Genomic DNA, 56,025 nt, shown 5'->3' with positions numbered 1-56,025 from the left:
TATACGTGCTGTCGCGCACGTACCTGAGCACCACCATGTCCTGATCAGGCGCCACCATGATGACCCTGGGCACGCCAAAGTAATCGATCAGCTCGCCGACCGGGCGGCCTTTCCACGCACTGGTTGCCTCCAGCGACGAGCATCCGCCAAGCAGTACAGCGCCCAGGCATAACACAAGCAGACGGATCATGGCTTCTCTCCTTGGTGGACAGTTACTTGGCAGGCATCTGTGTGAAGGCGTCATCGATCTGCCTGATGATCTCGGCCCTGAGCGCCTCGCGTGTCAGTATCTCGAATAGCTTCGGGCCAGAGCGGCTCAACTCCGAAGCTGACATTACGCCCAAGTGCTCCATCTTGAGGGCTTGGCGCTCAGCTGGCTTACAGATGAAATCACGGCTTTGCGCCAACCACGGTTGTTGATCGCCCTGCCATTGGTTGGAGAACTTGGCCTTGCGCAAGGTATTGGCCACGCTGCTGAAGTCGAGCGCTCCTGTGACACGAGCCCGCTTGTTCTTGCAGTCGACTTCGACGTCGTAGACCGTGAAATCGGGCTTGCCGGGCTGCTGGTCAAACAGATAGACGCCGACGGATTTGACGCCGCCGGGGCGCTCGTAGATGTTTCCGGGGTCGCCGTCTACAAGGTATGCCTTGCTCTTGCCCAGGCTGGCTTGATGATGAACGACCCAGTAGTCGCCCTTCGGGGCATTGTCCGCGTGGACGGGTAAGGCGCCTAACAGGAGTGCAAGCGACAGCAGATGTTTCACTGGGGAGCGCATGACTGGCCATCTCTCTGCCATTACTTAGACAGAGAATTTTCCCATCCGCAGTATTGGGCAAAGGGCTATCTAGTACACCTGCACTAGGGAGTCGCCCGTTGAGACTTCATCAGAGGGCACTTGCATGTAGAACACTGCCTGTGAAAAAGGCAGAGTCTCTGCCAGACAGGCCATAGGCCAAGCGCTTTGACCAGAAACGAAAAAGCCCGCCGATAGGGGCGGGCTTTTCGTACAGATTTCACACAGAAGGGAGCTGACTGCTCGATTCATACGGTTGCTAGACTTGGCGCTGACCCTGTGGTCTAGCTGAAGTATTCGCAACCGCTGCGAAGATGGTGGGTCGTGTAGGATTCGAACCTACGACCAATTGGTTAAAAGCCAACTGCTCTACCAACTGAGCTAACGACCCGTTGGATGGCGCGTATAATACTGATTTCTATAGAGAAATCAACACCCCTCGGTAAACTTTCTTAAAAATAGCGCGTCGGGTCCGCCACGGCGGCTGCCTTGAAGCCCTCAGCCCGCAGGCGGCAGCTGTCGCACTTGCCACAAGCACGCCCGTCGTCATCAGCCTGGTAGCACGATACGGTCAGGCTATAGTCGACCCCGTGCGCCACGCCGGCCTGGACGATCTGGGCTTTGCTCATGTTCTGCAAGGGTGCCTGAATGCGGAAACCCTGCCCTTCGACGCCTGCCTTGGTGGCCAGGTTGGCCATGCGTTCGAAGGCTTCGACGAACTCGGGGCGGCAGTCCGGGTAGCCGGAATAATCCACGGCGTTGACCCCGATGAAAATGTCACGGGCTTGCAGTACTTCAGCCCAGCCCAGCGCCAGCGACAGAAACACCGTGTTGCGCGCTGGCACGTAGGTCACCGGGATACCCTCGCCCGGCGTTTCCGGCACATCGATGCTGCTGTCAGTCAGGGCCGAGCCACCGATGCCATCCAGGTTCAGCCCAATCACCTTGTGCTCTACCACGCCCAGGTCCTGGGCGACCCGTGCAGCGGCGTTAAGCTCGGCGCGGTGACGCTGGCCGTAATCGAAGCTCATGGTATAGCAGGCATAGCCCTGGGCCTTGGCCATGGCCACTACCGTGGCCGAGTCCAGGCCACCGGACAGAAGAATTACTGCGCGTTTATCAGTCATGTCTCACTCTCTTGCTCAGCGCCCAGGTTCGTCGTTCCACAACAGCTTGTGCAGCTGAAGTTGGAAACGGACAGGCAAGTTGTCGGCAACGATCCAGTCAGCCAGGTCAGTGGCGCTCACCTGGTGGTGGCTCGGCGAGAACAATACTTCGCCGGCGCGCTCGGCCAGGTTGTACTGGATCAGCTTGGACACCGCCCAGTTGTAATCTTCGCGAGAGCAGATGACGAACTTGACCTGGTCGTTGGGCGTCAGGTGCTCAATGTTCTCATAGCGGTTGCGGTGCGATTCTTCCGAACCCGGGGTTTTCAGGTCGACGACGCGGCTGACACGGGTGTCGGTGCCGGCGATATCGAGCGCGCCGCTGGTTTCCAGCGAAACCTCGTAACCGGCATCGCACAGGCGCTGCAACAGGGGCAAGGCGTTAGGCTGGGCAAGGGGCTCACCGCCCGTCACGCAGACATAGCGCGGCTTGAAGCCAGCCACCTGTTCAAGGATCGAATCGAGGCTGCGCAGTGTGCCGCCACTGAAGGCATAGGCGCTGTCGCAGTATTGGCAGCGCAGGGGGCAACCGGTGAGCCGCACGAATACCGTGGGCAGCCCAGCCGTTCGTGTTTCACCCTGCAATGAGTAAAAGACTTCGGTGATGCGTAATGTATCTTGCATGATCGCCACGGGCGTGACAGCAAAACAGGCTGCCCGCCTCCGTCAGGCACTGGCACGGACTCGACATAGCGTTATCCGTGACAGCGTGTTTACGAAAAAAGGGCGGTGATTCTAACGAAAAAACCCGCGCCAGGCGCGGGTTTCTTTCGAACGGCAGGCAAGCGCCGCATCACTTCACAGCTTTTGCAGGTCTCGTTGCGCCAATTGCGCAGCCGATGTGCCCGGATATTGGGTCACCACCTGCTGGAGAATACCCTTCACCTTGTCCGTGTGACCGAGACGACGCTCGACATCGGCCAGCTTGTACAAGGAGTCTGGCACCTTGCTGTGCTTGGGGTACTTCTGGCTTACCTGGGCGAATGCCTGGCTTGCACCCTGCAGGTCACCCTTGGCCAGGTTCACTTCGCCCAGCCAATACTGTGCATTACCGGCATATTGGCTGTTGGGGTACTTGCGCAGGAAGGCGTTGAACGCCTGGCTGGCCTTGTCGAAGTCTTTTTGCTTGATCAGGTCGAAGGCAGCATCGTAGTAGAGCTTTTCCTTGGCCGGATCACCGGGCTCGCTACTGGCGGCCGGTTGTTGGGCAGCAGCACCGGCTGCAGCCCCCGCGGCGGCGCCAGAGGCACCACCGGCGGAAGAATTGTCAGAGGTCGCGGCAGGCGCGGCGCCACTGTTGATGCGACGGTCCAGGTCCTGGTATCGCTCCAGGTTTTCCTGCTTCATGCGAGACACATCGTTTTGCAACTCTTCGATGATGCCTTGCTGGCGGGAAAGCTGATCCTGCATCTGTTGCAGCTGCATGAACAGCTGGCCCTGTGCAGAGGCAGGGGCCGAAGCCCCTGACCCGGCATAGGCGCCGCTCGTGCCATAACCCGCAGGCGGATAGCTGCCTGTGTTGTCATCTACTACAGGGACTGCAGCCCACGCCGAAAGGGGCAGGCTGAGTGCGAGGACGGTTACTGCACGGCGGCACTTACGCATAGGAACTTACTTACGCAGTTCTACGCGACGGTTTTGAGCCCAGGACTGCTCGTCGTTGCCGGTAGCAACTGGACGCTCTTCGCCGTAGGAAACCACTTCCAGCTGAGCAGGGGAAACGCCCTGCAAAACCAGGTAGCGCTGAACGGCCTTGGCACGACGCTCACCCAGAGCCATGTTGTACTCGCGGGTGCCGCGCTCGTCGGTGTTGCCTTCCAGGACAACGCGGTTGCCGTTGGCTTTCAGGTCCTTGGCGTGAACGTCCAGAGCGCGCATGGCTTCTGGCTTCAGGTCCGAGCTGTCGTATTCGAAGTAGAAGGTGGTGATTGCGCGCAGAGCGGCTTCTTCGCTCAGGGAACCGTCGACTGCGCCGGTGTTGGCACCGTAGCCAGCGTTCGGGTCAACGGCGCCAGCGCCTTCACCTGCGTTGTCACCGCCCTTGGAGGAGCAACCTACAGCCACAGCCATGGCCAGAGCCAGCGCAGCGAATTTACCAAACTTCAGCATTTCCATCGTGAAACTCCTAATGAAACCCCAGTGTGTTAAGCAAAACGTATTACGCCGCAATCAGTTCAGGTAAGGGGACCAGGACGGTTCTCTGACTTCGCCTTGAGCGGTAGGAAGTGGGAGCCTCACGCGGCCATTAAGCGACACGAGCATCAAGACTCCCCGGCCCTGCTGGCGGGTGGCGTAGATTAGCATGGTGCCGTTGGGCGCAACAGTGGGAGACTCATCAAGACTTGTTTCCGAGAGAATCTTTACACTTCCACGTTGCAAGTCCTGAGCGGCAACTTTGAAGTTGGTGAAACCCTGTTGGCGGTGAATCATCACCAGGGTCTTTTCGTCTGCCGAGAGTTTCGGGTTGGCGTTGTAGTTACCCACGAACGTTACGCGCTCGGCGCTGCCGCCACTGACCGACTGTTTGTAGATCTGCGGCTTGCCGCCACGGTCGGACGTGAAGTACAGGGTGTTGCCGTCCTTACCCCAGAATGGCTCGGTATTGATGCCAGGGCCGGCAGTCACGCGGCTGATCTGACGCGAGGCCACGTTCATCACATAGATGTCCGGGTTCCCATCCTTGGACAGCACGAAGGCCAGGCGCGAACCATCGGGCGACCAGGCAGGTGCGCCATTGAGGCCCTCGAAGTTGGTGACCTGTTCACGGCGACCGGTGTCGATGTGCTGAACGAAGATACGCGGGCGCTTCTGCTCGAACGATACATAGGCGATGCGTTTGCCATCGGGCGCGAAGCGCGGCGACAGGATCGGCTCGCGGGACTGCAGCAGGGTCACGGCGCGGGCACCGTCATAGTCCGAACGCTGCAGGGTGTAGCGCGTGTTGTTCGTAGAGAAGCGCTCGGCCGTCACGTACAGCATGCGCGTGGAGAAGGCACCCTTGATACCGGTGAGCTTCTCGAACGACTGGTCGGCGATGTAGTGCGACATGTCGCGCAGCTGTTCGGTGGTGCCGGCAACGCTGCCGGTCAGGACCTGCTGCTCGGTGGCGACGTTGAACAGGGCGTATTGCACCTGCAGGCGACCACCGGAGGGCACGATGCTGCCCACCATCACGTACTGGGCACCCAGCGCCTTCCAGTCGCGGAAGATGACTTCGCTGGCCTGGGAGGGCTGGCTGATCATGTTCTGGCGCGGGATGGGCGAGTAGTAGCCGGAGTTGCGCAGGTCGTTGCCGATGATGTCGGCCATGTCTTCAGGCAGCACACTGCCACCCTGAACAGCGAACGGCACCACTGCAATTGGCGTTGCCCGGTCACTGCCACTGGTGACCAGGATGTTCTTTTCCTCTGCTACGGCCATGCCTGCCACGCAGCACAGCATGACCAGCAGTCCTCTCAGACGTTTAATCACAACGCTAGATCCTCAGGTGTAAATGTCATCTTGAACGAGCGATATTGGTTGAAATCGCTCGGCTTCATGCCCTGCATTTCAGTCAGGCGACCGATGTTCTTCACCGCTGCCACCGCCGAGCTGTCATAGGGGCCGTCACCGCTTGACCGGGCCACGCTGACGCTGGTGATGGTGCCATCGGGCAACATGTTGATCTGCAGTACCACCGTCATGCCTTTACGCGCCGATGGCGGGCGAGCCCAGCCTTCTGCCGCGCGCATACGGATCAGGTCGTCGAAGTCGCCGGCCACCTGGTCACCCTGCTCGTCGGCCAGCGCCTGCTGCCGCTCGGTGGTGTCGGACAAGAGCTCGGCCAGGGCCTGTGCCTTCTTGTCTTCAGCCGCCTTGCGAGCTGCTTCCTGTGCCTTTTTCTTCTGGGCATCCGCTGCGGCCTTTTTCTTGGCGTCCTCGGCTGCCTTCTTCTTCGCTTCTTCGGCCGCTGCCGCCTTTTTCTTGGCGTCCTCAGCCGCTTTTTTCTTCGCGTCCTCGGCTGCCTTTTTCTTGGCCTCCTCGGCAGCTTGCTTCTTCGCCTCTTCAGCGGCCTGCTTCTTGGCCTCTTCTTCGGCTTTTTTCTTCGCTTCTTCTTCAGCCTTTTTCTTGGCGATGTCAGCTTGCTGTTTCTCGGCAGCCTTCTTCGCCTCATCGGCCTTCTTGGCTTCGGCCGCTTTCTTGGCTTCAGCAGCTTTGGCCGTTTCGGCAGCCTTGGCCGCGTCCTCGGCCTTTTTGGCCTCGGCAGCCTCGCGTGCCTCCTGGGCCTTTTGAGCAGCGTCGGCTTTCTTTTGTTCCGCGGCTTTCACCGCTTCCTGCTCGACCTTCTTCTGCTCAAGCTGCTCGACCTCGGTCTGACGCGAAGCGGTTTTCTTCGCTTCCCCGGCAATCTTCTGGTTGGTCTGGGTAGTCGCCTGGCTCTTGGACTTGAGCTGATAGAGCGTAGCCTGAACGATCGGCTTGGACGGTGGCAGTTCAGGCGTCATGGCAAAGCTTGCGAACAGCATGCCAAACACCAGCACATGCAGGCCGATGGCCCAGACACTGGGCCAGAAGTAGCTTTCCGAGGCAGAGGGCTCTCGCTGTTGCATCAGGGTGCCTCGGTAATCAGGCCGACGTTACCGACACCGGCTTTCTGCAGCCCGCCCATGGCACCCATGACCGCGCCGTAGTCCACCGCCTTGTCGCCACGGATGAATACCTGGGTCTGTTTGCCCTGGTCGCGACCGGCCGCGATGATCTTGGTAACGGCGTCGGTCATGGCCGGCAAGGTCATAGCCTTGTCCATTTGCTTGTCGGTATCGACTTCGCTGCCAAGGTTCCAGTAGTAGGTCTTGTCGGCCTTGATGGAAATGGTGAGGATCTGGACGTTGTTGTCCTGCGGCAAGGCTTCGCTGGAAACCTTGGGCAGATCGACCTTCACGCCCTGATTGAGCATGGGCGCCGTCACCATGAAGATGACCAGCAGCACCAGCATCACGTCGATGTAGGGCACCACGTTCATCTCGGCGACGGGCTTGCGTTTGTGGCGAACTCGGGCCATGGGCTTGTACCTGATTACTCTTCGCTGGTGTGCACTTTGCGGTGCAGGATCGCCTGGAACTCGTCGGCGAAGGTGTAGTAACGGCTGATCAGCGTTTCACTGCGGGCCGCAAAGCGGTTGTATGCGATGACCGCCGGAATGGCTGCGAACAGGCCGATGGCCGTGGCGATCAGCGCTTCGGCGATGCCGGGGGCAACGGTAGCCAGCGTGGCTTGTTGCGCACTTGCCAGGCCGCGGAAGGAGTTCATGATGCCCCACACGGTACCGAACAGGCCGATATAGGGGCTGGTCGAACCCACGGTCGCCAGGAACGGCAAACTCTGCTCGAGCTTTTCTTCTTCGCGGGAGATGGCGACGCGCATGGCACGGCCAACCCCTTCCATCACGGCGTCCGGATCAACGCCAGGTTGCTGGCGCAGACGGGAAAACTCCTTGAAGCCTGCACGGAAGACCTGCTCCACACCCGAGTCCGGGTCCGGGTTGCTGCCTGCCTGACGGTACAGCTTGGACAGGTCGATACCCGACCAGAAGCGCTCCTCGAAAGCATCGAGCGCACGACGACCGGCGCGCAGCATGGTGCTGCGCTGGAAAATCATGATCCACGAGGTGACCGAGGCGGCCACCAGGGTCAGCATCACCAGCTGCACCACAACGCTGGCGTTACTGACCAGACTCCACATGGAGGTATGGTCGACGACGTTAGCTTCCACGCTTATTCTCCTGCATTCGATTGATTACCCGAGCCGTCTGCCGCAAAGGCGTCGCGCAGCTGGGGAGGTATGGCTCGGGGTTTGAAAGTGTCGGCGCGCACGGCGGCGATCAGAAACCGCCCTTCACAAAGCAGTGCGTCGTCCTTTTCCCGCCACACTTGCTGCACGAAGCGCAAGCTGGCGCGATTGAGTTCAAGTACTTGCGCGGTCACCCGCAATTCATCGTCCAGCCGCGCCGGCACGTGGTAACGCGCTTCGCTGGAATGGACCACGAACAGCAGGTTGTCTTCAGCCAGTTGCGACTGGGAAAAGCCCAGGTGCCGCAAGCGTTCGGTGCGCGCGCGCTCCATGAATTTCAGGTAATTGACGTAATACACCACACCACCGGCATCGGTATCTTCGTAATAGACGCGACAACGGTGTGCGAACGGTTCCAGGCCTTTTTGCGCGCGCATACTCTAGTGCTTACTCCTTGGCTTGCCAATCCGCTGTGACAACTGTTTTTTCACTATCGATATCCGGGTGCCATGGCCCCCTGGGCATGCCAGCGGTAGGACCACGAAAAGCGTGTTTCGATCTGTCATTCATCACCCGGCTCGGAAAAATCCGCGCCCTCCCCCAATCGCCCGGGAACATTCAGCCCGAAGTGCAGGTAGGCGTGTCGGGTCACCACACGGCCACGGGGCGTACGCATGATGTAGCCCTGCTGGATGAGGTAAGGCTCAAGCACGTCCTCGATGGTGTGACGCTCTTCGCTGATGGCGGCGGCAAGGTTGTCGACGCCGACCGGGCCACCGTCGAACTTCTCGATCATGGTCAGCAGCAGGCGCCTGTCGGAATGGTCGAAGCCGCGCTCATCGACGTCCAGCAGGTTGAGCGCCATGTCGGCCACGGCCTTGGTGATCTGGCCCTTGCCGCGTACCTCGGCGTAGTCGCGCACCCGCCGCAGCAAGCGGTTGGCAATGCGCGGTGTGCCGCGGGCACGGCGCGCGATCTCATAGGCACCGAGGTCCTCGATGACCAGGCCCAGGATGTTGGCCGAACGGCTGACGATGGTCGCCAGGTCCTTGTCGCTGTAGAACTCCAGCCGCTGCACGATGCCGAAACGGTCGCGCAGCGGGTTGGTGAGCATGCCGGCGCGCGTCGTGGCACCGACCAGCGTGAAAGGTGGCAGGTCGAGCTTGATCGAGCGGGCCGCCGGGCCTTCGCCGATCATGATGTCGAGCTGAAAGTCTTCCATGGCTGGATAGAGCACTTCTTCGACGACCGGCGACAGCCGGTGGATCTCGTCGATGAAGAGCACGTCATGAGGCTCAAGGTTGGTCAGCATGGCGGCCAGGTCGCCAGGGCGCTCGAGGATCGGCCCCGAGGTGCTTTTGACCGACACCCCCATTTCGTGGGCGATGATGTTGGCCAGGGTGGTCTTGCCCAGGCCTGGCGGGCCGAAGATCAGCGTGTGGTCGAGCGACTCGCTGCGCCCGCGCGCCGCCTGGATGAACAGTGCCATCTGCTCGCGCACCACAGGCTGGCCAATGTACTCCTCCAGCCGCAAGGGCCGGATGGCGCGATCCTGGACTTCTTCGCGGTCGCGGCCACTGGCAGCGATCAGGCGGTCGGCTTCGATCACTTGGTAATCATCCCCTTGAGGCTGCGGCGAATCAGCTCTTCACTGGAAAGCCCCGACTTGTCCTTGATCGCGCCGATGGCCTTGCTCGCTTCCTGGGGCTTGTAGCCCAGGGACACCAGGGCGCTGACCGCATCCGCCTCGGCGCTGGACTCGCTGGCGGCCGGCAATGGCCCATCGGACACCAGCGCGAACATGGCCGGGGACGTTTCCCAAGCCTTGAAGCGGTCCTTGAGCTCGACCAGCAGGCGCTCTGCCGTTTTTTTGCCTACACCGGGTACGCGTACCAATACCGAGGCGTCCTGGGCCTGCACGCAGCGCACCAGCTCATCGATCTCAAGCCCGGACATCAGTGCCAGGGCCAGCTTGGGGCCCACACCGTTGAGCCGAATGAGCTCGCGGAACAATTCGCGCTCGCGCTTTTCGGCAAAGCCATAGAGCAGGTGGGCGTCTTCACGCACCACAAGGTGCGTGTGCACCGTTACCGGCTCGCCGACCTTGGGCAGGCGATAGAGCGTCGTCATGGGGACTTCCAGTTCGTAGCCCACGCCATTGACGTCGATGATGAGGTGCGGCGGCTGCTTTTCCGCCAGGGTGCCGCGCAAACGTCCGATCACGTTTCGATCCTTTTCACGGGGAGCTGCCCGATGGCCGCTCAACCCTATCAGCAAATACGGCAGGCGGACGCTCCGCCTGCACAAAATGTGTATCAGCGCATGAAGCGCTTACAGACGCAAGCGCCCACCGCGCCGACGCGCCGTAGACAGCCCATGGGGCACCAGACTCGAACGGGTGTGGGCATGGCACAAGGCAATGGCCAGCGCGTCGGAAGCATCGATCTGGGGCTTTTGGGTCAGCTTGAGCAGGTGCATGACCATCATCATCACCTGGTCCTTGTTCGCCCCGCCCGTACCAGCCACCGCCTGCTTGACCTGGGTGGCGCTGTACTCGGCGATTTCCAGCCCTGCTTCAGCCGCTGCGACGATGGCCGCGCCTCGGGCCTGCCCCAGCTTGAGGGCCGAATCGGCGTTGCGGGCCATGAAAACTCGCTCGATGCCCATGGTCACCGGGCCATGCTGGCCGATGACTTCGCTGACCCCACGAAACACGATCTGCAAACGCTCGTGCAGTTCACCACTGCCTGTGCGGATGCAGCCTGAGGCCACGTACTCGCAACCACGTGCGGTCTGGCGAACAACGCCATAACCTGTGATGCGCGAGCCGGGGTCGATACCTAGAATCAGAGTCATAGCGCCTGTCGTTGAAGTGAAGCGGTGTGCAAACAGTACAGGCCCTTTCGCAGGTCAACCCCCTGGCCAGGTCGCCATTGCTGCCACCTGTGCCACGGGCGCCCTGCGAAAGGGCCTGTACAAACGCCCGAAGGCGTCAGTATGGTGCGCCAGAAAGCCCTCAGCCGAGGTTTTCCATGATCTCGTCGGAAATCTGCGCATTGGAGTAGACGTTCTGTACGTCGTCCAGGTCTTCGAGCATGTCGATCAGCTTGAGTACCTTCTCGGCGCCCTCCTGATCGAGTTCGGCGCTGGTGGTCGGCTGCATCACGATTTCGGCGTCGGCCGCCTTGAAGCCGGCCTCTTCCAAGGCATTGCGCACGGCGTAGAAGCTGTTGAACGAGGTGAACACGTCAAACGAGCCATCCTCGTGGGCCACCACGTCGTCGGCGTCGGCCTCCATCGCCGCCTCCATCAAGGCATCCTCCTCCACGCCCGGAGCAAAACTGATCTGCCCCTTGCGCTCGAACAGGTAGGCGACCGAACCGTCGGTGCCCAGGTTGCCCCCGCACTTGGTGAAGGCATGGCGCACTGCCGCAGCGGTGCGGTTGCGGTTATCGGTCATGGCCTCGACCATGATCGCCACACCGCCCGGCCCGTAACCTTCATAGCTGAGCTCTTCGACGTTGTCGCTTTCGTTCGTGCCGGCGCCACGGGCCACCGCGCGATCGATGATATCGCGGCTCATGTTGGCACCCAGTGCCTTGTCCAGCGCCAGGCGCAGGCGCGGGTTGGAGGCAGGGTCCGGGCCGCCTTGCTTGGCGGCGACCGTCAGCTCGCGGATCCACTTGGTGAATACCTTGCCCCTCTTGGCATCCTGGCGCTCTTTGCGGTGCTTGATGTTCGCCCACTTGGAATGACCCGCCATAACGACTCCCGATCCTTGTAACAGAAACAGGTTCCGCCCCGAAGGGCGGAACGTGGAAAGACTGCGCCGAAGCGCGTGGGCGCAACCGCCGGCTGCGCCCGGGCCGATTACTCGACCTTGGTCTGCTCGCGCAGACGGATGTGCAGCTCGCGCAATGCCTTGGCGTCGACCATGCCCGGTGCCTGGGTCATGACACACGCAGCGCTTTGGGTTTTCGGGAAGGCAATCACTTCACGAATCGACTGGGCGCCGGTCATCAGCATGACCAGGCGATCCAGGCCGAAGGCCAGGCCACCGTGAGGCGGTGCACCGAACTTCAGGGCATCGAGCAGGAAGCCGAACTTCTCTTCCTGTTCTGCCGCTTCGATACCCAGCAGGCGGAACACGGCCTGCTGCATTTCCTTGCGGTGGATACGGATCGAACCGCCACCGAGTTCGGTGCCATTGAGCACCATGTCATAGGCACGGGACAGGGCCGTGGCCGGGTTGGCCTCCAGTTCCTCGGGCGTGCACTTGGGCGCGGTGAACGGGTGGTGCAGCGCGGTGAAGCTGCCGTCTTCGTTTTCTTCGAACATGGGGAAGTCAACGACCCACATCGGTGCCCACTCGCAGGTGAACAGTTCGAAGTCGTGACCCAGGCGAATACGCAGGGCGCCCAGCGCTTCGCTGACCACCTTGAACTTGTCGGCACCGAAGAACACGATGTCGCCGTCAACGGCGCCCACGCGGTCGAGGATGGTGTTGAGGTTGGCCTCGGGGATGTTCTTGACGATCGGCGACTGCAGGCCTTCAACGCCCTTGGCACGCTCGTTGACCTTGATGTAGGCAAGGCCGCGGGCACCGTAGATGCCAACGAACTTGGTGTACTCGTCGATCTTGCTGCGCGGCATGCTGGCGCCGCCTGGCAGTCGCAGCGCGGTGACGCGGCATTTAGGATCGTTGGCAGGGCCGGCGAACACCTTGAAGTCCACGTCCTTGAGCTGGTCGGCGACGTCGACCAGTTCCAGCGGGATGCGCAGGTCTGGCTTGTCGGAGCCATAGCGACGCATGGCTTCCTCGAAGGTCATATGCGGGAATTCGCCGAACTCCAGGTCCAGCACTTCCTTGAACAGCTTGCGGATCATGCTCTCGGTCAGGCCCATGATCTCGGACTCGTCCAGGAAGCTGGTCTCGATGTCGATCTGGGTGAATTCTGGCTGGCGATCGGCACGCAGGTCTTCGTCACGGAAGCACTTGGCAATCTGGTAGTAGCGGTCGAAACCGGCGACCATCAGCAACTGCTTGAACAGCTGTGGCGACTGCGGCAGGGCGAAGAAGCTGCCGGCGTGGGTGCGGCTTGGCACCAGGTAATCGCGCGCGCCTTCAGGCGTGGCGCGGGTCAGAATCGGCGTTTCCACATCGAGGAAGCCGTTTTCGTCGAGAAAGCGTCGAATGCTGCTGGTGATGCGCGAGCGCAGGCGCAGCTTGTCGGCCATCTCAGGACGACGCAGGTCGATGAAACGGTAGCGCAGACGCGTTTCCTCACCAACGTCGGAGTATTCGTTGAGCGGGAACGGCGGGGTTTCGGCTTCGTTCAGCACGTTGAGCTGATAGCCGAGGATTTCGATGGCACCGGAGGCCATGTTGCTGTTCACAGCACCTTCCGGGCGACGGCGGACCTTGCCGGTGATCTGCACGACGTACTCGCTGCGCACACGGTCGGCTGCGGCGAAGGTGTCGGCGCGATCCGGATCGAAAACGACCTGGGCCATGCCCTCGCGGTCACGGATGTCGAGGAAGATCACCCCGCCGTGGTCCCGGCGACGATGGACCCAGCCGCAAAGGGTGACTTCCTGGCCGTCCAGGCTCTCGTTCAGTTGGCCGCAATAATGGCTGCGCATCATGATGGTGGTTTCGCTTCTCGTGATTCGTGTATTCGATGGAGGCCTTGGCCGCCCGGAGGGCTAATACTGCAAGACCCGGTCATAGCATTCAACTCAGTCGGCCTTGTCGCCGCCTGCCAGATTCTTTTTCGCACCGGTCTTGAAGTCGGTTTCGTACCAGCCGTTGCCGCTCAGGCGAAAGCCGGGCACCGACAGCAGTTTCTTCATCGCCGGCGCCTGGCAGGCCGGGCAGTCGGTGAGCGGCGCGGCGCTGATTTTCTGCAGCACTTCCATGCGATGCTCGCAGGATGCACATTGATAGTCGTAAAGGGGCATGGATGTCTCTCGTCAACCATAACGCTGGCTGCCTGGGCAGCAAAAGGCGGGATTATATATGGTTAACCAGCGCTGCGCAGCCCGCCGGGCGATCAGTGCGACGTCGGCGGCTGCTGCAACCAGGCCACGCAGATCACCCGTATGAGGCCGCTGAAGTTGCGCACGCCCCCTTGGCGCAGGTGCACCTCACGGTCTACATAGGACAACACCGCACTGACCGAGCATTGGTTGGCAGCGGCAATGCGCTCGAGGATACCCCAATACACGGCCTCGAGGCGCAGGCAGGTTGAAAAACCGTTGAGCCGCACCGAGCGAGACACAGGCTGGGTCTGCAGCATGTCGAAATCTGCCGTGAATGGGTCGACGCATTGCTTGCCGGGCCAGCGCCCCTGACCTGCCGTCCGTTTCCCAGACTGAGCCATCTGCACACCTCCTGATGATTGAACCAAGGGGTGTATCAAGCGCCGAACGGGCCATTGCAGAGCAGCGGCAAACCCTTCCCGCACAGAAAGCGGCAGGCCCGCCCAGTCACCCTGGAAAGGCCTGCCGGCACGGCCCGGTTATTTCTCGTCGAGCAGTACGCGCAGCATCCATGCGGTCTTTTCGTGCACTTGCATGCGCTGGGTGAGCAGGTCGGCGGTTGGCTCATCGCTGACCTTGTCCACTGCCGGGAAGATACTGCGGGCGGTGCGCACCACCGCTTCCTGCCCTTGCACCAGTTGCCGGATCATCTCGTCGGCTGGGGGGACGCCCTCCTCTTCCTTGATGGAAGAGTGCTTGGCGTAGAACGCGTAGGACCCAGGCGCCGGGAAACCCAGGGCGCGGATGCGCTCGGCAATGGCGTCCACCGCCAGCGCCAGCTCGTTGTACTGCTCCTCGAACATCAGGTGCAGGGTACGGAACGAGGGCCCGGTGACGTTCCAATGGAAATTGTGGGTTTTCAGATACAGCACGTAGGTATCTGAAAGCAGGCGGGAAAGCCCATCGACGATGGACTTGCGATCTTCTTCACTGATGCCGATATCGATTGCCATGATGCTCCCCTTCGGAAAACGTGAAACCCAAGCGGGTGCCGACCACTTTAGCAACACTCTGAGCGCCGTGCCTCTGCCAGGTGGCCGCAGGCAGGGCGCCGGGTGGCAGTTTGAGTACCCTGCAGGTTTACGGTTAAATAGGCAGCGTGCCATTCGTGCGGACTGTAATTGCCGAATGCATAGGCAGAAGGCCACGTGTTCGCGCCAACACTTCATGCGCACCGGGCCGTCAGCTCTTCCCGTGATCAGCTTCAATCAATGTGAGCCAATCCCATGTTCAAGATCGTCCACCTGGTGACAGGCGCGGCAGCCTTGCTGCTAGCGTTCATTCCCAGTCTTAAAACCGAGGCAACGCCTTTCCTGCAACAACCCGACGCGGTCTATCTGGCCCTGTTCGGCTTGCTCAACCTGATCCTGGCCCCTGTCGTACCGCTGTACTACCGAGGTGCCAGGCAGCAACTGCAATATCTCGCCTGTGCCCTGCTGGTGGTGGCTGTGGTACTTCAAACCCTTACCGTGCTCGCTCGACCAGAGCTTGGCAACCTGGCGGCGCTGGTGTGCGCCGCACTGGCTGTGGCCCTGCACCTGGGCGCAGGCTTTGCCCAGGGCGCGCGCAAGGTACGCAGCAGCCAACAGCCACTGACCGAGGCCGGCAACCGAGATACGGGCACGGTCAAGTGGTTCAACACGTCCAAGGGGTTCGGGTTCATTTCCCGGGACTCAGGCGATGACATCTTCGTGCACTTTCGCGCCATCCGCGGCGAAGGCCATCGCATCCTGGTAGAAGGTCAACGCGTCGAGTTCTCGGTGATGCACCGCGACAAGGGCCTGCAGGCCGAGGACGTGGTCGCCGTCACGCGCCGCTGACAGGCGAGCAGGCTTAAACACGTTCAAACCAGGCCTGTCGCTCAGCCCAAGGCTGCGACAGGCCTGACGACCCGATGATCAATAGTGAGGCGGCGGCGCCTCTTCACCCTCGCTGCCATACTGACCCGCCATCTCCTCGTAACGCTTGATCAGCTCGGCCATCTGCAACTGCAGCCGCTCGATCACGCGCCCTTGCTCGACCACCACATCGTTGAGCGCCTGCAGGGTGTCGTCCTGGAATGCCTGGCGCGTTTCCAGCTCGACCATTCTTGGCTCAAGCGACATGGGCGGCCTCCTGGAAACCTTCAAGGTGCAGATTTCGCACGCGGGCGCGTACCACCTGTACTTGTGCGTCGGTATAGGCCACGGCCGGGCATTTGCCCCAGACCGGTGCAGGCCAGGCCACATCATCGTGCTGGCGAACGATCACATGCATGTGCATCTGGCTGACCACATTGCCCAGCGTCGCCACGTTCATCTTGTCGGCCCCGTAGCTGCGCTTGAGTGCCTCGGCAAGCTGTGTGGTTTCCTGCCAGAGCAGGTGCTGGTCAGCCAGGCTGAGGTCAAACAATTCGCTGACCTCGGCACGCCTGGGCACCAGGATGAACCAGGGGTAGTTGGCATCTCGGCTCAGCAGCAACTGGCACAGGGCGAAATCGCCCAGCACCCAAGTGTCCTGCTGCAAGCGTGGATCAAGAACGAACACGGCGTACCTCCTTCAGGCAAAGCGACCCGCACGGTGGCGGTAGAGACGGCGGCAAGGATACCTTGCGCGATTGCGGTAACACAGCGCTACTTTTCGCACCAATAAGGTGCTTCGCCACGCTGACTGGCGCCTTGGCCCACCACAATTGACACCGCCTTAACATGTTGCGGTAACACATTGACTTTGATAGCAAGCTAGCCAACTGAATGGACGCGATGAGCGGGCTGGACGCCCAGTCCGACCAACCCCCGTATTTACGGCGGTTAAAACGGTTTCCTGAAAATTTCGTGAAAAATTCATCAATGCAAGCCCAGGTTGAGCACGCTTGTTGCATTGCCTTCACGCCAAGTCGGCATGCTCTCTGCAACACATGCACACCGGGCGTTACCACCCTCGGATGCGACGCTGAAGTGCCCGACAGCGACACGGCCAAAAAGTTCCATTTAGAGTGCTTTGCGCCATATCGCCAACGACCTTCAGCGTGCTATACATTTTCGCCGACATAACAAGAAAGAGCTGCACCCTATAACTAGAACACCTGGATGCAGCGGTACTCTTCCTAAAAAAACCAAAGGAGCAAGTCACGATGCGCGTGATGAAGTGGAGCATGATCGCCCTGGCCGTTTCGGCGGGGTCCTCGCAGATGGCACTGGCCTCTTCGCAGGATGAGTCCAAAGGTTTCATTGAAGACAGCAAGCTGAGCGTCAAAACTCGCATGCTGTATTTCAGCCGTGATTTCCGCAACAACGAAGGCGGCCAGAGCCGCCGTGAAGAAACCGGCCTCGGCTTCGTGGGCACTTACGAGTCGGGCTACACCCAGGGCACCGTCGGCGTGGGTATCGACGCCATCGGCATGCTCGGGCTGAAACTGGACAGCGGCAAGGGCCGTGCTGGCACCGGCCTGTTCCCGAACGGCTCGGACGGCCGTGCGCAGGATGACTACTCCAAGGGTGGCGGCGCGGTCAAATTCCGTATCTCCGACACCGTGCTGAAAGTCGGCGACCAGTTCACCGCCCTGCCGGTATTCGCCACCGACGATAGCCGCCTGCTGCCGGAAATCGCCCAGGGCGCATTGCTGACCAGCAACGACATCAAGGGCCTGACCCTGCACGCCGGTCGCTTCACCAGCCTGACCGGTCAGGAGCAGACCAACCGCGACAGCCTGCGCCTGAAGGAAGCCGACGTATTCGGCGGCACCTATGCCTTCACCGACAGCCTGTCCACCAGCCTGTACTACTCCAAGGTCGAAGACTACTGGCGCAAATACTACGCCAACGTCAACTGGGCGCTGCCGCTGTCGGACAAGCAAGGCCTGGTGTTCGACTTCAACTTCTATGACACCAAGAGCGACGGCCAAGGCCTGCAGCGCGCCGAAAAAGACGGCGTGACCAAGCTCGACAACCGTGCGTTCAGCCTGTCCGGTGCGTACAACATCGGCGCTCACACCTTCACCCTGGCCTACCAGAAAGTCACCGGCGACGGCGACTATGGCTACGGCGTCGACGGTGGCGGTACCGTGTTCCTGGCCAACTCCGTGGCCCGTTCCGACTTCAACGCCGAGGGCGAGAAGTCCTGGCAGGCTCGCTACGACCTGAACTTCGCCGAGTATGGCATTCCAGGCCTGAGCTTCATGACCCGCTACGTGCGTGGCAGCGGCGCCGACACCGGCACCACCAGCAACGGCAAGGAATGGGAACGCGACATCGACATCAAGTACGTGATGCAAGAAGGCCCGGCCAAGGACCTGAGCTTCCGCGTTCGTCAAGCCACCTACCGTTCCTCCGATGGCGTCTACTACGGCTCCCCATCCCTGGACGAGCTGCGCCTGATCGTGGAGTACCCGCTGAGCATCCTGTAAGCCTGGCTTGCAACGCTTCGCACCTGAAAAGCCCGGCGACCGCGCCGGGCTTTTTCTTGGCTGACAAGCAGGACGCCCTGGGGCATCCTGTACGCCTTGGCTTCACCCCCGTACAATGCGGGGCTATTTCAACGTCTTAGGCAATCGACACGGCTAACCATGCGCACCAGTCAATATTTGCTCGCCACCCAAAAAGAAACCCCTGCCGACGCAGTGGTCATCAGCCATCAGCTCATGCTGCGTGCCGGCATGATCCGCAAACTGGCTTCCGGCCTGTACACCTGGCTGCCAATGGGCCTGCGGGTAATGCGCAAGGTCGAGAACGTGGTGCGCGAGGAAATGAACGCCGCCGGCGCTCTTGAAGTGCTCATGCCCAGCATCCAGCCTGCCGAACTGTGGCAGGAGTCCGGCCGCTGGGAGCAGTACGGCCCCGAGCTGCTGCGGGTCAAGGACCGGCATCAGCGCGATTTCTGCGTGGGTCCGACCCACGAAGAGGTCATCACCGACCTGGCACGCAACGAGCTGTCGAGCTACAAGCAGCTGCCTTTGAACATGTACCAGATCCAGACCAAATTCCGCGATGAAATCCGTCCGCGCTTCGGCCTGATGCGTGGCCGCGAGTTCATCATGAAGGACGCCTACTCCTTCCATGCCGACCAGGCTTCCCTCCAGGAAACCTACGACCGCATGCACCAGGCGTACACCAATGTGTTCACCCGTCTGGGGCTGGATTTCCGCCCAGTGCAGGCCGACACCGGTTCCATTGGTGGTAGCTATTCCCATGAATTCCACGTCCTTGCCCAGTCCGGTGAAGACGATGTGATCTTCAGCGACAGCTCCGACTACGCCGCCAACATCGAAAAGGCCGAGGCCGTGCCGCGCGAAACCGTGCGCCCTGCCCCTACCGAAGAACTGCGCCTGGTCGACACGCCCGATGCCAAGACCATCGCCCAACTGGTCGAAAACTTCGGTCTGCCAATCGAAAAGACCGTCAAGACCCTGATCGTACGCGGCGCCGAGGAAGGCAAGCTGGTCGCCCTGATCGTGCGCGGCGATCACGAGCTCAACGAAATCAAGGCCGCGAAGCTGGAACAAGTGGCCGACCCCCTGGTCATGGCCACCGATGCCGAACTGCGCGAGGCCATTGGTGCTGGCGCAGGCTCGCTGGGCCCGCTGAACCTGCCGCTCGAATGCGTGATCGATCGTTCGGTCGCCTTGATGAGCGACTTCGGTATCGGTGCCAACATCGACGACAAGCACTATTTCGGCGTGAACTGGGAGCGTGACTTGCCAGTGCCACAGGTGGCCGACCTGCGCAATGTGGTCGAGGGCGACCCAAGCCCGGATGGCCAGGGCACCCTGGTGATCAAGCGTGGCATCGAAGTGGGTCACATCTTCCAGCTGGGTACCAAGTACAGCGAGGCACTCAAGTGCCAGGTCCTGGGCGAAAATGGCAAGCCGGTCATGCTGTCCATGGGCTGCTATGGCATCGGCGTGTCCCGCGTGGTGGCCGCTGCCATCGAGCAGAACCACGATGAGAAAGGCATTATCTGGAACGACGCCCTGGCGCCCTTCCAGATTGCCCTGGTACCCCTGCGCTATGAAACCGAAGTGGTTCGCGAAGCCACCGACAAGCTGTATGCCGAGCTGACTGCGGCAGGTTACGAAGTGCTGCTCGACGACCGCGACAAGAAGACCAGCCCCGGCATCAAATTTGCCGACATGGAGCTGATCGGCATTCCGCACCGTATCGTCGTCAGCGATCGCAGCCTGGCCGATGGCAACCTGGAATACAAACACCGTACCGAGCAGGATGCCCAGGTGTTGCCACTCGAAGAAGTGCTGACCTTCCTGCAGGCCCGCGTTCGCCGCTGATAATCAATGCACGAGTGATCATGTCCAAGCGAAGTACCTATAAGCTCAAGGGCGCCGCACTGTGCGGCGTCCTGCTCGTCAGCGGCTGCGCCAACCAGATGCCCCAGCGCAGCGACCACGAGGAGCGCGTCGAGCGCAAACTGCTCGAACACACCCTGCAGATCGACGTTGGCGAGCCGAAGGTGATGGAGCTGCCGCAACGACGTGTACGCGTGCATGAGCAGAAGCGTTTCGAGGTCACCGAGTTCGAGGTGACGCGCCATTACGACCGCTACACCCCTTACCAACCCTGGCGGGAAATCTACGAGATTCCGCTGGGCGCCGTGGCGGTGGTGGCGGGCGTGGGTGCCAACGTGGTCAACGTCTTCGCCCTGGGCAACCTGCCCCAGAGCATTACCCACGATTGGCTCAGTTATGGCGTGGACGGCCTTAATCCGTTCATGAACGTGCCCTCCAATGGCCGCGCCCAGCAGAACCTCGCAGGCATCAGCGAAGTGCAGAAAGCCAAGCGCGAAGAGGCCACGAGCATGCCGTGGAGCGAGCGCCTGGTGGAGGTCAAGGCCGGCAAGAACACCTATGAGCTGACCACTGACCGCGCGGGCATTCTGCGCCTGAACCTGCTCGACAGCCCCTTCTCGGAGCAGAACCTCAACCACGTCGGCACCTTGCACCTGCAAGTGGTCGATGAGGACAATGCCGTGCGCGGTGATGCCAGTTTGTTGATCAGCGCCACGCTGCGCAACAAGCTGCGTGAAGCTCACGAGCTGATTTTCGACGACCTCGAAGATGATGAGGTGAGCCAGTGGGTGCACCGGGTCAAGCGGCTGTCCGAGCTGGGCCTTGAAGAGGAAGCCAGTGAGTTGGAGCAGAGCCTGATCGAGCTGACGCGCAACGATCCTGAGTTGCAACAGGAGTTCTTGCAGTCCTTGACCAAAGCCACTGGCCGACTGGTTGCCGACCCCGGGCATTGATGGCCGCCTGTGGTTGACCTGCGTTGAACCCGTGGTGGGGTCAACGCCGGCAACTGCTTTTAAAAGGCCTTACGCGCTGCCTGGCCCCATAATGGAAGCCTACATGTCGGCGATAAACCTGAAGTACGCCATGACAGCGGCACTTTCGCGTCTCTCAACACCTTCCTTCAACTGCACGCTATGCCGGCGGGAAAAGCTCCAGCTGTTCATGCGCGCTGCGCAAGTCCCGTAATCTCACCCCTACACCGAGCAATCGCACAGGTTTACCACCGCGCGCGAACGCCTGCGTCACCAGCTGCCGGTAACTGTCCAAGTCCCTGCCGGCGCCTGCCTGCTCAAGGGTGGTCTGGGTGAAGTCATGGAACTTGACCTTGACGAAAGGCTTTTCCGGCCGGTAGGTGCTGTCCATTCGCTCAATGCGCTCGTTCAGGCTCTGCAGCAACTCCGGCAACCGTGCCAGGCAACTGGGCAGGTCCGGCAGGTCGGTGTCGTAGGTATTCTCCACGCTGACCGACTGCCGTCGACTGTCGTTTTGAACCACGCGATCATCGATGCCACGCGCCAGCCCCCACAACCGCTCGCCAAAGGTGCCGAACTCACGCACCAGCGCCAGGCGAGACCAGTCGCGCAACTGCGAGCAGGTCTCGATCCCCAGGCGGGTCAGCTTGTCTGCAGTGACCTTGCCCACACCGTGCAGACGGGTGACCGGCAGCGCCGCCACGAACGCTTCTATTTCATCAGGCTTGATCACGAACAGGCCATTGGGCTTGCGCCAGTCGCTGGCGATCTTGGCCAGAAACTTGTTGGGCGCCACCCCGGCCGAGACGGTGATGTGCAGGGTACGGGCCACGCGCCGACGGATGTCTTCGGCGATGCGTGTAGCGCTGCCGGCATACCATTGGCTTTCGCTGACATCCAGGTAGGCCTCGTCCAACGACAGCGGCTCGATCAGGTCGGTGTAGTCACGAAAGATGGCATGTATCTCTCGAGAAGCCTCACGGTAAGCCTCGAAGCGAGGTTTGACGATCAGCAGGTCCGGGCACAACTTGAGGGCGTGACGGGACGACATTGCAGAACGCACCCCGTAGGCACGCGCTTCATAGTTGCACGTGGCGATGACCCCACGCCTTTCGGCCGACCCGCCCACTGCCATGGGACGACCTGCAAGACGAGGGTCGTCGCGCATTTCGATGGCGGCATAAAAGCAGTCGCAGTCGACGTGGATGATCTTGCGCAGGGACATGTATGACCATAAGCACTGTAAATTCATACAGATAATAGCGCATGGTTTCAGGTTCAAACAGCATGGGCATGGTTGGGCAGCGCCGGCATTCACTGCATGAGCGCTACCCAAGCCCGCGCTTTACACACCTAAAGGATTGAACAAAAAGGGCTTTTCACACTATTTGCTTGACACTGCATGATAAATCCGTAGAATTCGATTTCACAGGCGCGGGATGGAGCAGCCTGGTAGCTCGTCGGGCTCATAACCCGAAGGTCGTCGGTTCAAATCCGGCTCCCGCAACCAGATTCGAGAAAAGGCCACTGTTCACGCAGTGGCCTTTTTCTTTGCGCGCGCGAAAAGCAATTCGTAAAAAACCTCGCTAAATCAATGAGTAGCACTTGACACCACCGGCTGAAGCTGTAGAATCCGCCCCACAGACGCGGGATGGAGCAGTCTGGTAGCTCGTCGGGCTCATAACCCGAAGGTCGTCGGTTCAAATCCGGCTCCCGCAACCAAGTTCAAGAAAAGGCCACTGTTAACGCAGTGGCCTTTTTCTTTGCCTGTCAAACGGCAACAGGGTAAGCATGGATGCGCCCTGCTCTGTTCAAGCGTTGGCCTCGCGCTTCATTAAACGCTTGACACCAATGCGCTTCGCTGTAGAATGCGCACCTCTGACGCGGGATGGAGCAGTCTGGTAGCTCGTCGGGCTCATAACCCGAAGGTCGTCGGTTCAAATCCGGCTCCCGCAACCATATTCGTCAGAACAAACCCCGTGCGTAGCGATACGCGCGGGGTTTTTCGTTTCTACCCCCTTACTTGCAAGCGACGCTTGCATGCCTTGGCGCATACCCGATTAGCGGCGGGCGCTACCCTTGCGTGGATGAACTATCTTTAACCCCTGCCGGGCTGTTAAGCGCCCATGGCCGGAGTAATATTGGATACGTTTTCCAAAGGGACTTTCACTTGGCCGCGCCTCTTCTTCACCTCGTGCCTGACGCCCGAGGTAATCCATGACCGCTCAGAACCCTGAACCTTCGGTGCCGCTGGCCACAGCGCTGCCCGGAGCCGTGCAGCGCCTGCCTTTGCTTGAACGGATAAGCCGCTATCGTCAGCCGATTGGGCTGGCGGTGACGCTGGTGCTGTTCACCATGGCCTTGATCGCCTGCCGCCACCTGCTGAGCGAGCTGGACATCTATGCCTTGCACGATGCCATGCTCGAAGTGCCAGTGCAGTCACTGCTTGGCGCGCTGCTGGCGACCGTGATCGGTTTCGTGATCCTGCTGGGCTACGAGTGGTCGGCCAGCCGCTACGCTGGGGTCAAGCTGCCTGCGCGAACGTTGGTACTGGGTGGTTTCAGCGCCTTTGCCATCGGCAATGCCATCGGCCTGTCCATGCTATCCGGCGGTTCGGTGCGCTACCGGCTGTATGCACGCCAAGGCGTGGGCGCGGGCGAAGTCGCACGCATGACGGTCTTCGCCAGCCTTTCACTCGGTTGTGCTTTGCCACCGCTTGCGGCATTGGCCACCCTGAGCAATCTGCCTGCCGCCTCGACTGCCCTGCGGTTGCCGCAGGGCTTGCTGGCTGGCGTTGCGGTTGCCGTCCTGGCCGCCTGCGCCTTATTGGCAGTTGGCCTGTATCGCAAGCGGTTGGCCGAGCAGCCAGTGCCTGACAACCTGTTGGTGCAACTGGGCCGGCGCACGCTGCGACTGCCCGGCGCACGGCTGACTGGCCTGCAACTGCTGATCACGGCCCTGGACGTGGCCGCCGCGGCCACCGTGCTCTACCTGCTGCTGCCCGAAGCGCCCCCCTTCGGCGCCTTCGTACTGGTCTACCTACTGGCGCTGGCCGCGGGTGTGCTCAGCCATGTGCCCGGTGGTGTTGGGGTGTTCGAGGCCATCCTGCTGGCCGCGTTCGCCAACCAATTGGGCGCTGCGCCGCTGGCAGCCGCATTGCTGTTGTACCGCATCATCTATGTGGTGCTGCCCCTTCTGCTGGCCTGCGTCCTGCTATTGGCCAACGAAGCCCGGCGTCTGCTGTTCGCGCGGCAGGCCATGAAGGCTGCCTCTGGGCTGGCAGCGCCTATCCTGGCCATCATGGTCTTCCTCTCGGGGGTGGTATTGCTGTTTTCCGGCGCCACGCCCGAGATCGATACCCGCCTTGAGCACATGGGCTTTCTGATCCCCCATCGGCTGATCGATGCCTCCCACTTCGGCGCCAGCCTGATCGGCGTGCTGTGCCTGTTGCTGGCCCAAGGCCTGCGCCGGCGCCTGTCGGCCGCGTGGCTGCTGACCACGGTGCTGCTGCTGGTGGGGGCATTGCTTTCGCTGCTCAAGGGCTTCGACTGGGAAGAGGCCTGCCTGCTGACGTTCACGGCCGCGCTCCTGGCTTTGTTCCGCCGCTCGTTCTATCGGCCCAGCCGCTTGATGGAACTGCCGTTCTCGCCGGTGTATCTGGTGGCCAGTGCCTGCGCGGTGGGCGCCTCGGTGTGGCTGCTGTTGTTCGCCTACCAGGATGTGCCCTACAGCCATCAACTGTGGTGGCAGTTCACCCTGGACGCCGATGCCCCCCGTGGCCTGCGTGCGGCGATGGGCAGTGCCTTGCTGCTGGCAGCGCTGGCGCTAACCTGGTTGCTGCGCACCGCACCGCCGGTGATCCACCTGCCCGATGAAGCCGAACTGCAACGGGCTCACCGTATTCTGCAGGCCTCCGACCAGCCTGATGGCGGCCTGGCCCTGACCGGCGACAAGGCGCTGCTGTTCCATCCCCGGGACAACGCGTTTCTGATGTATGCCCGCCGTGGTCGTAGTCTGGTTGCGCTGTACGATCCGATCGGGCCGGCCCAGGAGCGTGCCGAGATGATCTGGCAGTTCCGCGACCTGTGCGACCTGCACCATGCTCGACCAGTGTTTTACCAGGTGCGCGCGGAGAACCTGCCGTTCTACATGGACATCGGCCTGACTGCCCTGAAGCTGGGCGAGGAAGCCCGTGTCGACCTGCGCCGCTTCGACCTCGATGCCAAAGGCAAGGAAATGAAGGACCTGCGCTACACGTGGAACCGAGGCGGCCGTGACGGGCTGAGCCTGGAAATCCATGAGCCAGGCCATGCGCCGCTGGCTGAGCTCAAGGAAATTTCCGATGCATGGCTCAGTGGCAAGAACGTTCGCGAAAAGGGCTTTTCGCTGGGCCGTTTCAGCCCGGATTACCTGCAGCACTTCCGTATCGCCCTGATTCGCTTCCAAGGCCGCCCCGTGGCCTTTGCCAACCTGCTCGAGACCCACAGCAACGAGCTGGCTAGCCTCGACCTGATGCGTGCACACCCGGAGGCCCCCAAGCTGACCATGGAGTTCATGATGATTGGCTTGATCCTGCATTACAAAAGCCATGACTACGGCCGGTTCAGCCTGGGCATGGTGCCGCTGTCGGGGCTGCAACCACGGCGCGGTGCGCCCTTGACCCAGCGTCTGGGCTCGATGGTGTTCCGCCGTGGCGAGCAACTCTACAACTTCCAGGGGCTGCGCCGGTTCAAGGACAAGTTCCAGCCTGACTGGGAACCTCGCTACATGGCCGTGCCTGCCGGGCTCGACCCGCTGGTGGCACTGGCCGACACTGCCGCCCTGATTGCCGGCGGCTTGACTGGATTGGTGAAACGCTGATGACCCGACGCTTTTGGCTTTACCCGTTGATCACCCTGCTGCTGGCCGCCCTGGCCGGCGCCACGGCGTTCTGGTTCTGGACGCGGCCGGCGCCTGAGGCACAGCTTGAGCAACTTCAAATCAACGATGCCAGCATCACCCGCGTTACCCCAGGCGTGCACCCCACCGCCTGGGTGGCGATCGGCGTGCCACAGGACCAGGCCCTGACCCACAAGCAGTTGCTGGACCTTGGCCAGGCGGCCGAAGCGCAATTGGTGCAAGTGGTGCTGCCTGCCGGTGATTGCGCCAAGCAGCAGCAAGCCATGGACACGGCCTTGGCGCAGTTGCCGAGCAAACCCACCCTGGTCGCCGGCATTGGCCCGGGTGCCACCCAAGCCTGGCGCTGGCTGGCCAGCCAGAACGACGACAAGGCCCGGGCAATTTCCGTGGGCTTTACGGTCGAGCAGCCAGGGTGTCAGGTACCGCTGCCAAAGACCGCGCCCCACGGCCACTGGAGCGTGGCGTGGAACGATAATCCGGACGATGCCAGTGCGGCCTTCGTGCGTGACCAGAACAATGCCGAAACCAGCATCAGCGACTATGACATCCACCTGCCGCAAGTGCTCAAGGCACAGCTGACCCAGGCCTTGGTGGGCCAGGATGGCAACGCACTGGCGATTCCCGTGGTCGAGGTCCCTGCCGGTCAAACCACCGATACCGTCACGCTGTTCTTGTCCGGCGACGGCGGCTGGCGCGACCTGGACCGCGATGTGGCCGGGGAGATGGCCAAGCTGGGCTATCCGGTGGTGGGCATCGATACCCTGCGCTACTACTGGCAACACAAGACACCGGAGCAAAGTGCTGCCGACCTGTCCGAACTGATGCACCACTATCGGCAGAAGTGGGGGACCAAGCGTTTCGTCCTGACGGGGTACTCGTTCGGTGCTGACGTACTGCCTGCCATCTACAACCGCCTGCCGGCTGAAGACCAGCAACGGGTGGACGCTGTCATGCTGCTGGCCTTTGCCCGCAGCGGCAGCTTCGAGATCGAAGTCGAAGGCTGGCTGGGCAAGGAAGGTCAAGAGGCGCCCACTGGACCTGAGATGGCCAAGCTGCCGCCTGCGAAAGTGGTGTGCGTATACGGGGTGGAAGAAAGCGACGAAAGCGGTTGCACCGACAAGACCGCCGTGGGCGAGCGTCTGAAACTGCCGGGCGGGCACCACTTCGATGAAAACTACCCTGCCCTGGCCAAGCGGCTGATCGATGAGATCGAGACCCGTCAGGGCAAGTCGAGTGTGGCCGAGCAGAATTGAGGGTTGGGTAAGGACAGCAGGCACTGGGGTCAGGTCGAGCGGATGGCTCTGATAGCGCGAATCAGGGGTTACCCTGCCCCTCTGCATGACCTCATGCCGCGATAAGCTGCGCAGCAGCCCTTAGATTTCAGCTTCGCAGCGCATATTGCGGGGGCCGCGCTGCGGCCCATCGCGGCACAAGGGCCGCTCCTACCCGGAAATCTGCTAGCTGTCAGGGGCCGTGCCAGACAGTTGCTCCTACAAAGCCCTGTGAAGCTACTGACTCAGGCGTTACGCGGTCAGTTTCAGAGCGGCCTCGCCGGGGCGCCGGACCGGCCGCGATGGGCTGCGCACCAGCCCCAGTATCTGCGCATCGCCGCAAACATCACTAGGCCCCAGGGGAATGCCCTCAGCGCCTCCCCTGCCCTTTTCAGATCTCGACCTGAGTACCCAACTCGATTACCCGATTGAGCGGCAGGTTGAAGAACCTCAAATTGCCGTTGGCATTCTTCAGCAAGAACGCGAACAGGTTGCCTCGCCAGCGCGACATGCCTTCGAGCCTGGACGCGATCACGGTTTCGCGGCTCAGGAAATAGGTGGTGCGCATGGGCGTGAAGTCCAGCTCGTCCAGGTGGCAGAGTTTGAGCGCCGCCGGCACGTCCGGCTCATCCATGAAGCCGAAATGCAGGACCACCCTGAAGAAGCCATCACCATAGGCCTCGACCTCGAATCGCTCCTGCTCTGGCACGCGAGGTCGATCTTCGCTGAGCACCGTCAGCAACACGACCTGGCTGTGCAGCACCTGGTTGTGCAGCATGTTGTGCAGCAACGCATGGGGAACGGCGTCCGAGCGGGCGGTGAGAAACACGGCCGTGCCCTCCACCCGGTGCGGCGGCTGGATGCGGATACTGCTGATGAACAGCGGCAGTGGCAGCGCCCCTTCGTCTATACGTTCGACGAGAATTTGCTTGCCACGTTTCCAGGTGCTCATCAGCAGGAACAACACACCGCCTGCCAGCACAGGGAAGGCCCCGCCCTGGACGATCTTCGGAACGTTGGCGGCAAAAAACAGCCCGTCAACGAACAGAAAGCCCAGCAAGAGGGGCACGGCCAGGATCGGCGGCCACTTCCACAGCAACAACATCACTGCCGCCACCAGAATGGTCGTCATCAACATAGTGCCGGTGACGGCCACGCCATAGGCTGCGGCCAAAGCGCCCGAGGACTCGAAGCCGATCACCAGCAGCACCACGCCCACCATCAACGTCCAGTTGACTGCCGCCACGTAGATTTGCCCTTGCTCGTCACTGGAGGTGTGCTGGATGTGCATGCGCGGGATGTAGCCCAACTGGATGGCCTGTCGGGTGAGCGAGAAGGCGCCGGATATTACCGCTTGCGACGCAATCACGGTGGCCAGGGTGGCAAGGCCGACCAGCGGCAGCAAGGCCCAGCTGGGCGCCAGCAGGTAGAACGGGTTGCGCGCAGCCTCGGGGTTTTGCAGCAGCATGGCGCCCTGGCCAAAGTAGTTGAGCACCAGTGCCGGCAGCACCAGGGCGAACCAGGCCCGTGCGATCGGCTTGCGGCCAAAGTGCCCCATGTCGGCATAGAGCGCCTCGGCACCGGTCAGCGCCAGCACCACCGCGCCGAGGATGGCCACGCCCATGCCAGGATGGACGATGAAGAAGTTGACCGCCCAACCGGGGTTGAAGGCGCGGAGCACTTCGGGCGTCTGTGCGATGCCATGGACCCCCAGCGCGGCCAGCACCACGAACCATAGGACCATGACCGGGCCGAACAGCTTGCCGATTTTCTCGGTGCCGTGGCGCTGCACCAGAAACAGAGCCACCAACACCACCAGCGACACCGGCACCACCCAATGGTCGATGCCATCGAAGGCCAGGCCCAGGCCCTCGACGGCCGAAAGCACCGAGACTGCCGGGGTGATCATGCTGTCGCCATAGAACAGCGAGGCGCCGATCAAACCGCAGATCACCATCAGGGTGCGCAGGCGCGGATACGCAGCCGTGGCACGCCGCGCCAGCGCGGTCAGGGCCATGGTGCCGCCCTCCCCCTGGTTGTCGGCACGCAGGATGAACACCACGTACTTGAATGACACCACCCACAGCAGCGACCAGAGGATCAACGACAGGATTCCCAGCACACCGTCGTGGTTAACCTGCACCCCATAACCGCCCGTGAACACTTCCTTCAGGGTATACAGCGGGCTGGTGCCGATATCGCCATAAACCACCCCGACCGCCGCCACCAGCAGGCCCAGCGACCGGGTCGCCCCCTGCTTCGCTGCGTGCCCGCCCTCGGCGTGACTGCTTGCCTGAACCATCGACCACTCCCGCAAAAGGCCCTCAGGGCCACTGTTGTCAGCGTGCATGCCAGTTCGCCCATCCGGGCCTGGCGTAACGGCGCGAAGCATAGCGCAGCGTTCGTCGTATTTCTGCTGGTCAATCGATCCATCGCTCGCTAGAATTGCGCACTTTTTGATCAGAGGCGCCAAAAGCGCCCGTCAAGGTCGCCCCCGATCAACGCTGGGCGACCTGTATTCAACGCCGAGGTTAGTCATGTCCACCACGCCCGCCACCCCCAAGGTCGGTTTCGTCAGCCTGGGTTGTCCCAAAGCCCTGGTCGATTCCGAGCGCATCCTCACCCAGTTGCGCATGGAAGGCTATGAAGTCGTGCCAACGTACGAGGATGCCGACGTGGTGGTGGTCAACACCTGCGGTTTCATTGACAGCGCCAAGGCCGAATCGCTTGAAGTGATCGGTGAAGCCATCAAGGAAAACGGCAAGGTGATCGTCACCGGCTGCATGGGTGTCGAGGAAGGCAGCATTCGCGATGTGCACCCAAGCGTGCTTTCGGTGACCGGCCCGCAGCAGTACGAGCAGGTGGTCAACGCCGTGCACGAAGTGGTGCCGCCGCGTCAGGACCACAACCCGCTGATCGACCTGGTGCCGCCGCAAGGGGTCAAGCTGACGCCGCGCCACTATGCCTACCTGAAGATTTCCGAAGGCTGCAACCACAGCTGCAGCTTCTGCATCATTCCGTCGATGCGTGGCAAGCTGGTCAGCCGCCCAGTGGGCGACGTGCTGAGCGAGGCCGAGCGCCTGGTCAAGGCCGGGGTCAAGGAAATCCTGGTGATTTCCCAGGACACCAGCGCCTACGGCGTAGACGTCAAATACAAGACCGACTTCTGGAACGGCCGCCCGGTCAAGACCCGCATGCTCGAGTTGTGTGAGGCCCTGAGCAGCCTGGGTGCGTGGGTGCGCCTGCACTATGTGTATCCGTACCCCAATGTCGACGATGTGATCCCATTGATGGCTGCCGGCAAGATCCTGCCGTACCTGGACATTCCGTTCCAGCACGCCAGCCCCAAGGTGCTCAAGTCGATGAAGCGCCCGGCCTTCGAAGACCGGACCCTGGCCCGCATCAAGCAGTGGCGCGAGCAGTGCCCGGAGCTGGTCATTCGTTCGACCTTCATCGTCGGCTTCCCAGGCGAAACCGAGGAAGACTTCCAGTACCTGCTGGACTGGCTGACCGAGGCCCAACTCGACCGCGTGGGCTGCTTCCAGTACTCGCCTGTCGAAGGTGCCCCGGCCAACGACCTGGGCTTGGCCGACGTCCCGGACGACGTCAAACAGGATCGCTGGGACCGCTTCATGGCGCACCAGCAGGCCATCAGCGCCGCCCGCCTGCAGATGCGCATCGGCAAGGAAATCGACGTGCTCATCGACGAGGTCGAAGAGCAAGGCTCGGTGGGCCGCAGTTTCTTCGACGCGCCAGAAATCGACGGCAGTGTCTTCATCGATGGCAACCACGGCTTCAAGCCTGGCGACAAGGTACGTTGCCGCGTGGTGGACGCCGACGAATACGATATGTGGGCAGAGCCCATCTGACAGGGCGCCCTGCCTGCCTCCTGTCGCAGTGGCGCGGCCCGCCCCGGGTCGCGCCCTCCTCCAGCATCTATCCTTGTTTTGACGGCCACTGGAGCAAGGACCCGATGCGCACCTTCTCGACCCTGGAAACGCCTCACCTGAGCGACTACCCCAGGCTGGTCAGCGTATGGGAAGACGCGGTACGTGCGACGCACGCCTTTATGCCCGAACCCTACATCGTGCTGCTGCGCGACAAGGTGCTGCGGCGGTATCTGGACGCGGTGATGCTGGTCTGTGCCCGTGGGCCTGATCGCAGCATCCAGGGTTTCGTCGGCGTGGCAGGCGGGCGCATCGACATGTTGTTCGTGGACCCGCAGTGGCATGGCCGAGGTATCGGCAAACAATTGCTGCAGCATGCGGTGCAGGCGTTGGACGCCCTGACCCTCGACGTCAACGAGCAGAACACCCAGGCGCTGGGCTTTTATCTGCACCAGGGCTTTGAGATCGTGGGCCGTTCGCCCAAGGACGGTCTGGGCCAACCGTATCCCTTGCTGCACATGCGCAGGCACAGCGCGGCCTGATTGACACAGATTCCCGCCCCTCGCCCGGCGGGAAGGGTACAATGCAGCCTTTCTTTGCCTTTGCGAATCGTCGTCATGTCCGAACCCGTCCGTCTGTCCAAACGCCTTGTCGAGCAGCTTGGCTGTTCCCGCCGCGAGGCTGAGTTGTATATCGAAGGAGGCTGGGTGACGGTCGACGGCGTGGTGGTCGAGCAACCGCAGTTCAAGGTCGAGCAGCAGCACGTCGAGCTGCTGCCCGGCGCGCGCGCCGAGAGCCTGGAGCCGGTCACGCTGCTGCTCCACCAAGGCGCGGGCATGGACAACGAAACTGCCCGGCTTGGCCTGAACATGACCAGCCTCAGCGAGGCCCATCGCGAAGGCGTGCGCCCCTTGCACGGGCATTTCACCCGCCAGGCCTGTGTAGCACCGTTGGAACCGGGTGCCAGCGGCTTGCAGGTGTTTACCCAGGACTGGCGGGTAACCCGCAAGATCAACGCCGACCTGCGCAAGCTTGAACAGGAGTTCGTCGTCCAGGTGCGCGGTGAAGCCAGTGCCCAGATGCTCGAGCGCCTGGCACGCGGTGTGACCCGCAATGACCGCGAATTGCCCAAGGCCAAGGCCAGCTGGCAGAACGAAACCCATTTGCGCCTGGTGCTGAAAAACCCGCAACCCGGCCAGATTTCCGAACTGTGCGCCTACCTGCGCCTGGAGTTGCTGGGCATGCGCCGCATACGCCTGGGCGGTGTTTCGATGGGCAAGCTGGCGCTGGGCCAATGGCGCTACCTGATGGGCACTGAACGTTTCTAAGTGAGAGGCCGTGCGATGACGTGCGGCACGAGAACAGGATTTTGCAGCAATGAACCACAATGACGTCCTGCGCAGCCTGCGCTACATGTTGAAAGTCAATGACGCCAAGATGGCCGAGATCATCGGTTTGACCGGCCTGGACGTGAACCCTGTCGTCCTGGCGACCTATGTGAAGAAAGAAGAAGAGGAAGGCTTTGTGCGCTGCCCGGACCGGGTCATGGCGCACTTTCTCGACGGCCTGGTCATCTACCGTCGCGGCAAGGATGAAAGCCGTCCGGCACAACCTGTCGAACTGCCGGTTACCAACAACCAGATCCTGAAGAAGCTGCGAGTGGCTTTCGAACTGAAAGAGGACGACCTGCACGCCATCTTGAAATCGGTCGATTTCCCCGTCAGCAAACCTGAGCTCAGCGCACTGTTTCGCAAGGCCGGCCATGACAACTACCGCCCGTGCGGCGACCAGTTGCTGCGCAACTTCCTGAAGGGCCTGACCCAGCGCGTGCACGGCTGAATGGTCATGCAGCATACGGTGGCGCCGGTGGGGATCGTGCGCTCCTGTTTCAAGGAGAAGTTCGCCATTCCGCGCCAGCCGCAACTGGCGCCGGCCGCACGCGGTGTGCTGGAGCTACTGCCCCCGTTCGACCAAGCCGAGGCAGTCGAAGGGCTGGAACAGGTCAGCCACGTCTGGCTGCTGTTTCTGTTCCACCAGGCCCTGGAAGAAAAACCCAGGCTCAAAGTGCGCCCACCGCGCCTGGGGGGCAACAAGAGCATGGGTGTGTTCGCCACTCGCGCCACGCACCGGCCCAACGGCATCGGCCAGTCGGTGGTGCGGCTGGAGGGCGTTGAACCTGGCCGCTTGCTGTTGTCAGGCATCGACCTGCTCGACGGCACGCCGGTGCTGGACATCAAGCCCTACGTACCCTATGCCGACAGTGTCGAGGGTGCCCATAACCACATGGCCAGCGGTGCGCCAGTGGCCATTACCGTGCAGTGGGCCGACAGCGCCCTGCCCCAGGCCCGCGAGCATGCGTTGCGCCTGGGCGAGCCCCTGGTGGCATTGATCGAGCAATGCTTGGCGCAAGACCCACGGCCAGCCTATCAGGTGCCTGTGGCCGAACGGGTGTATGGGGTCAAGTTCTGGGATGTGCAGGTCAGGTGGCATTATCCGCAGACGGATGTGATCCGTGTGCTGGAGGTGGTGCTGGCTTGAAGGTGCAATAGCGCTGCATCTGGGGGGTTGTGCTGTCGCCATCTGCCTCAAGTACCAACAGCCGCCCATGAAAAAGGCGACCCGCCGGGTCGCCTTTTTTCGTACCGTTACGCTGTAATCAACGTGCTGGACCTTCGGCAACGCCCAGGTCGTCGGTCGGACGGGTGTCGATCAGCGGACCGCCACCCGAAGCCAACTCCGACGCCAGCTTGTCGTTGTCCATCTCGTTGACCCACTTGGCTACGACCACGGTGGCAACGGCGTTGCCCACCAGGTTGGTCAAGGCACGCGCTTCGGACATGAAGCGGTCGATGCCCAGGATCAGTGCCAGGCCGGCAACCGGCAAGTGGCCCACGGCAGACAACGTGGCCGCCAGCACGATGAAGCCCGAACCGGTAACGCCAGCGGCACCTTTGGAGGCGACCAGCAGCACCAGCAGCAGGGTGATCTGGTGGGTGATGTCCATCGGGGTGTCGGTAGCCTGGGCGATGAACACCGCAGCCATGGTCAGGTAGATCGAGGTGCCGTCCAGGTTGAACGAGTAACCGGTCGGAATGACCAGGCCTACCACGGACTTCTTGGCACCCAGGCGTTCCATCTTGGCCAGCATGCGTGGCAGCGCGGACTCGGACGAGGACGTGCCCAGCACGATCAGCAGCTCTTCACGGATGTAGCGGATCAGCTTGAGTACGCTGAAACCGTGGGCGCGGCAGATGCCACCAAGCACCACCAGCACGAACAGCAGGCAGGTGATGTAGAAGCACGCCATCAGGTAACCCAGCTGCACCAGCGAGCCCACGCCGTACTGGCCGATGGTGAAGGCCATGGCGCCGAAGGCACCGATCGGGGCCAGCTTCATGATCATGTTGATGATGTTGAACATGACATGGGCGAAGCGATCGATCATGTCCAGGAACGGCTTGCCGTAGCTGCCCAGGCGGTGCAGGGCGAAGCCGAACAGCACCGAGAACATCAGTACTTGCAGGATGTCGCCGTTGGCGAAGGCACCGACCACGGTGTTGGGGATGACGTTGAGCAGGAAGCCTACGGTGGTCTGCTGCGCGCCAGCGGCGGCATAGGCAGCCACGCTGCTGGCATTGAGGGTGCTGACGTCGATGTGCATGCCCGCGCCGGGCTTGACCACGTTGACGACCACCAGGCCGATGATCAGCGCGATGGTGGAGACGATTTCAAAATACAGCAACGCATAGCCGCCCGTCTTGCCGACGGATTTCATGCTCTGCATGCCGGCGATACCGCTGACCACGGTGCAGAAGATGATCGGTGCGATGACCATCTTGATCAGTTTGACGAAGCCATCACCCAAGGGTTTGAGGGCAACGCCCGTTTCCGGGTAGTAATGGCCGAGCAGAATACCGATGGTGATGGCAACCAACACCTGGACATACAGGGATTTGTAAAGCGGCTGACGTGTCGTCATGGCTGTTTTTCCTCAAGTGTGCCGCGCCACCCTGTTCCAGGGGTGCAGCACCTGAATCGCTAACCCTCCTGCACTTGGAGGGATTTGTCGTTGTGGTAGAGCTGCCTTCGCAGGCCTCTGCCAATAGCGATAGCAAGGGTGATGCCAAAATGCCCAAACCGGGTGCAGGCAGGGCTATTGCTGGCTTTCCATGCCCAACGTCGGGGCGAAACGTGAGGAAGGGTGGCGGGTTTCCGCCCGCTGGCGGAATTGGAGCAGCCCAGATGGCGGAAAACCGCCTGGGCTCATTCCAGATTGAAGGTGATACGGAAGGCGGCGCCGCCAAGCGCCGAGTCATCCAGGCTCAGTTCGGCATCGTAGCTGTCGATGATGTCCTTCACCACAGCCAGGCCGATGCCTTGCCCCGGGTGCTGACTGTCCAACCGCTCACCACGCTCCAGAATGCGCTGGCGCTGGTTGGCGGGCACGCCTGGACCGTCATCTTCGATACAGAGCGTGAGCCGTCCAGCTTCTCTGAACAGGCTGACCCTTATCTGGCCCAGGCTCAGGCGGTAGGCGTTTTCCAAGAGGTTACCCAGCAGTTCGAGCAATGCGCCCTGCTCCATGGGTACCCGCGCCTGGCCCGGCACCAGCAAGGTCACGTCCACGTGTTTATCGCGGTAGACCTTGGCCAGCGTGCTACACAGGCTGTCGAGCAAGGGGCGTAGCACCACGCTATGACGCACCAGGCCGCTCTTGCGCAGGCTGGCCCGTTGCAGTTGATAGTCGATCTGCTGGCTCATGCGTTCGATCTGGCTCTGCAAGACCCTGGCCTGCTCCCGTTCACCGTTGTGCTGCTGCAGGCTTTCGCCCACCCCCTGCAACACGGCCAAGGGCGTCTTCAGGCTGTGCGCCAGGTCGTCCAGCGAATCCCGGTAGCGCTGGCGTTGCTCGCGCTCGCTTTGCAGCAGGCGGTTCAGCGAACCGGTCAGGCGCAGCAGTTCGCGGGGGTGGTGTGTGCTCAGGCCGTCCCGCGCGCCGGATTCCAGATCGTCGAGCTCGCGGCTAAGGCGGCGTAGCGAGCGCAACCCCCAGGTCAACCCGGCCCAGAGCAGCGCCAGCAGTGCTAGCAAGGCAGCCCCGAAGCCCAGGTAGAGTTTTTCACGCAGGCCATCGAGGGTGCGCTGATAGTCGCGCACCGGCTGCAGGGCCACGATGCTGAAGGCGGCACTCTTGCCGCCCAGCAGCTTAATCTCGACGTCATAAACGAAAAACTCCTCGCCATTGGCCTGGTGGATGCGTGCGAACTCGTTTCCGCGGCCATCGTAGCGAGGCTGATAGTTGATGTTCTGCGCCGCCGTGGCCCGGGACTGCCAGACCAGTTGGCCAGCGCGGTCGAAGATGTACCCCAGCAGACCGGTATAGGGCAGGTTGAAACGTTCGTCCGGCAACAACGCCGGCATCTGCAACTGCCCGTTTTCGATACGCGCCGCCGAAATCAGCGTGGTCACGTCCGAAGCCAAGCGTTGTTCGATCGACTCCTGCAAGGCAAGGCTGAAGGCTTTCTGCAAAGCTGGCAGCAGCGCCAGCATGAACAGCACCGCCAGCACGGCAGCGGCCAGCATCAGGCGCACACGCAGGGATCGAATCATCGGCAGCGCTCGGTGAACAGGTAGCCAAGCCCGCGCACGGTATCGATGGGCTTGAAGCCGCACTCGCCTTCGAGCTTGCGCCGCAAGCGCCCGATGAGCACTTCGATGACGTTTGGATCACGTTCTTCATCGCCAGGGTAGAGTTGCTCCATCAGGCGATCCTTGGCCACCACCTGCTGGTGATGACGCATCAGGTACTCGAGGATGCGGTATTCGTAGGCGGTCAGGCCCAGTGGCTGCTCGTCGAGCGTCGCCTGCTTGCGATTGAGGTCAAGGACCAACGGGCCGGCGGCGATGGTTGACTGGGTGAAGCCGCTGGAGCGGCGCAGCAGCGCATTGAGGCGCGCCTCGAGTTCTTCGAACTGGAACGGCTTGACCAGGTAGTCGTCGGCGCCAGCGGCCAGCCCTTCGACCTTGTCCTGCCAGTTGCCGCGGGCCGTGAGGATGAGGATGGGGAAGGTCTTGGCCTGGTTGCGCAGGCGCGTGATCAGCTCCAGGCCACTGATGCCCGGCAGCCCCAGGTCGACCACCGCCAGGTCGAAGTGGTACTGCTCGGCCTGGTACAACGCCTCCTCGGCATTGGCGACCGCCTCGACCACGTGGCCACTTTCCCCCAGGCGGGTATAGAGGTGATGGCGAAGCAAGGCTTCGTCCTCGACCACCAGCAGTTTCATGTGCAGCTCCTTGATGGATGTGCCTGTACGGTGCCCAATGCTGACAAGCCAGCCCCACCGCGTGCGCCTACCGGCCTGATGGCCCAGCATGGCACTGGTTGGAGCTGGCTTGCCAGACCCGGGTCGCTACAGGATAACGCGACGGGCAGGTCAGAACTTGTAGGAAGCCGCCAGATAGGTCTGCGCGCTGCTGCTCAGGCGCAATGTGCCGGCCTTCGGCGCGCCGTGGGGGCTGACCTCGGTGGCGGCATTGGTGCGCAGGTAGCGGTAGCCCAGTTCGACCGAGGCCTTGTCGGTGATGTCCTGGATGACGCCTGCCTGCAGGCCGTAGGCATAACCGTAGTCGGTGTCGCGGCTCAGGCCTGGCGATTCCTGGGACAGCTTGGTCATGCCGAGGGTGCCGCCGCCGAACAGCTTGGTGGTATCGCCTACGGGCAGGAACAGGTCATAGCTGCCCAGCAGGTTTTCCTGGCGAAGTTTCAAGCCGCTGTGGTCACCGGAAACGTTGTCGTAGGTCATGTAGTAGCGACCCTGGTCATTGATGCGCCCCAGGCGCACGCCCCAGGTACCGTCCTTGGCGATGACGCCGTCGGTGTTGAGGTGGTCGGTGTTGCGTTGCAGCAGGCCTGACTTGCGAACCTTGTCGCTGGTCTGGCCGTAGGTGAGGCTGGCGAAGTTTTCGTCGGCCGCCTGGGCGCTGGTCATGCCAGCGGCGCAGACGGCTACGGCGGCAAGCAGGGTATTGAATGTTTTCATGGTGAGGTTACTCCAGTCGAGTGCGCTGTTGAGGTCTGGAAGCTAGAGTAAGCAGGGCACACTGAACCTCGACTGAACCCTTGCTGAACATTGACTGAACGAACCGATTGCAATCCAGGAGTAGTCACCATGCGCGCCTTGCTGGCCTTGACCTTGATGTGTACTGCCGCCTTTGCCCAGGCGGCGGTACAGACCCGCGAGATCCCCTACCAGGATGCCGACGGCAACCGGCTGGTCGGCTATTACGCCTATGACGACGCAGTCACCGGCAAGCGGCCAGGCATCGTCGTGGTGCATGAGTGGTGGGGGCTCAATGACTACGCCAAACGACGCGCCCGGGACTTGGCAGCGCTGGGTTACAACGCCCTGGCCATCGACATGTACGGTGACGGCAAGCACACCGAGCACCCTCAGGACGCCCAGGCGTTCATGGCGGCAGCACTCAAGGACCCCAAGGCTGCTGCCAGGCGCTTCGACGCCGGGCTGGAATTGCTCAAGTTGCAGCCCAACACCAACAAGCATGACCTGGGCGCTGTGGGGTACTGCTTTGGCGGCAAGGTGGTACTCGATGCCGCCAGGCGCGGCGAGAAGCTCGACGGTGTGGTGAGTTTCCATGGCGCCCTGGCTACCACTACACCCGCAAAGCCTGGGGTGGTGAGGGCGGCAATTCTGGTGGAGCACGGCGCAGCGGACAGCATGGTGACCGCCGAACAGGTGCAGGCCTTCAAGGCGGAGATGGACGCGGCGAAGGTGAATTACCGTTTCGTCAGCCTCGACGGGGCCAAGCACGGGTTCACCAACCCTGATGCCGACCGCCTGAGCCATGGCGCTCACGGCGGGCCCGACATCGGTTATGACAAGGCGGCCGACGAACGCTCATGGGCAGACATGCAGGCGTTCTTCAAGCAGGTGTTCAATGAGTGATCACGCGGGGCAGCCATGCGGGGACGCCAGCGATCGCCGTGATAGGTAGGCAACAGTGGGCGCGTTTCATGCTTGCGTTGAAAACTGCGCCCCTGTGCCGGGCTGCATCGCCCTGCCCCTCCCGCAACCCCTGCTCAGCTGGCACAATAGCGCGCATGACGACCCTTCCTGCCTGCTGTACCTCGCTTCGGCAACACTGGCCCTTGCCCCGTCCCTTGCCTGGTGCGGTACTGGTCAGTTGCGCCTTCGACCCCACAAGCGTGGCCCCGGACGACTTCGCGCGTGCTGGCATCGTGCCCAGTGCGGGCCTGCAACGTTCAGTTGCCAAGCGCCAGGCTGAATACATCGCCGGGCGGGTATGCGCGCGCGCTGCGTTGCAGCAGTTGGACGGCCGGCACTACGTGCCCACCACCCACGAAGACCGCTCCCCCATCTGGCCTGCTGGCATTCGGGGCTCGATTACCCACGGTAAAGGCTGGGCGGCGGCGGTGGTTGCCGCCCAAGGCAGCTGCCGCGGGCTAGGGTTGGACCAGGAAGCGCTGCTCGATGACGAGCGCGCCGAGCGTTTGATGGGCGAGATCCTGACACCGATGGAGCTGGAGCGTCTGGACCACCGGCAGTTGGGCCTGGCCGTGACCCTGACCTTCTCGCTCAAGGAAAGCCTGTTCAAGACGCTCTACCCCCTGACTGGCCAGCGCTTTTACTTCGAACATGCCGAGCTGCTCGAATGGTCCGCTGAAGGGCTGGCCACGCTGCGCCTGCTCACCGACCTGTCCGCCCAATGGCGCAAGGGCGCCCAACTGCAGGGGCAGTTCTGCCTGCAGGATGGCCACTTGCTGAGCCTGGTTAGCGCCTGAGGCCTACAAAGGCGCCTGTTGTCGCGGCCAGGCAAGGCTGAAACAGGCGCCACCCAGGGCCGTGCCATGGCCTACCGTGGCGCGGCCTGCGTGCCAATAGATGATACGGCGCACGATCGACAAACCCAGGCCATGGCCACCGGAGGCACGGGTGCGGCTGTCATCCAGGCGCATGAAAGGCGTGAAGATGCGGTCCCAGACCCCTTCCGGAATGCCTGGCCCGTCATCTTCCACATTGATACGGCACACGTGCGGGCCTAGCTGATAACTCACGCGCACTTCGTGCTCGGCGTGGCGCAGGGCATTGCTCACCAGGTTCTGCACGGCGCGGTGCAGGTAGCGGGGCTCTGCCTCGACCCAGGCGGTCTCGCCTTCGACGCCCTGGCAATCGCCCCGCAACAAGCGTATGTCGCGACGCAACGGGGCCAGTTCGGCAATGACCTGATCGAGCAAGGCATCCAGGTCGATACGCTGGAACGTCAGGGCCGGGGCGCCTTGCTCGAGGCGCGCGTAGGTGAGCATTTCGTCGACTAGCTTGTCCAGGTCCTGGATGTCGCCGTCCATGCCGGCAAGGTGCTTGGCGCGTGCCTGCTCGGTGGCGGCGCTTTCGACCATTTCCAGGCCAAAACGCAAGCGGGCCACGGGGGTGCGCAGCTCGTGCGACACGGCACGTACCAGCTCGCGCTGCATGGACAGCGAGCGCTGCAAGTGCTCGGCCATGCCATTGAATGCCGCTGCCAGGCGCCCGATCGAATCGGCATCGCCTGCCGGTACACGCGTGTCCAGGCTGCCTTGGGCGATGCCCGCCGCGGCCCGCGCCAGGCCGGAAACGCGCCGCTCCAATTGGCGCACCAGCAGGTAGACCACCAGGCCAATGAGGCTCAAACCAACCAGGGTGATCAACACCAGCAACTGGGGTGGGTAGGGGTTGAGCTGGTGCAAGGGGCCGATCTCCAGCACCCACGGCGAGCCGGAGAGCCCAGCGAACACGCGTATGGAATCGCCATCCATGCCCAGCGCCATCACCGTGTCACCCTCCTCCACCCGGCGCCGCTGATCGTCATCCAGGCTGGCCCGCTCGATACGCTGCAAGGCAACCCCAAACCCGAAGCCCTTGTCGTGCTTGATCTGCTCCAGGCGCTGCTGCTGTTCGGTCACCGGGTAACGCACCAGCTCGTCGGCCAGTAGATACAGGGTAGCGCGCGCCAGTTGCTCGCTGATCTGCCTGACCTGGGCGACCAGCAGCAGGTCCTGCTGCCCTACCCTGCGCAACACCCGAGCTGCATGCGGGCCGGTCTTCTCGACCACGACGAGGCTGCGGTACAGACGTGCGCGTTGTGCGCCATCGAGGGCGAAGGCCGACATGGGCTGCAACTGCAGCGGCACCCCCAGCAGCCGCCCCCACAGCAGCAGGGAACGCTTGCGCTCGGTGTCGCTCTGCACGGCCAGGTTATCGGCCATGAGGCTGAACGTGCCTTGCGCCAGGCCCTCGCGGTGCTGGGCGGCGCGTACTTCGTTGACCAGGTGCAGGCTGAGCACCCCCAGCAGCGCCACCAGTACCAGGACCGCCAGCATGCCGCCATAGATGCGCAGGAAAATGGAATTCACGGGCATTGGCCCACGAACAGATAGCCTCTGCTGCGCAGGGTCTTGATCAGCCGGGGCTGGATAGGGTCGTCGCCGATGCGAGGGCGGATACGGGAAATGCGTATGTCGATGGAGCGGTCCTGGCCGTCATAGCCCACACCGCGCAGCGCCGTGGAGATCTGCTCGCGGGTCAGCACCTTGCCAGCGTTGCTGGCCAGCAGCCAAAGCAGGTCGAATTCGGCGCCGGTAAGCTCGATCTGCCGATCGCCAAGCCACGCCTCACGCACCCGGCTGTCGATGCGCAGCGCACCGAAGGTCAGGTCCTGGCGTTTGCCCGCAGGCGCCTCGCTGCGACGCAACAAGGCCTGGATGCGCGCCAGCAACAGCCGGGGGCGTACGGGCTTGCACACGTAGTCGTCTGCGCCAATGTCCAGTCCTTGCACCTGATCCAGCTCGTCGGTGCGCGCCGTGAGCATCAGGATGGGCCCAGGGTACTGGCTGCGCACTCGCCGACAGATGCTCATGCCATCTTCGCCCGGCAACATCACATCCAGCATGACCAGGTCCGGCTGGGTGTCGATGATGCGTCGCGCTGCGCGAGCGCCATCGCCCTCGACACTGACCGCATACCCTTGGGCGCTCAGGTACTCGGCAGTCAGTTCGGCCAGACGCTGGTCGTCTTCGACGATGAGGATGCGCGGTAGCGTTGGATCCATGGCGTAGGGCCTGTTGGTGTTGTTTTTCCCTGGATAGTACGACCAGGACCCTGCCGAGCCAACCCACTTGGGTGGTTCTGTGGACAATGATCCGGGTGCGTCGGCGGCCCCTGAAAAAAACTGCCCAGCGGCAAGCAGACGCAGAAAAACACTTCAAACCAGTGGGCACAAGGCCTACAGCGAATACTCACGTTTCACTCACAAAGTACCCACAAGATATCCACAGCCGCTCGCCTTGCAAACACCCCCATACCGCATTATCTTGTATCGCGATCGCGACGAACCACTAGATATAGGGGTTCGCGCAAAATCACTTACAAAAGTCAACCCGCAAAATCATCGGATTTTTCGGCTGAACTTACGGTGGTTTCAGCAGCCAAACCGCTCCTGCGGAGGCGACCGAGGCAAGCCCTGTCAGGGCCTTGTTCGGGCATGGGTGAACCAGGCGAGCCTGGCACTCATCAGCAACGGATTCCGGCAACCCGGAACTTTTGACTTCGGCCAGGGAGCGGCAAGCCATTGCCCTTATTCCTGAGTCTGTCCCGAAGTCGGTACGCCCGCGCGGACGGATGCGCTTGCGTTGCGCATCCCCGCCAGGCAATCGAGCAAGTGGACGGAACGGTGGGCGCCCAATTGGGCGCCTGATCAATATAGAAACTGTGGAGACACCCACCCATGCAAACCGACACGACTCGCGAGAACCCGCAGGCCAAGGCCCCGCAGGTTGCCGAATCCAATCAGGATCTGGCCGCCACTGCCCCTGGCCAACTGCGCGTGATCAAGCGTAACGGTACTGTCGTCCCCTACACCGACGACAAGATCACCGTGGCCATCACCAAGGCGTTCCTCGCAGTTGAAGGCGGTACCGCCGCCGCTTCGTCGCGCATTCACGACACCGTCGCGCGCCTGACCGAGCAGGTCTCGGCCACGTTCAAGCGTCGCATGCCATCGGGTGGCACCATCCACATCGAAGAAATTCAGGACCAGGTCGAATTGGCCCTGATGCGCGCCGGCGAGCAGAAAGTCGCCCGTGACTACGTCATCTACCGTGAGCAGCGCGCCAAGGAGCGCGCCACCCGCGTCAGCACCGACGCCGTGGTCGAGCCGCACCCAAGCATTCGCATCACCCTGGCCGACGGTAGCCTGGCGCCGCTGGACATGGCGCGCCTGAACACCATCATCAGCGAAGCCTGCGAAGGCCTGGCCGAAGTCGATGGCGACCTGATCCAGCGCGAAACCCTGAAGAACCTGTACGACGGCGTGGCCATCAAGGACGTCAACACCGCCCTGGTGATGACCGCCCGTACCCTGGTCGAGCGTGAACCGAACTATTCGTTCGTCACCGCTCGCCTGCTGATGGACACCCTGCGCGCCGAAGGCCTGGCCTTCCTGAACGTCGCTGACAGCGCCACGCACCACGAAATGGCCGACCTGTATGCCAAGGCCCTGCCGGCCTACGTCGCCAAGGGCGTGGAGTTCGAGCTGCTCAACCCGGCCCTGGCAGCCTATGACCTGGAGCGCCTGGGCAAGGCCATCGATCACGAGCGTGACCAGCAGTTCACCTACCTGGGCCTGCAAACCCTGTACGACCGCTACTTCATCCACAAGGATGGCGTGCGCTTCGAGCTGCCGCAGGTCTTCTTCATGCGTGTGGCCATGGGCCTGGCACTGGAAGAAAAGGACAAGGAAGCGCGCGCGATCGAGTTCTACAACCTGTTGTCGTCCTTCGACTACATGGCCTCGACCCCGACCCTGTTCAACGCCGGCACCCTGCGCCCGCAGCTGTCGAGCTGCTACCTGACCACCGTCCCGGACGACCTGTCGGGCATCTACCACGCGATCCACGACAACGCCATGCTGTCCAAATTCGCAGGTGGCCTGGGCAACGACTGGACGCCGGTGCGTGCACTGGGCTCCTACATCAAGGGCACCAATGGCAAGTCCCAGGGCGTCGTGCCGTTCCTCAAAGTCGTGAACGACACCGCTGTTGCGGTCAACCAGGGTGGCAAGCGCAAGGGCGCTGTGTGTGCCTACCTGGAAACCTGGCACCTGGACATCGAAGAATTCATCGAGCTGCGCAAGAACACCGGTGATGATCGCCGTCGTACCCACGACATGAACACCGCCAACTGGATCCCTGACCTGTTCATGAAGCGCGTCTTCGACGACGGCAAGTGGACCCTGTTCTCGCCCTCGGAAGTGCCGGACCTGCACGACCTGACCGGCAAGGCCTTCGAAGAGCGCTACGAGTACTACGAAGCCCTGACCGAGTACAACAAGATCAAGGTGTTCAAGACCATCCAGGCCAAGGACCTGTGGCGCAAGATGCTCTCGATGCTGTTCGAGACCGGCCACCCATGGCTGACCTTCAAGGACCCGTGCAACCTGCGCTCGCCTCAGCAGCACGTGGGCGTGGTGCACAGCTCGAACCTGTGCACCGAGATCACCTTGAACACCAACAAGGACGAGATCGCGGTCTGCAACCTGGGCTCGATCAACCTGCCGAACCACATCGTCGATGGCAAGCTGGACACCGCCAAGCTGCAACGCACCGTCAACACGGCCGTGCGCATGCTCGACAACGTGATCGACATCAACTACTACTCGGTGCCGCAGGCGCGTAACTCGAACCTCAAGCACCGGCCGGTAGGCCTGGGCATCATGGGCTTCCAGGATGCGCTGTACCTTCAGCACATCGCCTACGGTTCCGACGCTGCCGTCGAATTCGCCGACAAGTCGATGGAAGCGGTCAGCTACTTCGCCATCCAGGCCTCCTGCGACCTGGCCGACGAGCGCGGCGCCTACGAGACGTTCCAAGGCTCGCTGTGGTCCAAAGGCATCCTGCCGCTGGACTCGCAACAGATCCTGATCGAGGCCCGTGGCCAGAAGTACATCGACGTCGACCTGAACGAAACCCTGGATTGGGCGCCGGTCCGTGCCCGGGTACAGAAAGGTATTCGTAACTCGAACATCATGGCCATTGCGCCAACTGCGACCATCGCCAACATCACCGGCGTGTCGCAGTCGATCGAGCCGACCTACCAGAACCTGTACGTGAAATCGAACCTGTCGGGCGAGTTCACCGTGATCAACCCGTATCTGGTTCGCGACCTCAAGGCCCGTGGCCTGTGGGACTCGGTCATGATCAACGACCTGAAGTACTACGACGGTTCGGTGCAGCAGATCGAGCGTATTCCGCAAGAACTCAAGGAGCTGTACGCCACGGCCTTCGAAGTGGAAACCAAGTGGATCGTCGACGCCGCTTCCCGTCGCCAGAAGTGGATCGACCAGGCGCAGTCGCTGAACCTGTACATCGCCGGTGCCTCGGGCAAGAAGCTGGACGTGACCTACCGCATGGCCTGGTACCGTGGTCTGAAAACCACCTACTACCTCCGTGCCCTGGCCGCCACCAGCACCGAGAAGTCGACCATCAACACCGGCAAGCTCAACGCCGTGTCCAGCGGTGGCGACAGCGCCCCGGTCCAGGCAGCCGGCCCTGCACCAGTGCCCAAGGCCTGCGCGATCGACGAGCCGGACTGCGAAGCCTGCCAGTAAGGCCAGGCCGAGGCTTCCTGCGGGAAGCCTCTTTTTTGTAGAGCCGTATGCAAGCCTGCGGGTGTGGCGCTGCCGCCCCGCTACCCGATACAAAAGCCGCAGCCACGCCGCTGGGGCCAGCCCGCCATGGGCACCGCTGATTTGCGTGCACCGCACCGCAACCAAGATCTACCGGCCATACTTCACAGATGGCCCTCGAGCAGGAGACTCTCACCATGCTGAGCTGGGACGAATTCGATAAAGAAGATGACGGCGAAGTCGCCGCCAAAGGCAACACCCCTGCGCAGGCTCACGCCGCCGCCACCCTCGACAAACTCGACAGCGCCGGCGGTGCCGCGGCCCTGGAAGCCCGCGCTGCCACGGCGTCGGACTCCGAGGCCGTCAAGCGCGCCAAGGCGGCCCTGGACGCCCTGGACGTTGCCGAAGGCCTGGCTGAGCTGGAAGGTTCCTCGGCCCGTGTGGCGGTGGATGAAAAGCGCATGATCAACTGCCGCGCCGACCTTAACCAGCTGGTGCCGTTCAAGTACGACTGGGCCTGGCAGAAGTACCTCGACGGCTGCGCCAACCACTGGATGCCGCAGGAGGTCAACATGACCGCCGACATCGCCCTGTGGAAGAGCCAGGACGGCTTGACCGAGGACGAACGCCGCATCGTCATGCGCAACCTGGGCTTCTTCTCCACGGCCGACTCGCTGGTTGCCAACAACCTGGCCCTGGCTGTGTACCGCCTGATCACCAACCCCGAGTGCCGCCAGTACATCCTGCGCCAGGCCTTCGAAGAGGCGATCCACACCCACGCCTATCAGTACTGCATCGAGTCGCTGGGCATGGATGAAGGCGAGATCTTCAACATGTACCACGAGATCCCGTCGGTCGCTAAGAAAGCGGCTTGGGGCCTTAAGTACACCCGCGCCATCTCCGACCCCGAGTTCAACACCGGCACCGTCGAGACCGACAAGGAACTGCTGCGCAACCTGATCGCCTACTACTGCGTTCTGGAAGGCATCTTCTTCTACTGCGGCTTCACCCAGATCCTGTCCATGGGCCGTCGCAACAAGATGACTGGCGTTGCCGAGCAGTTCCAGTACATCCTGCGTGACGAGTCGATGCACCTGAACTTCGGTATCGACGTGATCAACCAGATCAAGATCGAAAACCCGCACCTGTGGGATGCGGCGATGAAGGAAGAAGCCACCCAGATGATCCTGCAGGGGACTCAGCTGGAGATCGAATACGCCCGTGACACCATGCCACGCGGCGTACTGGGCATGAACGCGGCAATGATGGAGGACTACCTCAAGTTCATCGCCAACCGTCGCCTGACGCAGATCGGCCTGAAGGAAGAGTACCCAGGCACGACCAACCCGTTCCCGTGGATGAGCGAGATCATGGACTTGAAGAAGGAGAAGAACTTCTTTGAGACGCGAGTGATCGAGTACCAGACCGGTGGGGCGTTGAGCTGGGATTGATCTTCAAGGCGTAGGTGTTCACCTCCGGCTGAATTTTTTCACCAATACTAAACGTAGTCCTGATACTACAAGCGATGCTGATTAAGTGCACAATGCCCGGATGAGCTCATTGTGCACTTAATCCCTCTGAAATTTTTCTGATTCATCATCCACGCACCCCAGTTCGACCAGGAATAAGGAACGTAAGCGCGGTCCCGACATGCACCAGGCGAAGAAAGGTAACTCATATTTCTTCGCCATGAAGGCGCCTGTTAGTGCCGATGCCGAATCGGGCCTGGTGCACCCTGTACACGGTATAGCGGCGAATGTAGCCGCTGTAGCGTCATCTGTAGCGACGCGGGTTGTACCGGCTTGGAGAAGCAGCCGAAGCCTGGAAGAAGGCCGGTGATCTGGCAGATCTGCGGCTGAAATCGTTTCTTTCGTCAAACGATGAGCTTTGCGAATGGATCAAGAGCTTGTCACCTCTCCTGTCGCGTAAGGCCCCTGTGCGCCCTGCGCCGCAGTGATCAGAATGTTTCATTAAGCATTTCAGGATGTGTCCAGCATAATCGAGGGGATTGATCGTTCAACAACGAACAGATTCATGCTGGAGAACCGTCTATGCCTGCTTCGCCTCCCGCCCGGTCCAAGGCCGCGGCGGTTCTACGTGTCACATCTGGTAACTTCCTCGAACAATTTGACTTCTTCCTGTTCGGTTTCTACGCCACCCAAATCGCCTCAGCTTTCTTCCCAGCCTCCAGCGAATTCGCCTCGCTGATGATGACCTTCGCTGTGTTCGGCGCCGGATTCCTCATGCGGCCATTGGGGGCGGTAATTCTGGGCGCTTACATCGACGATGTTGGCCGCCGCAAAGGCCTCATCGTCACGCTGTCAATCATGGCTAGCGGCACGTTGCTCATCGTCCTAGTCCCCGGCTTCGCCACGATCGGCTATTGGGCACCCGCGCTCGTACTGCTTGGCCGCTTGCTGCAAGGCTTTTCCGCCGGTGCTGAATTGGGCGGGGTGTCGGTCTACCTAGCCGAAATGGCTACACCGGGTCGCAAAGGGTTCTATACCAGCTGGCAATCCGGCAGCCAACAGGTCGCCATCGTGGTCGCCGCCGCGTTGGGTTACGGACTGAATCAAAGCCTAGCGCCGGCCGAGATCAGCGAGTGGGGCTGGCGAATTCCGTTCGCCGCTGCCTGCATGATCATCCCGTTCATCTTCTTCCTGCGCCGTAACCTGCAAGAAACCGAAGCGTTCGAGAAGCGTCAGCATCGCCCGACCATGAAGCAAGTGATCGCTACCCTAGGCCGCAACTCATCGGTAGTCATCGCGGGCATGCTGATGGTCGCCATGACCACCAGTGCCTTCTACCTGATCACTGTGTACGCTCCTACCTTTGGTAAGACTGTACTCAACCTGAGCACAAATGACGCGTTGCTGGTGACGCTTCTGGTAGGCGTGTCCAACTTTATCTGGCTACCCATCGGCGGCACGCTCAGCGACCGTTTTGGTCGTAAACCAATCCTGATCGCCATGACCGTACTCACCCTGTTCACCGCTTACCCAGCACTGTCTTACCTGGCCCATGCGGCAAGCTTCGCACACATGCTTGAGGTACTGCTGTGGTTCTCGTTCCTCTATGCGATGTACAACGGTGCGATGATCCCGGCGCTCACGGAAATCATGCCAGTCGAAGTGAAGGTAGCGGGCTTCTCCCTAGCCTACAGCTTGGCTACGGCCCTGTTCGGCGGTTTCACACCGGTCATGTCGACCTGGTTGATCCATGAAACCGGTGACAAAGCAGCGCCTGCTTACTGGGTCGCATTCGCTGCACTGTGTGCGCTGTGCGCGACGCTTGTGTTGTATCGTCGAATAGCAAGGAAGGACCGGGTTCCAGTTTGAACCCTTCTGAGTCGCTGTTCACCTTACAGTTGCAGCGCAAGTCATTATCCACTTTTAGTGATCACCACCCGGCTCCACCCGCTGCACGGCAACCTGTTGGCGGGTGGTCATGTCGGCCAGTATCACTTCCCCTTCCTGGTGCGTCGGGGTGATCATCAGCGAGCGGACAAAGTGCTCGTTGCCGCCCTTGCGCGCCTGCACATTCTCGAACGCCACGATGATCGTATCGTTGCGCCAGTTGTTGGTATCGAAGCCGCCTGCGGCGACGAACTCGCGGATGTCGCGCACGTCGTTGAAGGTGTTGGCCGGCAGTATCAGTAAGCGGCCTTTGAGGAACACCTCGTAGTACTGGTGCGGGCCGGCCGGCCAGTTGTGGGCCACCACGTGTTCGATGCGCCAGTCGTAGACCGTGTTCTGATAAACCAGCACGCGCTCGACTTTTTGGCCGTTACATGCGGCAAGCCATGGCAACAGCAGCGCGGCGAGCCAGGTGCGTGTGAAGCGTTTGTTCATCCAGCGGCTTCCTTGCGTAATCTTTTGTGAGCATTGCGCGCTGGCGGGCTGCCAGCGAACAGTTCGGTACTTTACCAGACAGACCCACCCCGCCCATGGGCTGGGTAGCAGGTCAATCCAACTGTTGGGCCCTCAGGCTTTGTGCCAGCAGGTCGATGAAGGTCCGGACCTTGGTTGAACCGTATTTGCTCTCCCGATGCAGCACATGAATCGGCCACGGGGCTTCTTCGTATTCAGCCAGGATCACTCGCAGTTGCCCGCTGGCCAGCTCGTCAGCCACCTGGTAGGACAGCAGGCGGGCGATCCCCAGCCCGCCACTGGCGGCGGCAATCGCCCCGTCGTTGCTGGTGACGGTCAACCGTGGCTTGACCCGCACCAACGTCGATTCGTCGGTCACCCCGAAGCGCCAACCAGCGCGCGGTGACAGGTCGGTGGTGCCAATCACCGCATGACTTGCCAAGTCGGAAGGATGTTCGGGTGTGCCATAGCGGGCCAGGTATTCAGGCGAGGCGCACAACATGCGGCGTACCTTGCCCACGCGCAATGCCTTGAGGCCCGAATCGGGCAAGGGGCCGATGCGCACGGCCACGTCCATGCCCTCCTCGACCATATTCACGATGCGGTCCAGGAAGTAGGCGCTAATGTCGACCTCCGGAAACCGTTGCAAGTACTGCACGATGCACGGCATGACGAACTTCTTGCCGAACAGGCTCGGGGCGGTGATGGCCAGATCGCCCTTGGGGGTGGCGTTGATGCCGGCAGCGGCTTCGTTGGCCTCGTGAATGCTGGCGAGGATGTGCCGGGTGTCCTCCAGGTAGCGGCCGCCGGCTTCAGTCAGGCGCACACTGCGGGTGGTGCGCAGCGCCAGCTTGACACCGAGTTGTTCCTCCAGGGCGACGACAGCACGGGTGACGGCCGCTGGGGAGATATCCAGGCGACGCGCAGCCGCGGCGAAGCTTTCCAGTTCGCCTACGGCGACAAACACCTTCATCAGGTGGATCTGGTCCATGCGGGCTCCTGGGGGTGGGAATACAGGCATTATGTTTGATTCAAGGCGCTTGTGCTGCCTGTTCTGGCCGATCAGATATCAAGCACCAGCGCCTGCCCTGGCTCATCCACCTTCGCGGGCACCGCACAACAGATCAGCGCGCTCCCGCTCTGCGGCATTTCGCCTGGGAGGTTAGGGTAATGCACCTGGCCACTGAGCAACCGCGTTTTGCAGGTGCCGCAGGTTCCACCCCGGCAACTGAACTCCGGCGACAGGCCATGTGCCTCGGCCAACTCCAGCAGTGTGCCGCTGGAGGGTGACCACTGCGCCTGTTTGGCTGATGCCGCAAAATGGACCGCGACTGACTCGCTGGCAGCAGGCGGTTGCTGCAGGGTCGGCTGGCCGGCGTCGAAGTGGCGGCGAAGGCTAGACGGGCCGAACGCCTCGGCATGAATCCGCGTGTCCGGCACATGCAGGCCGCGTAGCCCCTGGTAGAGGTCCTGGGTGAAGCTGCCTGGGCCGCACAGGTAGAAATCGTAGTCATCCAATGTCAGTGTGGCTTTGACGTGCTCGATACTCAGCCGGCCGGCAAACTGATAATCACGACCTGGCCGGGCGTGATCTTCGGGTTGGCTCAGGGTGCGGTGCACGTGCAGCAGCCCTGCGGCGTGATGTTGCAAGTGTGCCAATTCCTTGTGGAATGCCAGATCAGCCAAGCTACGGGCGCCCTGGAAAAGATGAATGACCCGCGCCGGCCCTTGCTTCAACTGCTCGCGCAACATGGCCAGCAAAGGGGTGATGCCTACGCCAGCGCCAATCAGCACCAGCGGCCGAGTGCTGTTCAGATCCAGCGTGAAGCCGCCTACCGGCGGGCGCACCTGCAGCACATCGCCTGCCACGACGCGCTCATGCAGGTAGCGCGAAGCGGGCCCCTGTGCCTTGACGCTGATGCGCACATGACCGTCGGAAGGCGCGCTGGACAGGCTGTAGGTGCGGATCAGCGGCTTATGCGGGTCCAGCGGGATTTGCACCGGCACATGTTGCCCTGGCGCGAACGTCACTGCGCTAGCGCCAGGCGGCTCGAGGTAGAACGAGCGGATATCACGGCTTTCCTGCTCCACCCGCAACACGCGCCAGGGTTGCCATGGCGCCTGTTGCGAGCGTTGCGACAGATGGCCCCAGGTGCCAGTCGCCAACGTGGTAGGCGCGTAGTCCTTGAATGCCCAACGCAGGCCAACTGCGCCCGGACGCCATACCACATGCTCGACCTCCAGCGTCCAGAGGCGCTCGGCGCCCTCGAACAATGGGATGTCGGGGCTGTCCAGCAGCAGCTTGGCACGCCCATACAGTTGCAGCACGTTGCCATTGCTGAAGTCGATGAACAGCAGCCCAGCACGGGGGTTTGCCAGCAGGTTGCCCAAAGTATTGAAGTGCAGGTTCCCGGCGTAGTCGGGGATGGTCAGGAGACTGCCTTCAACCCTGACGAACCCAGGTCGTCCGCCGCGGTGGGAGACGTCCACCGCTCGCTGGCCGTCGGCGTGCTCGACATAACTGGCGACGAAGAAGGTATCGGCTGCCTGAATCAGACTGACGGCATCGGCATCCAGCGCTGTGGAATCGATACGCCCTTGTGGCATTTGCGCGACCCGGATGTAGTCGCGCCGTTGGATATATTGCGGGCAGTTGCCGAATGACTGAGCCACAGTCACCTGCAACTGCTCATGGGTGGCCTGGTGGATGCGGCCGTTGAGACGGTTGCGTCGACGGGTGTGCAGTTCGATGCCCAACAGGCCGACTGCCTGCCCGGCGGCCAGCCCTGGCGTCGCCGGATCGTCGGCTGGCGGTTGGATATCGATTGTCAGCTCACGAGGATGGGGCGAGCGGATGAAACCTTCCGGCCCCTCCAGCAAGGTCGCCCACGGACGGCCCTGCGCGTCCACGCTGGCGGCAACAATGAACGGCAGCTGGTGGTAGAAGGCGCGGTGCTGATCGGGCATGTAGTCGCGAATGACCTTATGCCCCACCGCCTCCATGCGCGCTGCTACACCCACCTTTTCCTGCAGGGTTTTCTCGCCTGGGTGCCAGGGCGATGGGCGATGGTCGTGTATGTGCTGCATGGCGACGTCCTCGGGGGCGGTACGGTGTCAGGCGTTGGTCTGCAGCCCGATCTGGGTACGTGGCATGGCCACGAAGCCGGGCAACGCTTCGATTCGCATCAGCCAGTCGCGCACATTGGCATAGGGCTCCAGCGACACATTGCCTTCAGGTGCGTGGGCGATGTACGAGTAGTTGGCGATATCGGCGATGGTTGGCGTATGACCTACCAGGAACGGTCTTTTGGCCAGTTCGGTATCGATCACCTTGAGCAGCCCATGGGCGCGTGCAATGACCTCGTCGGTATCGAATGCCGCACCAAACACGGTCACCAGGCGCGCGGCGGCCGGACCGAAGGCCAGCGGGCCGGCAGCCACCGACAACCAGCGTTGCACGGCAGCGGCTGCCACCGGATCTTCGGGCAGCCATGCGCCGCTGTCATATTTCTTGGCCAGGTACACCAGGATGGCGTTGGAATCAGCGATCACCGTGCCGTTGTCATCGATCACCGGCACCTGGCCGAAAGGGTTGAGGGCCAGGAACTCGGGTTGCTTGTGTGCGCCTGCTGCCAGGTCAACGAAAACCAGTTGGGTTGGCAACCCAAGCAGGGAAAGCATGAGCTCGATGCGGTGCGCGTGACCGGACTTGGGGAAGTTGTAGAGCTTTATTGGGGTGGACATCGGCATGGCTCCTGATCAGCGCCGGCATAGCGCTGGTAGAGCCATACTGCATGTATCGGTGCAGGAGCAGAATCAGCGCCTGGAGCAAGCCTCAATTTCGCTGGTCGAAACAATTGGCCTGTGTAGCGCTGGCTATAAAGGGTGATGCAGTGACCGGACACACGTATGTACCAAGCTCTGTGCGGCAGTGACTGCAAGGGCTTGTGTTTCAGGAATGACGGTTGTGGAGATAGAGCCGGTGCACAGCCTCTACGACGCGGGGAACTGTGGCTTGATGTTCCTCAGAGCTCATCTTATCGAGCAATGGAAAACTCTTCTCCTCGCCATGGAGCGCGATTGCATCGAAGTGATGTCGAAGCCCAGCAGGCAAAGGCGGCCACTGACCTACTTCTACCCCTTTCATGTAGCCAAAGCACCAGTCCTTGAGAACCACGACATCGCCGTCTGGAAGTTCTCGTACTTCGAATAGCAGTTCAAGTTCATCGGTTGCCTGCGCAAGCATCTGCAACACACGGTTGTGGAACTTGATGAGTAGATCAAAATAACGCTGGCTCTGCGCCTTGCTTTTGAAATGAGGCAGCTTTCCCCACCTACCACGGGTAGCCATTCGCTTGGGGGTACAACGCGCGGTGTGCTGCACAGCGCGTTCATGAAGCCGTCCAGCTCGGACAGGGTAAGTATGGCGTTGTCGTTACCGTGCTTGAACAACAACTCTCATTGCTTTACCGCTGCTGTGAATGAAATCGGTAAAGCTGGCGAACGGCATCGATGACGTGGGGCACGCACTGCTGGATATCCTGTTCGGACATCTGGTCCAATAACTCGACGTTATCTTCCAGCCCATGCAGCGAGATGGTCTTGAGCAGCGCATCCTGTTCTGGAGGCAGAGCAGCCCAACCCGCGACTTGGGTGCCACGCATGTAGCCAAAGCACCACTCCTCCATGACGACTTCGGTCCCCTGGTCGCCCTCGCCTTGCTCGAAAAGCGGCTGGAAACCATCGACATTGTCTTCCAGGTCTTCGGCCACCTGACTGGCGTAGCGCAGCATCAATGCCGTATAGGCCTCTTCGTCAGCCGGCTTCTTGAACTTGGGAACATGACCGCCGGCTACTGCTGGCAGCCATTCCATAGGCTGGACGGTATTGGGTGAGCTGGCCAGGGCGGTGAAGAACCCGTTGAGCTCTGCCAGATTGATGACCGAGTAATCATTGCCGTAGACGATCAACATGTCTTCGAGGCGATTGAGCTCTTTTTCGGTAAGCGGTAAGAACATGCAGTAGGGTCCTGGCAGTCAGATGTCCGTGCACCCTAACATAAAGACCTCGTGCACAGCGCCTGCGCGCCACATACGCATCATATAGGTCTGCCTGAATGGCGTGCTCAACTCCTTAACGTGGTATGGCCTCATGCAGGCGATAACCGAGGGCTACGTCGTAAAGATCTGTACGTCGATCGCGGGGTACGCCATTCAAGGCGTTGCAAGCGGCCGAGCGAGCACTGCTCAGGTCTATATCGGCGAAGACGGTGGTCTGCTCCTCTGCACTTGCCACCTCGCCGATAGGCCAGCCGTTGGTTCCAGCAATCAGCGAACATCCCAGAAACCGCTTACCTCGCTCGTTCCCGATACGATTGGCAGCGGCGATGCAGACGTTATTGACGTGAGCGGCCGTCATAGTCAGGTAATTGGCCATGCACCGGTCTGTCTGATCGAATAGCGGGGGTGGCGTCCAGACCCAGTTATTGAGGCTGCAGATCAGATCGGCCCCTTGGGCTGACAGCACCCGGGGCACTTCCGGGAACCAGATATCACAACCGATCAAAAGACCAATGCGGCCTATCGATGTTTCGAATACTGGAAAGCCCGAGTTACCTGGGGTACACCACAGGTTTTCCTGGGCTCCCAAGTGAGCCTTGCGGTAATGCCCGAGCAAACCGCTCGGGCCGAACAGCACCGCACTGTCATACAGTTTAAATCCATCCTGTTCGACGAACCCGGCAGCCAGGTAGATCTGATATTGCTCGGCCAGGTCGGCCCAAACCTGCACGCTGGGGCCGTGCTCAAGCGTCTCGGCGTGAGCATATGCTTCTGCTCGCGACACAAAGGTGTAGCCCGTGTTGGTGAGTTCGGGCAGCACAATGAGGTTGGCTCCAGCACGCGCGGCGCTGCGTGCCAATGCCACGCTCTTGGCGAGGTTACCAGCGCAATGTTCAAGCCCGACCTGAGGGGCGAACTGGATGACTGCAATGCGTGCCGGGCTGAATGCGGCCATGATGCCTTCCCTCTTTGATCGTTTAGAAGGAAGCCAGTAGAGCCGGCTTTCGTTAACCGGATACAGTCGGGCGTTTCTGATAGGTCGGTAGGATTCTACGGTTCAGATGGTAGGCGAGGTCTTACAGCTCAAATCACGTCTTCAGCTGCAATAGCTATGGGTAGCCCCAAAGACAAAACCCCTACCTGCATACGCAGATAGGGGTTTTGCGAAATGAATCTTGACGATGACCTACTCTCACATGGGGAAACCCCACACTACCATCGGCGATGCATCGTTTCACTACTGAGTTCGGGATGGGATCAGGTGGTTCCAATGCTCTATGGTCGTCAAGAAATTCTGTAGCCAGAATGTCCTGTTGGACAGCC

52 protein-coding genes, 4 tRNA genes, 1 rRNA gene and 2 pseudogenes (1 of these 59 only partly in view) are annotated in these 56,025 nt (G+C 61.6%); 20 read left to right on the top strand and 39 right to left on the bottom strand.

Going from position 1 to position 56,025, the window contains the following annotated elements:
- The 20 genes from CRP40_RS13865 to CRP40_RS13770 all read right to left on the bottom strand — a co-directional run.
- Nucleotides 1-190 carry the 5' portion of a hypothetical protein gene (locus CRP40_RS13865; protein ID WP_027914223.1) on the bottom strand. It extends 188 nt beyond the left edge of the window, so 190 of the gene's 378 nt are visible here — the first part of the coding sequence; the start codon lies at nt 188-190; its stop codon lies off the left edge, out of view.
- 22 nt (nt 191-212) lie between these two features.
- Nucleotides 213-764 (bottom strand): hypothetical protein, encoded by a 552-nt coding sequence (locus CRP40_RS13860; protein ID WP_225806674.1) that lies wholly within the window; start codon nt 762-764, stop codon nt 213-215.
- Nucleotides 765-1,109: 345 nt separating this feature from the next.
- A tRNA-Lys gene (locus tag CRP40_RS13855) sits at nt 1,110-1,185 on the bottom strand.
- Nucleotides 1,186-1,246: 61 nt separating this feature from the next.
- Nucleotides 1,247-1,921, bottom strand: a complete 675-nt coding sequence (gene queC / locus CRP40_RS13850; RefSeq protein WP_023536291.1) for a 7-cyano-7-deazaguanine synthase QueC — start codon at nt 1,919-1,921, stop codon at nt 1,247-1,249.
- A gap of 15 nt (nt 1,922-1,936) precedes the next feature.
- Nucleotides 1,937-2,584, bottom strand: a complete 648-nt coding sequence (queE, locus tag CRP40_RS13845; RefSeq protein ID WP_027914221.1) for a 7-carboxy-7-deazaguanine synthase QueE — start codon at nt 2,582-2,584, stop codon at nt 1,937-1,939.
- 174 nt (nt 2,585-2,758) lie between these two features.
- On the bottom strand, nt 2,759-3,565 hold the full coding sequence (ybgF, locus tag CRP40_RS13840; RefSeq protein WP_027914220.1) for a tol-pal system protein YbgF: 807 nt from the start codon (nt 3,563-3,565) through the stop codon (nt 2,759-2,761).
- A 6-nt stretch (nt 3,566-3,571) separates the two neighbouring features.
- On the bottom strand, nt 3,572-4,075 hold the full coding sequence (gene pal, locus CRP40_RS13835) for a peptidoglycan-associated lipoprotein Pal (RefSeq protein ID WP_023536326.1): 504 nt from the start codon (nt 4,073-4,075) through the stop codon (nt 3,572-3,574).
- Nucleotides 4,076-4,129: 54 nt separating this feature from the next.
- Nucleotides 4,130-5,401 (bottom strand): Tol-Pal system beta propeller repeat protein TolB, encoded by a 1,272-nt coding sequence (gene tolB / locus CRP40_RS13830; protein WP_033694991.1) that lies wholly within the window; start codon nt 5,399-5,401, stop codon nt 4,130-4,132.
- Nucleotides 5,402-5,427: 26 nt separating this feature from the next.
- Nucleotides 5,428-6,549 carry a cell envelope integrity protein TolA gene (gene tolA, locus CRP40_RS13825; RefSeq protein WP_033694990.1) on the bottom strand — a complete coding sequence of 374 codons (1,122 nt, stop codon included), beginning with the start codon at nt 6,547-6,549 and terminating at the stop codon, nt 5,428-5,430.
- The gene (gene tolR, locus CRP40_RS13820) at nt 6,549-7,001 is read right to left on the bottom strand and encodes a protein TolR (RefSeq protein ID WP_003254760.1); all 453 of its coding nucleotides are present in this window, start codon (nt 6,999-7,001) and stop codon (nt 6,549-6,551) included. The genes tolA and tolR overlap by 1 nt, the downstream gene beginning before the upstream one ends.
- Before the next feature lie 14 nt (nt 7,002-7,015).
- Nucleotides 7,016-7,711: a protein TolQ gene (tolQ, locus tag CRP40_RS13815; RefSeq protein ID WP_027914217.1), complete on the bottom strand. Its 696-nt coding sequence runs from the start codon at nt 7,709-7,711 to the stop codon at nt 7,016-7,018.
- Between the two features lie 2 nt (nt 7,712-7,713).
- Complete coding sequence (gene ybgC, locus CRP40_RS13810; RefSeq protein WP_027914216.1) at nt 7,714-8,166, bottom strand: tol-pal system-associated acyl-CoA thioesterase; 453 nt, start codon at nt 8,164-8,166, stop codon at nt 7,714-7,716.
- A gap of 125 nt (nt 8,167-8,291) precedes the next feature.
- Nucleotides 8,292-9,338: a Holliday junction branch migration DNA helicase RuvB gene (gene ruvB, locus CRP40_RS13805; protein ID WP_023536242.1), complete on the bottom strand. Its 1,047-nt coding sequence runs from the start codon at nt 9,336-9,338 to the stop codon at nt 8,292-8,294.
- A complete protein-coding gene (gene ruvA, locus CRP40_RS13800) occupies nt 9,335-9,952 on the bottom strand; it encodes a Holliday junction branch migration protein RuvA (RefSeq protein WP_027914215.1) in 618 nt (205 codons plus the stop codon). The genes ruvB and ruvA overlap by 4 nt, the downstream gene beginning before the upstream one ends.
- Before the next feature lie 108 nt (nt 9,953-10,060).
- Nucleotides 10,061-10,585, bottom strand: a complete 525-nt coding sequence (ruvC, locus tag CRP40_RS13795; protein ID WP_023536229.1) for a crossover junction endodeoxyribonuclease RuvC — start codon at nt 10,583-10,585, stop codon at nt 10,061-10,063.
- A gap of 160 nt (nt 10,586-10,745) precedes the next feature.
- On the bottom strand, nt 10,746-11,492 hold the full coding sequence (locus CRP40_RS13790; protein WP_023536325.1) for a YebC/PmpR family DNA-binding transcriptional regulator: 747 nt from the start codon (nt 11,490-11,492) through the stop codon (nt 10,746-10,748).
- 107 nt (nt 11,493-11,599) lie between these two features.
- Nucleotides 11,600-13,375: an aspartate--tRNA ligase gene (aspS, locus tag CRP40_RS13785; protein ID WP_027914214.1), complete on the bottom strand. Its 1,776-nt coding sequence runs from the start codon at nt 13,373-13,375 to the stop codon at nt 11,600-11,602.
- Nucleotides 13,376-13,468: 93 nt separating this feature from the next.
- Nucleotides 13,469-13,690 carry a zinc ribbon domain-containing protein gene (locus CRP40_RS13780; RefSeq protein WP_023536249.1) on the bottom strand — a complete coding sequence of 74 codons (222 nt, stop codon included), beginning with the start codon at nt 13,688-13,690 and terminating at the stop codon, nt 13,469-13,471.
- Nucleotides 13,691-13,782: 92 nt separating this feature from the next.
- Nucleotides 13,783-14,112, bottom strand: coding sequence for a ribbon-helix-helix domain-containing protein (locus tag CRP40_RS13775; protein ID WP_027914213.1), 330 nt, complete (start codon nt 14,110-14,112; stop codon nt 13,783-13,785).
- A gap of 138 nt (nt 14,113-14,250) precedes the next feature.
- Nucleotides 14,251-14,724: a Dps family protein gene (locus tag CRP40_RS13770; RefSeq protein WP_023536324.1), complete on the bottom strand. Its 474-nt coding sequence runs from the start codon at nt 14,722-14,724 to the stop codon at nt 14,251-14,253.
- A gap of 273 nt (nt 14,725-14,997) precedes the next feature.
- Between CRP40_RS13770 and CRP40_RS22300 the strand changes: the two genes are divergently transcribed.
- Nucleotides 14,998-15,591 carry a cold-shock protein gene (locus CRP40_RS22300; protein ID WP_027914212.1) on the top strand — a complete coding sequence of 198 codons (594 nt, stop codon included), beginning with the start codon at nt 14,998-15,000 and terminating at the stop codon, nt 15,589-15,591.
- A gap of 78 nt (nt 15,592-15,669) precedes the next feature.
- On the opposite strand, the gene CRP40_RS13760 is transcribed toward CRP40_RS22300, so the two are convergent.
- The gene (locus tag CRP40_RS13760) at nt 15,670-15,876 is read right to left on the bottom strand and encodes a SlyX family protein (protein WP_027914211.1); all 207 of its coding nucleotides are present in this window, start codon (nt 15,874-15,876) and stop codon (nt 15,670-15,672) included.
- Entirely contained in the window at nt 15,866-16,297 is a 432-nt protein-coding gene (locus CRP40_RS13755) for an HIT domain-containing protein (RefSeq protein ID WP_027914210.1), read from the bottom strand. The genes CRP40_RS13760 and CRP40_RS13755 overlap by 11 nt, the downstream gene beginning before the upstream one ends.
- A 586-nt stretch (nt 16,298-16,883) precedes the next feature.
- Between CRP40_RS13755 and CRP40_RS13750 the strand changes: the two genes are divergently transcribed.
- The 3 genes from CRP40_RS13750 (at nt 16,884) to CRP40_RS13740 (ending at nt 21,001) form a co-directional block, all read left to right on the top strand.
- The gene (locus CRP40_RS13750; RefSeq protein WP_027914209.1) at nt 16,884-18,155 is read left to right on the top strand and encodes an OprD family porin; all 1,272 of its coding nucleotides are present in this window, start codon (nt 16,884-16,886) and stop codon (nt 18,153-18,155) included.
- 159 nt (nt 18,156-18,314) lie between these two features.
- Nucleotides 18,315-20,030 (top strand): proline--tRNA ligase, encoded by a 1,716-nt coding sequence (locus CRP40_RS13745; RefSeq protein WP_027914208.1) that lies wholly within the window; start codon nt 18,315-18,317, stop codon nt 20,028-20,030.
- Nucleotides 20,031-20,050: 20 nt separating this feature from the next.
- The gene (locus tag CRP40_RS13740; RefSeq protein WP_027914207.1) at nt 20,051-21,001 is read left to right on the top strand and encodes a hypothetical protein; all 951 of its coding nucleotides are present in this window, start codon (nt 20,051-20,053) and stop codon (nt 20,999-21,001) included.
- A 178-nt stretch (nt 21,002-21,179) separates the two neighbouring features.
- Here the strand turns inward: CRP40_RS13740 and dinB are convergent, their stop codons facing one another.
- Nucleotides 21,180-22,244 (bottom strand): DNA polymerase IV, encoded by a 1,065-nt coding sequence (dinB, locus tag CRP40_RS13735; protein ID WP_027914206.1) that lies wholly within the window; start codon nt 22,242-22,244, stop codon nt 21,180-21,182.
- A 208-nt stretch (nt 22,245-22,452) separates the two neighbouring features.
- On the opposite strand from dinB, the gene CRP40_RS13730 reads away from it, so the two are divergent.
- From CRP40_RS13730 to CRP40_RS13710, 5 genes are all read left to right on the top strand, one after another.
- Nucleotides 22,453-22,529, top strand: a tRNA-Met gene (locus CRP40_RS13730).
- 135 nt (nt 22,530-22,664) lie between these two features.
- Nucleotides 22,665-22,741, top strand: a tRNA-Met gene (locus CRP40_RS13725).
- 160 nt (nt 22,742-22,901) lie between these two features.
- Nucleotides 22,902-22,978: transfer RNA gene (locus CRP40_RS13720), tRNA-Met, on the top strand.
- A 258-nt stretch (nt 22,979-23,236) separates the two neighbouring features.
- Complete coding sequence (mprF, locus tag CRP40_RS13715; protein ID WP_027914205.1) at nt 23,237-25,879, top strand: bifunctional lysylphosphatidylglycerol flippase/synthetase MprF; 2,643 nt, start codon at nt 23,237-23,239, stop codon at nt 25,877-25,879.
- Entirely contained in the window at nt 25,879-27,171 is a 1,293-nt protein-coding gene (locus CRP40_RS13710) for an AcvB/VirJ family lysyl-phosphatidylglycerol hydrolase (RefSeq protein ID WP_027914204.1), read from the top strand. Before mprF ends, CRP40_RS13710 begins: the two co-directional genes overlap by 1 nt.
- A gap of 409 nt (nt 27,172-27,580) precedes the next feature.
- Here CRP40_RS13710 and CRP40_RS13705 read toward each other — a convergent pair whose 3' ends face one another.
- Nucleotides 27,581-29,491 carry a potassium transporter Kup gene (locus CRP40_RS13705; RefSeq protein WP_027914203.1) on the bottom strand — a complete coding sequence of 637 codons (1,911 nt, stop codon included), beginning with the start codon at nt 29,489-29,491 and terminating at the stop codon, nt 27,581-27,583.
- Between the two features lie 235 nt (nt 29,492-29,726).
- On the opposite strand from CRP40_RS13705, the gene rimO reads away from it, so the two are divergent.
- The 5 genes from rimO (at nt 29,727) to tsaA (ending at nt 33,614) form a co-directional block, all read left to right on the top strand.
- Nucleotides 29,727-31,058, top strand: a complete 1,332-nt coding sequence (gene rimO, locus CRP40_RS13700) for a 30S ribosomal protein S12 methylthiotransferase RimO (protein WP_023536322.1) — start codon at nt 29,727-29,729, stop codon at nt 31,056-31,058.
- Nucleotides 31,059-31,162: 104 nt separating this feature from the next.
- Nucleotides 31,163-31,618, top strand: coding sequence for a GNAT family N-acetyltransferase (locus CRP40_RS13695; RefSeq protein WP_027914202.1), 456 nt, complete (start codon nt 31,163-31,165; stop codon nt 31,616-31,618).
- A gap of 75 nt (nt 31,619-31,693) precedes the next feature.
- A complete protein-coding gene (locus CRP40_RS13690) occupies nt 31,694-32,404 on the top strand; it encodes an rRNA pseudouridine synthase (RefSeq protein ID WP_023536258.1) in 711 nt (236 codons plus the stop codon).
- A gap of 49 nt (nt 32,405-32,453) precedes the next feature.
- Nucleotides 32,454-32,915, top strand: coding sequence for a DUF1456 family protein (locus CRP40_RS13685; RefSeq protein WP_027914201.1), 462 nt, complete (start codon nt 32,454-32,456; stop codon nt 32,913-32,915).
- A 6-nt stretch (nt 32,916-32,921) separates the two neighbouring features.
- On the top strand, nt 32,922-33,614 hold the full coding sequence (gene tsaA / locus CRP40_RS13680) for a tRNA (N6-threonylcarbamoyladenosine(37)-N6)-methyltransferase TrmO (RefSeq protein WP_027914200.1): 693 nt from the start codon (nt 32,922-32,924) through the stop codon (nt 33,612-33,614).
- Nucleotides 33,615-33,732: 118 nt separating this feature from the next.
- On the opposite strand, the gene CRP40_RS13675 is transcribed toward tsaA, so the two are convergent.
- From CRP40_RS13675 to CRP40_RS13660, 4 genes are all read right to left on the bottom strand, one after another.
- Nucleotides 33,733-35,055, bottom strand: a complete 1,323-nt coding sequence (locus CRP40_RS13675; protein WP_027914199.1) for a dicarboxylate/amino acid:cation symporter — start codon at nt 35,053-35,055, stop codon at nt 33,733-33,735.
- A 284-nt stretch (nt 35,056-35,339) separates the two neighbouring features.
- Nucleotides 35,340-36,686, bottom strand: a complete 1,347-nt coding sequence (locus CRP40_RS13670; protein ID WP_027914198.1) for an ATP-binding protein — start codon at nt 36,684-36,686, stop codon at nt 35,340-35,342.
- Nucleotides 36,683-37,360: a response regulator gene (locus CRP40_RS13665; protein ID WP_023536231.1), complete on the bottom strand. Its 678-nt coding sequence runs from the start codon at nt 37,358-37,360 to the stop codon at nt 36,683-36,685. The genes CRP40_RS13670 and CRP40_RS13665 overlap by 4 nt, the downstream gene beginning before the upstream one ends.
- A 150-nt stretch (nt 37,361-37,510) precedes the next feature.
- Nucleotides 37,511-38,116, bottom strand: coding sequence for an outer membrane beta-barrel protein (locus CRP40_RS13660; protein ID WP_023536250.1), 606 nt, complete (start codon nt 38,114-38,116; stop codon nt 37,511-37,513).
- Between the two features lie 129 nt (nt 38,117-38,245).
- Here CRP40_RS13660 and CRP40_RS13655 point away from each other — a divergent pair, with 129 nt between their 5' ends.
- Nucleotides 38,246-39,040: a dienelactone hydrolase family protein gene (locus CRP40_RS13655; protein WP_027914197.1), complete on the top strand. Its 795-nt coding sequence runs from the start codon at nt 38,246-38,248 to the stop codon at nt 39,038-39,040.
- Between the two features lie 155 nt (nt 39,041-39,195).
- A complete protein-coding gene (locus CRP40_RS13650; protein WP_027914196.1) occupies nt 39,196-39,897 on the top strand; it encodes a 4'-phosphopantetheinyl transferase superfamily protein in 702 nt (233 codons plus the stop codon).
- Nucleotides 39,898-39,900: 3 nt separating this feature from the next.
- On the opposite strand, the gene CRP40_RS13645 is transcribed toward CRP40_RS13650, so the two are convergent.
- Both CRP40_RS13645 and CRP40_RS13640 read right to left on the bottom strand, forming a co-directional pair.
- Nucleotides 39,901-41,511, bottom strand: coding sequence for an ATP-binding protein (locus tag CRP40_RS13645; protein WP_033694988.1), 1,611 nt, complete (start codon nt 41,509-41,511; stop codon nt 39,901-39,903).
- A complete protein-coding gene (locus CRP40_RS13640; protein WP_027914194.1) occupies nt 41,502-42,200 on the bottom strand; it encodes a response regulator transcription factor in 699 nt (232 codons plus the stop codon). Before CRP40_RS13640 ends, CRP40_RS13645 begins: the two co-directional genes overlap by 10 nt.
- Before the next feature lie 675 nt (nt 42,201-42,875).
- Between CRP40_RS13640 and CRP40_RS13635 the strand changes: the two genes are divergently transcribed.
- The 4 genes and pseudogenes from CRP40_RS13635 to CRP40_RS13625 all read left to right on the top strand — a co-directional run bounded on the left by CRP40_RS13635 (nt 42,876) and on the right by CRP40_RS13625 (nt 49,111).
- Nucleotides 42,876-45,755 (top strand): ribonucleoside-diphosphate reductase subunit alpha, encoded by a 2,880-nt coding sequence (locus CRP40_RS13635; protein ID WP_027914193.1) that lies wholly within the window; start codon nt 42,876-42,878, stop codon nt 45,753-45,755.
- Between the two features lie 215 nt (nt 45,756-45,970).
- Nucleotides 45,971-47,224, top strand: a complete 1,254-nt coding sequence (locus CRP40_RS13630) for a ribonucleotide-diphosphate reductase subunit beta (protein ID WP_023536270.1) — start codon at nt 45,971-45,973, stop codon at nt 47,222-47,224.
- A 157-nt stretch (nt 47,225-47,381) separates the two neighbouring features.
- A pseudogene (locus tag CRP40_RS22220) lies at nt 47,382-47,623 on the top strand (IS5/IS1182 family transposase); the annotation flags it as partial.
- Between the two features lie 201 nt (nt 47,624-47,824).
- Entirely contained in the window at nt 47,825-49,111 is a 1,287-nt protein-coding gene (locus CRP40_RS13625; protein WP_027914192.1) for an MFS transporter, read from the top strand.
- Between the two features lie 54 nt (nt 49,112-49,165).
- Here the strand turns inward: CRP40_RS13625 and CRP40_RS13620 are convergent, their stop codons facing one another.
- The 9 genes and pseudogenes from CRP40_RS13620 to rrf form a co-directional block, all read right to left on the bottom strand.
- Complete coding sequence (locus CRP40_RS13620; protein WP_027914191.1) at nt 49,166-49,624, bottom strand: hypothetical protein; 459 nt, start codon at nt 49,622-49,624, stop codon at nt 49,166-49,168.
- Nucleotides 49,625-49,736: 112 nt separating this feature from the next.
- Entirely contained in the window at nt 49,737-50,633 is an 897-nt protein-coding gene (locus CRP40_RS13615) for a LysR family transcriptional regulator (protein ID WP_027914190.1), read from the bottom strand.
- A gap of 71 nt (nt 50,634-50,704) precedes the next feature.
- Nucleotides 50,705-52,729 (bottom strand): pyridoxamine 5'-phosphate oxidase family protein, encoded by a 2,025-nt coding sequence (locus CRP40_RS13610; RefSeq protein ID WP_027914189.1) that lies wholly within the window; start codon nt 52,727-52,729, stop codon nt 50,705-50,707.
- Between the two features lie 27 nt (nt 52,730-52,756).
- The gene (locus tag CRP40_RS13605) at nt 52,757-53,386 is read right to left on the bottom strand and encodes a glutathione S-transferase (RefSeq protein WP_027914188.1); all 630 of its coding nucleotides are present in this window, start codon (nt 53,384-53,386) and stop codon (nt 52,757-52,759) included.
- Nucleotides 53,387-53,594: 208 nt separating this feature from the next.
- Nucleotides 53,595-54,026 carry a UPF0149 family protein gene (locus CRP40_RS13600; protein ID WP_304650366.1) on the bottom strand — a complete coding sequence of 144 codons (432 nt, stop codon included), beginning with the start codon at nt 54,024-54,026 and terminating at the stop codon, nt 53,595-53,597.
- Nucleotides 54,026-54,094 (bottom strand): annotated as a pseudogene (locus CRP40_RS22295) (metal-binding protein); the annotation flags it as partial. The pseudogene CRP40_RS22295 and the gene CRP40_RS13600, both read right to left, overlap by 1 nt.
- Before the next feature lie 14 nt (nt 54,095-54,108).
- On the bottom strand, nt 54,109-54,660 hold the full coding sequence (locus CRP40_RS13595; protein ID WP_027914186.1) for a UPF0149 family protein: 552 nt from the start codon (nt 54,658-54,660) through the stop codon (nt 54,109-54,111).
- Between the two features lie 115 nt (nt 54,661-54,775).
- Nucleotides 54,776-55,657, bottom strand: a complete 882-nt coding sequence (locus tag CRP40_RS13590) for a nitrilase family protein (protein ID WP_033694986.1) — start codon at nt 55,655-55,657, stop codon at nt 54,776-54,778.
- A 218-nt stretch (nt 55,658-55,875) separates the two neighbouring features.
- A 5S ribosomal RNA gene (gene rrf / locus CRP40_RS13585) occupies nt 55,876-55,991 on the bottom strand.
- Nucleotides 55,992-56,025 lie beyond the last annotated feature (34 nt).

Source organism: Pseudomonas sp. URMO17WK12:I9 (genome assembly GCF_900230165.1).
Classification (GTDB): Bacteria; Pseudomonadota; Gammaproteobacteria; order Pseudomonadales; family Pseudomonadaceae; genus Aquipseudomonas; species Aquipseudomonas fulva.
The sequence above is the reverse complement of the archived record's forward strand: the minus strand, read 5'-3'. Positions and strand labels throughout refer to the sequence as shown.

What these genes read in the sequence shown, in the direction of transcription:
- CRP40_RS13625 (WP_027914192.1), top strand. Translation starts at nt 47,825, where the DNA reads ATGCCTGCTTCGCCTCCCGCCCGGTCCAAGGCCGCGGCGGTTCTACGT.
- CRP40_RS13695 (WP_027914202.1), top strand. Translation starts at nt 31,163, where the DNA reads ATGCGCACCTTCTCGACCCTGGAAACGCCTCACCTGAGCGACTACCCC.
- CRP40_RS13690 (WP_023536258.1), top strand. Translation starts at nt 31,694, where the DNA reads ATGTCCGAACCCGTCCGTCTGTCCAAACGCCTTGTCGAGCAGCTTGGC.
- CRP40_RS13590 (WP_033694986.1), bottom strand. Translation starts at nt 55,657, where the DNA reads ATGGCCGCATTCAGCCCGGCACGCATTGCAGTCATCCAGTTCGCCCCT.
- CRP40_RS13750 (WP_027914209.1), top strand. Translation starts at nt 16,884, where the DNA reads ATGCGCGTGATGAAGTGGAGCATGATCGCCCTGGCCGTTTCGGCGGGG.
- CRP40_RS13775 (WP_027914213.1), bottom strand. Translation starts at nt 14,112, where the DNA reads ATGGCTCAGTCTGGGAAACGGACGGCAGGTCAGGGGCGCTGGCCCGGC.
- ruvC (WP_023536229.1), bottom strand. Translation starts at nt 10,585, where the DNA reads ATGACTCTGATTCTAGGTATCGACCCCGGCTCGCGCATCACAGGTTAT.
- CRP40_RS13610 (WP_027914189.1), bottom strand. Translation starts at nt 52,729, where the DNA reads ATGCAGCACATACACGACCATCGCCCATCGCCCTGGCACCCAGGCGAG.
- CRP40_RS13655 (WP_027914197.1), top strand. Translation starts at nt 38,246, where the DNA reads ATGCGCGCCTTGCTGGCCTTGACCTTGATGTGTACTGCCGCCTTTGCC.
- CRP40_RS13710 (WP_027914204.1), top strand. Translation starts at nt 25,879, where the DNA reads ATGACCCGACGCTTTTGGCTTTACCCGTTGATCACCCTGCTGCTGGCC.
- CRP40_RS13660 (WP_023536250.1), bottom strand. Translation starts at nt 38,116, where the DNA reads ATGAAAACATTCAATACCCTGCTTGCCGCCGTAGCCGTCTGCGCCGCT.
- CRP40_RS13780 (WP_023536249.1), bottom strand. Translation starts at nt 13,690, where the DNA reads ATGCCCCTTTACGACTATCAATGTGCATCCTGCGAGCATCGCATGGAA.
- CRP40_RS13740 (WP_027914207.1), top strand. Translation starts at nt 20,051, where the DNA reads ATGTCCAAGCGAAGTACCTATAAGCTCAAGGGCGCCGCACTGTGCGGC.
- aspS (WP_027914214.1), bottom strand. Translation starts at nt 13,375, where the DNA reads ATGATGCGCAGCCATTATTGCGGCCAACTGAACGAGAGCCTGGACGGC.
- CRP40_RS13640 (WP_027914194.1), bottom strand. Translation starts at nt 42,200, where the DNA reads ATGGATCCAACGCTACCGCGCATCCTCATCGTCGAAGACGACCAGCGT.
- CRP40_RS13620 (WP_027914191.1), bottom strand. Translation starts at nt 49,624, where the DNA reads ATGAACAAACGCTTCACACGCACCTGGCTCGCCGCGCTGCTGTTGCCA.
- rimO (WP_023536322.1), top strand. Translation starts at nt 29,727, where the DNA reads ATGTCCACCACGCCCGCCACCCCCAAGGTCGGTTTCGTCAGCCTGGGT.
- CRP40_RS13675 (WP_027914199.1), bottom strand. Translation starts at nt 35,055, where the DNA reads ATGACGACACGTCAGCCGCTTTACAAATCCCTGTATGTCCAGGTGTTG.
- queE (WP_027914221.1), bottom strand. Translation starts at nt 2,584, where the DNA reads ATGCAAGATACATTACGCATCACCGAAGTCTTTTACTCATTGCAGGGT.
- CRP40_RS13615 (WP_027914190.1), bottom strand. Translation starts at nt 50,633, where the DNA reads ATGGACCAGATCCACCTGATGAAGGTGTTTGTCGCCGTAGGCGAACTG.
- mprF (WP_027914205.1), top strand. Translation starts at nt 23,237, where the DNA reads ATGACCGCTCAGAACCCTGAACCTTCGGTGCCGCTGGCCACAGCGCTG.
- CRP40_RS13635 (WP_027914193.1), top strand. Translation starts at nt 42,876, where the DNA reads ATGCAAACCGACACGACTCGCGAGAACCCGCAGGCCAAGGCCCCGCAG.
- ybgF (WP_027914220.1), bottom strand. Translation starts at nt 3,565, where the DNA reads ATGCGTAAGTGCCGCCGTGCAGTAACCGTCCTCGCACTCAGCCTGCCC.
- tolA (WP_033694990.1), bottom strand. Translation starts at nt 6,549, where the DNA reads ATGCAACAGCGAGAGCCCTCTGCCTCGGAAAGCTACTTCTGGCCCAGT.
- CRP40_RS13745 (WP_027914208.1), top strand. Translation starts at nt 18,315, where the DNA reads ATGCGCACCAGTCAATATTTGCTCGCCACCCAAAAAGAAACCCCTGCC.
- ybgC (WP_027914216.1), bottom strand. Translation starts at nt 8,166, where the DNA reads ATGCGCGCGCAAAAAGGCCTGGAACCGTTCGCACACCGTTGTCGCGTC.
- CRP40_RS13605 (WP_027914188.1), bottom strand. Translation starts at nt 53,386, where the DNA reads ATGTCCACCCCAATAAAGCTCTACAACTTCCCCAAGTCCGGTCACGCG.
- queC (WP_023536291.1), bottom strand. Translation starts at nt 1,921, where the DNA reads ATGACTGATAAACGCGCAGTAATTCTTCTGTCCGGTGGCCTGGACTCG.
- CRP40_RS13645 (WP_033694988.1), bottom strand. Translation starts at nt 41,511, where the DNA reads ATGCCCGTGAATTCCATTTTCCTGCGCATCTATGGCGGCATGCTGGCG.
- CRP40_RS13595 (WP_027914186.1), bottom strand. Translation starts at nt 54,660, where the DNA reads ATGTTCTTACCGCTTACCGAAAAAGAGCTCAATCGCCTCGAAGACATG.
- CRP40_RS13630 (WP_023536270.1), top strand. Translation starts at nt 45,971, where the DNA reads ATGCTGAGCTGGGACGAATTCGATAAAGAAGATGACGGCGAAGTCGCC.
- CRP40_RS13770 (WP_023536324.1), bottom strand. Translation starts at nt 14,724, where the DNA reads ATGGCAATCGATATCGGCATCAGTGAAGAAGATCGCAAGTCCATCGTC.
- CRP40_RS13790 (WP_023536325.1), bottom strand. Translation starts at nt 11,492, where the DNA reads ATGGCGGGTCATTCCAAGTGGGCGAACATCAAGCACCGCAAAGAGCGC.
- CRP40_RS13685 (WP_027914201.1), top strand. Translation starts at nt 32,454, where the DNA reads ATGAACCACAATGACGTCCTGCGCAGCCTGCGCTACATGTTGAAAGTC.
- tolB (WP_033694991.1), bottom strand. Translation starts at nt 5,401, where the DNA reads ATGCTGTGCTGCGTGGCAGGCATGGCCGTAGCAGAGGAAAAGAACATC.
- pal (WP_023536326.1), bottom strand. Translation starts at nt 4,075, where the DNA reads ATGGAAATGCTGAAGTTTGGTAAATTCGCTGCGCTGGCTCTGGCCATG.
- tolR (WP_003254760.1), bottom strand. Translation starts at nt 7,001, where the DNA reads ATGGCCCGAGTTCGCCACAAACGCAAGCCCGTCGCCGAGATGAACGTG.
- CRP40_RS22300 (WP_027914212.1), top strand. Translation starts at nt 14,998, where the DNA reads ATGTTCAAGATCGTCCACCTGGTGACAGGCGCGGCAGCCTTGCTGCTA.
- tsaA (WP_027914200.1), top strand. Translation starts at nt 32,922, where the DNA reads ATGCAGCATACGGTGGCGCCGGTGGGGATCGTGCGCTCCTGTTTCAAG.
- dinB (WP_027914206.1), bottom strand. Translation starts at nt 22,244, where the DNA reads ATGTCCCTGCGCAAGATCATCCACGTCGACTGCGACTGCTTTTATGCC.
- CRP40_RS13760 (WP_027914211.1), bottom strand. Translation starts at nt 15,876, where the DNA reads ATGTCGCTTGAGCCAAGAATGGTCGAGCTGGAAACGCGCCAGGCATTC.
- CRP40_RS13670 (WP_027914198.1), bottom strand. Translation starts at nt 36,686, where the DNA reads ATGATTCGATCCCTGCGTGTGCGCCTGATGCTGGCCGCTGCCGTGCTG.
- CRP40_RS13705 (WP_027914203.1), bottom strand. Translation starts at nt 29,491, where the DNA reads ATGGTTCAGGCAAGCAGTCACGCCGAGGGCGGGCACGCAGCGAAGCAG.
- CRP40_RS13650 (WP_027914196.1), top strand. Translation starts at nt 39,196, where the DNA reads ATGACGACCCTTCCTGCCTGCTGTACCTCGCTTCGGCAACACTGGCCC.
- CRP40_RS13665 (WP_023536231.1), bottom strand. Translation starts at nt 37,360, where the DNA reads ATGAAACTGCTGGTGGTCGAGGACGAAGCCTTGCTTCGCCATCACCTC.